This is a genomic window from Pseudomonas sp. PGPPP1 (assembly GCF_002255865.1).
GTDB lineage: Bacteria > Pseudomonadota > Gammaproteobacteria > Pseudomonadales > Pseudomonadaceae > Aquipseudomonas > Aquipseudomonas cremoris.
The window spans coordinates 1-57,671 of record NZ_NKIG01000016.1; the positions used below are offsets into that span (position 1 = coordinate 1).

The 57,671-nt window shown below is 59.7% G+C and carries 53 protein-coding genes and 1 tRNA gene (1 of these 54 running past the window's edge); 27 read left to right on the top strand and 27 right to left on the bottom strand.

Annotated features, from left to right (window positions below):
- The 9 genes from CFE47_RS17900 to CFE47_RS17940 all read left to right on the top strand — a co-directional run.
- A partial coding sequence (locus CFE47_RS17900; RefSeq protein ID WP_502695493.1) for a bacteriophage T4 gp5 trimerization domain-containing protein occupies nucleotides 1-373 on the top strand: 373 nt, incomplete at its 5' end.
- A 9-nt stretch (nucleotides 374-382) separates the two neighbouring features.
- On the top strand, nucleotides 383-1,729 hold the full coding sequence (locus CFE47_RS17905; RefSeq protein WP_286838985.1) for a DUF2169 family type VI secretion system accessory protein: 1,347 nt from the start codon (nucleotides 383-385) through the stop codon (nucleotides 1,727-1,729).
- Nucleotide 1,730: 1 nt separating this feature from the next.
- Entirely contained in the window at nucleotides 1,731-2,087 is a 357-nt protein-coding gene (locus tag CFE47_RS17910) for a DUF4150 domain-containing protein (RefSeq protein WP_286838988.1), read from the top strand.
- A gap of 3 nt (nucleotides 2,088-2,090) precedes the next feature.
- Nucleotides 2,091-3,200: a hypothetical protein gene (locus tag CFE47_RS17915; RefSeq protein ID WP_286838989.1), complete on the top strand. Its 1,110-nt coding sequence runs from the start codon at nucleotides 2,091-2,093 to the stop codon at nucleotides 3,198-3,200.
- A 6-nt stretch (nucleotides 3,201-3,206) separates the two neighbouring features.
- The gene (locus CFE47_RS17920; protein WP_286838990.1) at nucleotides 3,207-4,190 is read left to right on the top strand and encodes a beta propeller repeat protein; all 984 of its coding nucleotides are present in this window, start codon (nucleotides 3,207-3,209) and stop codon (nucleotides 4,188-4,190) included.
- A gap of 7 nt (nucleotides 4,191-4,197) precedes the next feature.
- On the top strand, nucleotides 4,198-5,679 hold the full coding sequence (locus CFE47_RS17925; RefSeq protein WP_286838992.1) for a hypothetical protein: 1,482 nt from the start codon (nucleotides 4,198-4,200) through the stop codon (nucleotides 5,677-5,679).
- A 325-nt stretch (nucleotides 5,680-6,004) separates the two neighbouring features.
- On the top strand, nucleotides 6,005-6,643 hold the full coding sequence (locus CFE47_RS17930; RefSeq protein ID WP_353744900.1) for a DUF6708 domain-containing protein: 639 nt from the start codon (nucleotides 6,005-6,007) through the stop codon (nucleotides 6,641-6,643).
- Nucleotides 6,644-6,992: 349 nt separating this feature from the next.
- Nucleotides 6,993-7,511, top strand: a complete 519-nt coding sequence (locus CFE47_RS17935) for a DUF6708 domain-containing protein (RefSeq protein WP_286838997.1) — start codon at nucleotides 6,993-6,995, stop codon at nucleotides 7,509-7,511.
- 49 nt (nucleotides 7,512-7,560) lie between these two features.
- Nucleotides 7,561-7,896: a hypothetical protein gene (locus CFE47_RS17940; protein ID WP_286838999.1), complete on the top strand. Its 336-nt coding sequence runs from the start codon at nucleotides 7,561-7,563 to the stop codon at nucleotides 7,894-7,896.
- A 249-nt stretch (nucleotides 7,897-8,145) separates the two neighbouring features.
- On the opposite strand, the gene CFE47_RS17945 is transcribed toward CFE47_RS17940, so the two are convergent.
- The 6 genes from CFE47_RS17945 to CFE47_RS17970 form a co-directional block, all read right to left on the bottom strand.
- Nucleotides 8,146-8,221, bottom strand: a tRNA-Gly gene (locus tag CFE47_RS17945).
- A 60-nt stretch (nucleotides 8,222-8,281) separates the two neighbouring features.
- Complete coding sequence (gene pgsA / locus CFE47_RS17950; protein ID WP_003232771.1) at nucleotides 8,282-8,842, bottom strand: CDP-diacylglycerol--glycerol-3-phosphate 3-phosphatidyltransferase; 561 nt, start codon at nucleotides 8,840-8,842, stop codon at nucleotides 8,282-8,284.
- A 32-nt stretch (nucleotides 8,843-8,874) separates the two neighbouring features.
- A complete protein-coding gene (gene uvrC, locus CFE47_RS17955; RefSeq protein WP_286839005.1) occupies nucleotides 8,875-10,698 on the bottom strand; it encodes an excinuclease ABC subunit UvrC in 1,824 nt (607 codons plus the stop codon).
- A 1-nt stretch (nucleotide 10,699) separates the two neighbouring features.
- A complete protein-coding gene (gene gacA / locus CFE47_RS17960; RefSeq protein WP_185710526.1) occupies nucleotides 10,700-11,341 on the bottom strand; it encodes a response regulator transcription factor GacA in 642 nt (213 codons plus the stop codon).
- A 150-nt stretch (nucleotides 11,342-11,491) separates the two neighbouring features.
- Nucleotides 11,492-11,953: a GNAT family N-acetyltransferase gene (locus CFE47_RS17965; protein ID WP_286839009.1), complete on the bottom strand. Its 462-nt coding sequence runs from the start codon at nucleotides 11,951-11,953 to the stop codon at nucleotides 11,492-11,494.
- A gap of 18 nt (nucleotides 11,954-11,971) precedes the next feature.
- The gene (locus CFE47_RS17970) at nucleotides 11,972-12,718 is read right to left on the bottom strand and encodes a carbon-nitrogen hydrolase family protein (RefSeq protein WP_286839011.1); all 747 of its coding nucleotides are present in this window, start codon (nucleotides 12,716-12,718) and stop codon (nucleotides 11,972-11,974) included.
- Nucleotides 12,719-13,328: 610 nt separating this feature from the next.
- Between CFE47_RS17970 and CFE47_RS17975 the strand changes: the two genes are divergently transcribed.
- On the top strand, nucleotides 13,329-14,399 hold the full coding sequence (locus tag CFE47_RS17975) for a 3-deoxy-7-phosphoheptulonate synthase (RefSeq protein WP_286839013.1): 1,071 nt from the start codon (nucleotides 13,329-13,331) through the stop codon (nucleotides 14,397-14,399).
- A 131-nt stretch (nucleotides 14,400-14,530) separates the two neighbouring features.
- On the opposite strand, the gene CFE47_RS17980 is transcribed toward CFE47_RS17975, so the two are convergent.
- The 11 genes from CFE47_RS17980 to CFE47_RS18030 all read right to left on the bottom strand — a co-directional run bounded on the left by CFE47_RS17980 (nucleotide 14,531) and on the right by CFE47_RS18030 (nucleotide 27,617).
- Complete coding sequence (locus CFE47_RS17980) at nucleotides 14,531-15,232, bottom strand: NAD(P)H-dependent oxidoreductase (RefSeq protein ID WP_286839016.1); 702 nt, start codon at nucleotides 15,230-15,232, stop codon at nucleotides 14,531-14,533.
- Between the two features lie 9 nt (nucleotides 15,233-15,241).
- On the bottom strand, nucleotides 15,242-16,861 hold the full coding sequence (locus CFE47_RS17985; protein ID WP_286839018.1) for an ABC transporter ATP-binding protein: 1,620 nt from the start codon (nucleotides 16,859-16,861) through the stop codon (nucleotides 15,242-15,244).
- A gap of 2 nt (nucleotides 16,862-16,863) precedes the next feature.
- Entirely contained in the window at nucleotides 16,864-17,691 is an 828-nt protein-coding gene (locus CFE47_RS17990; RefSeq protein WP_185710534.1) for an ABC transporter permease, read from the bottom strand.
- A gap of 3 nt (nucleotides 17,692-17,694) precedes the next feature.
- Nucleotides 17,695-18,654 (bottom strand): ABC transporter permease, encoded by a 960-nt coding sequence (locus CFE47_RS17995; RefSeq protein ID WP_286839021.1) that lies wholly within the window; start codon nucleotides 18,652-18,654, stop codon nucleotides 17,695-17,697.
- Between the two features lie 65 nt (nucleotides 18,655-18,719).
- Entirely contained in the window at nucleotides 18,720-20,306 is a 1,587-nt protein-coding gene (locus CFE47_RS18000; protein WP_286839023.1) for an ABC transporter substrate-binding protein, read from the bottom strand.
- A gap of 19 nt (nucleotides 20,307-20,325) precedes the next feature.
- On the bottom strand, nucleotides 20,326-21,933 hold the full coding sequence (locus tag CFE47_RS18005; protein WP_286839025.1) for a 5-guanidino-2-oxopentanoate decarboxylase: 1,608 nt from the start codon (nucleotides 21,931-21,933) through the stop codon (nucleotides 20,326-20,328).
- The gene (locus CFE47_RS18010) at nucleotides 21,923-24,031 is read right to left on the bottom strand and encodes an acetate--CoA ligase family protein (RefSeq protein ID WP_286839027.1); all 2,109 of its coding nucleotides are present in this window, start codon (nucleotides 24,029-24,031) and stop codon (nucleotides 21,923-21,925) included. Before CFE47_RS18010 ends, CFE47_RS18005 begins: the two co-directional genes overlap by 11 nt.
- Before the next feature lie 18 nt (nucleotides 24,032-24,049).
- Nucleotides 24,050-25,210 carry an acyl-CoA dehydrogenase family protein gene (locus CFE47_RS18015; RefSeq protein ID WP_286839029.1) on the bottom strand — a complete coding sequence of 387 codons (1,161 nt, stop codon included), beginning with the start codon at nucleotides 25,208-25,210 and terminating at the stop codon, nucleotides 24,050-24,052.
- A gap of 26 nt (nucleotides 25,211-25,236) precedes the next feature.
- Complete coding sequence (locus CFE47_RS18020; protein WP_286839030.1) at nucleotides 25,237-26,028, bottom strand: enoyl-CoA hydratase/isomerase family protein; 792 nt, start codon at nucleotides 26,026-26,028, stop codon at nucleotides 25,237-25,239.
- A gap of 150 nt (nucleotides 26,029-26,178) precedes the next feature.
- On the bottom strand, nucleotides 26,179-26,817 hold the full coding sequence (locus tag CFE47_RS18025; protein WP_286839032.1) for a TetR family transcriptional regulator C-terminal domain-containing protein: 639 nt from the start codon (nucleotides 26,815-26,817) through the stop codon (nucleotides 26,179-26,181).
- Nucleotides 26,818-26,858: 41 nt separating this feature from the next.
- Nucleotides 26,859-27,617, bottom strand: coding sequence for a class II aldolase/adducin family protein (locus CFE47_RS18030; protein ID WP_286839034.1), 759 nt, complete (start codon nucleotides 27,615-27,617; stop codon nucleotides 26,859-26,861).
- A 131-nt stretch (nucleotides 27,618-27,748) separates the two neighbouring features.
- On the opposite strand from CFE47_RS18030, the gene CFE47_RS18035 reads away from it, so the two are divergent.
- From CFE47_RS18035 to dkgB, 3 genes are all read left to right on the top strand, one after another.
- Nucleotides 27,749-29,704 (top strand): oxidoreductase, encoded by a 1,956-nt coding sequence (locus CFE47_RS18035; protein ID WP_286839037.1) that lies wholly within the window; start codon nucleotides 27,749-27,751, stop codon nucleotides 29,702-29,704.
- A complete protein-coding gene (locus tag CFE47_RS18040) occupies nucleotides 29,692-30,270 on the top strand; it encodes a helix-turn-helix domain-containing protein (RefSeq protein ID WP_286839039.1) in 579 nt (192 codons plus the stop codon). Before CFE47_RS18035 ends, CFE47_RS18040 begins: the two co-directional genes overlap by 13 nt.
- Before the next feature lie 122 nt (nucleotides 30,271-30,392).
- The gene (dkgB, locus tag CFE47_RS18045; protein WP_286839042.1) at nucleotides 30,393-31,211 is read left to right on the top strand and encodes a 2,5-didehydrogluconate reductase DkgB; all 819 of its coding nucleotides are present in this window, start codon (nucleotides 30,393-30,395) and stop codon (nucleotides 31,209-31,211) included.
- Here dkgB and CFE47_RS18050 read toward each other — a convergent pair.
- The 6 genes from CFE47_RS18050 to CFE47_RS18075 form a co-directional block, all read right to left on the bottom strand.
- Nucleotides 31,208-31,630, bottom strand: a complete 423-nt coding sequence (locus CFE47_RS18050) for an ANTAR domain-containing protein (RefSeq protein WP_286839044.1) — start codon at nucleotides 31,628-31,630, stop codon at nucleotides 31,208-31,210. The two genes, dkgB and CFE47_RS18050, sit on opposite strands and share 4 nt — an antisense overlap.
- A gap of 134 nt (nucleotides 31,631-31,764) precedes the next feature.
- Nucleotides 31,765-35,382, bottom strand: a complete 3,618-nt coding sequence (locus CFE47_RS18055; RefSeq protein WP_286839046.1) for a transporter substrate-binding domain-containing protein — start codon at nucleotides 35,380-35,382, stop codon at nucleotides 31,765-31,767.
- A gap of 1 nt (nucleotide 35,383) precedes the next feature.
- Nucleotides 35,384-36,013, bottom strand: a complete 630-nt coding sequence (locus tag CFE47_RS18060) for a response regulator transcription factor (protein WP_286839048.1) — start codon at nucleotides 36,011-36,013, stop codon at nucleotides 35,384-35,386.
- Between the two features lie 301 nt (nucleotides 36,014-36,314).
- Nucleotides 36,315-37,031: an MgtC/SapB family protein gene (locus tag CFE47_RS18065; protein ID WP_286839050.1), complete on the bottom strand. Its 717-nt coding sequence runs from the start codon at nucleotides 37,029-37,031 to the stop codon at nucleotides 36,315-36,317.
- A gap of 492 nt (nucleotides 37,032-37,523) precedes the next feature.
- Nucleotides 37,524-37,961 carry a T6SS immunity protein Tdi1 domain-containing protein gene (locus tag CFE47_RS18070; protein ID WP_286839052.1) on the bottom strand — a complete coding sequence of 146 codons (438 nt, stop codon included), beginning with the start codon at nucleotides 37,959-37,961 and terminating at the stop codon, nucleotides 37,524-37,526.
- A 24-nt stretch (nucleotides 37,962-37,985) separates the two neighbouring features.
- The gene (locus tag CFE47_RS18075) at nucleotides 37,986-38,330 is read right to left on the bottom strand and encodes an FKBP-type peptidyl-prolyl cis-trans isomerase (protein WP_286839054.1); all 345 of its coding nucleotides are present in this window, start codon (nucleotides 38,328-38,330) and stop codon (nucleotides 37,986-37,988) included.
- Between the two features lie 167 nt (nucleotides 38,331-38,497).
- Here CFE47_RS18075 and CFE47_RS18080 point away from each other — a divergent pair, with 167 nt between their 5' ends.
- A complete protein-coding gene (locus tag CFE47_RS18080; protein ID WP_286839056.1) occupies nucleotides 38,498-39,988 on the top strand; it encodes a helix-turn-helix transcriptional regulator in 1,491 nt (496 codons plus the stop codon).
- 109 nt (nucleotides 39,989-40,097) lie between these two features.
- Complete coding sequence (locus CFE47_RS18085; protein ID WP_185710555.1) at nucleotides 40,098-40,370, top strand: DUF1652 domain-containing protein; 273 nt, start codon at nucleotides 40,098-40,100, stop codon at nucleotides 40,368-40,370.
- Here CFE47_RS18085 and CFE47_RS18090 read toward each other — a convergent pair.
- Nucleotides 40,333-41,526 (bottom strand): MFS transporter, encoded by a 1,194-nt coding sequence (locus CFE47_RS18090; RefSeq protein WP_286839058.1) that lies wholly within the window; start codon nucleotides 41,524-41,526, stop codon nucleotides 40,333-40,335. The two genes, CFE47_RS18085 and CFE47_RS18090, sit on opposite strands and share 38 nt — an antisense overlap.
- Nucleotides 41,527-41,603: 77 nt before the next feature.
- Nucleotides 41,604-41,912 carry an RcnB family protein gene (locus CFE47_RS18095; RefSeq protein WP_185710557.1) on the bottom strand — a complete coding sequence of 103 codons (309 nt, stop codon included), beginning with the start codon at nucleotides 41,910-41,912 and terminating at the stop codon, nucleotides 41,604-41,606.
- Between the two features lie 151 nt (nucleotides 41,913-42,063).
- Between CFE47_RS18095 and CFE47_RS18100 the strand changes: the two genes are divergently transcribed.
- From CFE47_RS18100 to CFE47_RS18110, 3 genes are read left to right on the top strand one after another with little or no spacing between them, the layout of a single operon-like run.
- Nucleotides 42,064-42,621 carry a helix-turn-helix domain-containing protein gene (locus CFE47_RS18100; protein ID WP_286839062.1) on the top strand — a complete coding sequence of 186 codons (558 nt, stop codon included), beginning with the start codon at nucleotides 42,064-42,066 and terminating at the stop codon, nucleotides 42,619-42,621.
- Nucleotides 42,622-42,632: 11 nt separating this feature from the next.
- A complete protein-coding gene (locus CFE47_RS18105) occupies nucleotides 42,633-43,979 on the top strand; it encodes a glutamine synthetase family protein (protein ID WP_286839066.1) in 1,347 nt (448 codons plus the stop codon).
- 17 nt (nucleotides 43,980-43,996) lie between these two features.
- A complete protein-coding gene (locus CFE47_RS18110) occupies nucleotides 43,997-45,094 on the top strand; it encodes a DNA alkylation repair protein (RefSeq protein ID WP_286839068.1) in 1,098 nt (365 codons plus the stop codon).
- A 302-nt stretch (nucleotides 45,095-45,396) separates the two neighbouring features.
- On the opposite strand, the gene CFE47_RS18115 is transcribed toward CFE47_RS18110, so the two are convergent.
- Nucleotides 45,397-46,290 (bottom strand): LysR family transcriptional regulator, encoded by an 894-nt coding sequence (locus CFE47_RS18115; protein WP_286839070.1) that lies wholly within the window; start codon nucleotides 46,288-46,290, stop codon nucleotides 45,397-45,399.
- A gap of 129 nt (nucleotides 46,291-46,419) precedes the next feature.
- On the opposite strand from CFE47_RS18115, the gene CFE47_RS18120 reads away from it, so the two are divergent.
- The 6 genes from CFE47_RS18120 (at nucleotide 46,420) to CFE47_RS18145 (ending at nucleotide 54,230) form a co-directional block, all read left to right on the top strand.
- Nucleotides 46,420-48,066, top strand: coding sequence for a GMC family oxidoreductase (locus CFE47_RS18120; protein ID WP_286839072.1), 1,647 nt, complete (start codon nucleotides 46,420-46,422; stop codon nucleotides 48,064-48,066).
- A 65-nt stretch (nucleotides 48,067-48,131) separates the two neighbouring features.
- Nucleotides 48,132-49,757: an MFS transporter gene (locus CFE47_RS18125; RefSeq protein WP_286839074.1), complete on the top strand. Its 1,626-nt coding sequence runs from the start codon at nucleotides 48,132-48,134 to the stop codon at nucleotides 49,755-49,757.
- A 168-nt stretch (nucleotides 49,758-49,925) separates the two neighbouring features.
- Entirely contained in the window at nucleotides 49,926-51,866 is a 1,941-nt protein-coding gene (locus CFE47_RS18130; RefSeq protein WP_286839076.1) for a DNA topoisomerase III, read from the top strand.
- Nucleotides 51,867-51,998: 132 nt separating this feature from the next.
- Complete coding sequence (locus tag CFE47_RS18135) at nucleotides 51,999-52,439, top strand: CBS domain-containing protein (protein ID WP_185710564.1); 441 nt, start codon at nucleotides 51,999-52,001, stop codon at nucleotides 52,437-52,439.
- An 8-nt stretch (nucleotides 52,440-52,447) separates the two neighbouring features.
- Complete coding sequence (locus CFE47_RS18140; protein ID WP_286839077.1) at nucleotides 52,448-53,293, top strand: NAD-dependent protein deacetylase; 846 nt, start codon at nucleotides 52,448-52,450, stop codon at nucleotides 53,291-53,293.
- A gap of 607 nt (nucleotides 53,294-53,900) precedes the next feature.
- Nucleotides 53,901-54,230: a hypothetical protein gene (locus CFE47_RS18145; protein ID WP_071484804.1), complete on the top strand. Its 330-nt coding sequence runs from the start codon at nucleotides 53,901-53,903 to the stop codon at nucleotides 54,228-54,230.
- 61 nt (nucleotides 54,231-54,291) lie between these two features.
- Here the strand turns inward: CFE47_RS18145 and CFE47_RS18150 are convergent, their stop codons facing one another.
- On the bottom strand, nucleotides 54,292-55,197 hold the full coding sequence (locus CFE47_RS18150) for a LysR family transcriptional regulator (RefSeq protein WP_286839080.1): 906 nt from the start codon (nucleotides 55,195-55,197) through the stop codon (nucleotides 54,292-54,294).
- Between the two features lie 133 nt (nucleotides 55,198-55,330).
- Between CFE47_RS18150 and CFE47_RS18155 the strand changes: the two genes are divergently transcribed.
- The 3 genes in view from CFE47_RS18155 to CFE47_RS18165 are tightly spaced (at most 35 nt apart) and all read left to right on the top strand, a layout consistent with a single transcriptional unit that may run on beyond the window.
- Nucleotides 55,331-56,029 carry a CoA transferase subunit A gene (locus CFE47_RS18155; protein ID WP_010211319.1) on the top strand — a complete coding sequence of 233 codons (699 nt, stop codon included), beginning with the start codon at nucleotides 55,331-55,333 and terminating at the stop codon, nucleotides 56,027-56,029.
- Nucleotides 56,030-56,064: 35 nt separating this feature from the next.
- Entirely contained in the window at nucleotides 56,065-56,724 is a 660-nt protein-coding gene (locus tag CFE47_RS18160) for a CoA transferase subunit B (protein WP_159934311.1), read from the top strand.
- An 11-nt stretch (nucleotides 56,725-56,735) separates the two neighbouring features.
- Nucleotides 56,736-57,671, top strand: partial view of an acetyl-CoA C-acetyltransferase gene (locus CFE47_RS18165; protein WP_185710567.1) — the 5' portion only. 246 nt of this gene lie beyond the right edge of the window; the window shows 936 of its 1,182 coding nt (coding positions 1-936); it begins with the start codon at nucleotides 56,736-56,738; the stop codon falls past the right edge of the window.

Genomic DNA, 57,671 nt, shown 5'->3' on the forward strand with positions numbered 1-57,671 from the left:
CGAAACCATCAGCATCGGTGCTAACCGCAGCGTGACCATCGGCGGTAACAAGGCCGAAACCATCAAGATGGCAAAAGCCGAAACCATCGGTTTGGCCAAGGCGCTGACCATCGGCGCGGCTTACCAGACTAGCGTTGGTGCGGCGATGAACACCACGGTGGGGCTGAGCCAGAGCGAGCAGGTCGGTATCCATAAGTCGGTGGTTGTGGGTAAGCGTTTCAGCATCACTGTCGGCGATGAATTGAACATCAAAGTCGGCAAATCGACCTTGGTGATGAAGTCCGACGGCTCGGTGTTGATCAATGGTCGCACCTTCGACTTCACCGCCAGCGGCGCGGTGCAGATCAACGGCAAAGACGTGGATATCAACTGAGGGCGCGTCATGGAATTTCGCAATCTGACGCCCTTTGATGCGATGTGTTTCAGCGCGCTGGGGCTAGACGATCAAGAGTATCCGGTGCTGGTCATGAAGGTCGGCTATCGGCTGCTGCCTATCGAAGGGCATGCGGGGCAGTTCCAAGCCGAAGTGCTGGACGAAAACCCACTGCCGCTGTGCTCTGCTGATCGCTACTACGGCGAGGAAGGCACCAGCAGCGTCTGCGAAGAAAGCGACCTGGCGCCCTTCAAGCCGCGCTGTGATGTGATCGTTGTGGGTAATGCCTATGCGCCACAGGGGCAACCGAATGCACACTGGACGGCTGGGCTGCGTATCAGTGTGCCAGTGGCGCCGCCCAGCACTGACGTGCCGCTGCCAACACCGTTAAGTCCCGGCGAACGGCTGACCGAGTATCAACTGGCTGATTGGCAAACCGCCCGACAAGAAGCTTTTAAGCGTCGGGCCAATGCGCCGACACGTATGTATTTCTTGGACAAACATCTGAAATTTATTGGCCCGCGCCAGTTTCACCACAGCCTGTTTGGTGGCTGGCAACTGGCTGATCCGAAACCGGCTACTTCAGTTCCGCTGCGTTGGGAATATGCCTTCGGTGGCAGCAGCGTGGTGGTTAATCCCGAACACGCCGTGGATGCAAATACGCCGCCCTATCTGCTCAATGAAGTTTGTTACAGCAACCCGCTGGGCCGGGGCTGGATCGAAAAGCGTCAGGAAGATCTGGGCTATCAATTGGATAAGCCGCTGCGCGAACTTCCCGCCCCGCAGATCGAGCCCATCGACAGACCCGTGTGGCGCTTGGATCGCGCCAAGCATCCCGAAGGTGAACTTGACGCTCATGGCATGGCGCAAGTCGCAGCCGGCTACAAAAACCAACCGGCGGGATTTGGCGTGCTGGGACGTGCCTGGGCACCGCGTTTGCCATTGGCTGGGAGCTACGACGAAACCTGGCAGCGTGAACGCTGGCCGGGATTGCCACGGGATTTTGATTTTGCCTACTGGAACGGTGCACCGGTTGATCAACAGATCGAGTTCCCGCCGCCAGCGTTTCGCCTTGAGCTTTTCAACCTGACCGACCACAGCCTGACGCCCGACGGTTCGTTGTGCGTCGAACTGCCCGGCCATCGCCCGTTTGTCCTACTGCGCCTGCACAACGGCGCCATGCTGCCACTGCCAATGCTCACCGACACCCTGCGCATCGACACCGAAGCCATGACCCTGGCCTTGTCCCATCGCGTCAGCCTGCCCAATCACCTGGACATTCGCGTCCTTGAGGCGCGTTTCGAAACTGATCCGAACGCCCCACTGATCAAGCGCGCGGCCAAGGAGATGCTCTGACATGGCCAATAACGTCATCGCCCGTAAGCAGGGCAAATGGAAGGTGGTCAGCATCGTCCCCGATGTATGCAAGACCCCGATGGGCAGCGCAATCCCGCCAGTGCCCTACCCCGTTACCGCCGAACTGAAAACTGCCACGGGTGTCGCCAAATCGGTACGTACCAATGGCAAGCCGGTAGTGGTGTTCGACATGAGCCTGGTACCGACCACAAAAGGTGATGGAGCTGGCGCCGCCAAAGGCATCAAAAGCAACACGGTCGGCGGCAAGTGCTACCCGCTGGAGAAAAGCAGCACCGTTCGCGCCGAAGGCAAGTTGGTGGTGCGCCATGGCGACAAGTTCTGGATGAATGGGGCTTAACGCATGGCAGAGCCGACTCAACCGGGACAGCCATTAGAGATCAGCATCAAAAAATCCTTCGTAGCCTACGGCGGAAAAGACTTTGCCAGCTTTGAAAACGGCTCGGGCGTGACCGTTCAGATCTACGAAGGGCAAACGCTTCTGGCACAAAGGGATATGACCTATGCCGAGTACGCAGTATTTCAGCAGGAGGCACTGCCCATTCCGATGCCTGACTACCCGGATCCACAGCTAAACCGACGTTCAGGTGGGACGAATGCGAATGGCAATACCATCGGGCGGGTAGTAGGAGAGACAGCACCCACTTCCGTCCCAGGCACACAGGCCAACCCACCGATTGAGGCCGAAACCGACGCGGAAAAAGGCTGGTGGAGTAGTGCAAGCCGGTGGGTTCATAGTGGTTTGGATGTGCTGGGTTTTGTGCCTGGGTTGGGTGCGGTTCCGGACCTGATCAACGCTGTGGTCTACGCCGCTGAAGGTGATGCGGCCAATGCAGGTCTGTCTGCAACAGCAGCAATACCCTTCGCTGGAGATGCGATAAAAGGAAGTGTGCTGATAGGAAAGGCTGCTAAAAAAACAAGTACGCCCTCAACGAGAGATGTTGCCGCAGGTGCTGCAAGAAAAGACACAAATGGGGGGAAATTCTTAGGCAATGAAAAATGCATACTCCGCCCCTATCGACCTAACAAATGTGCAAAAGGTTTAGCCGGACATCACGTCGTACCCGATCGAGCATTCAGATTAGGTGGGCGTGAAAAGAAAACTCGAAATCAAATACCTGGTGGTTTGTCAGAGGCAGAAGGCCTTGTTATTTGTGTGAGTGCAGCCCAGCACATAAAAATTCATGGCTTCTATGACAAAGCTGAAACAGCTCTTGGTCTGACAAAAAAGCCCCCAGGCACTGCAAATCTATTAGAGCTTGAAACTCTAGGCGCCGGAGTCGCGTCAAAATTCACAGGTTGCAATATGGGGTTACTACAAGCGCAGCTTCGGGCGTATCACGAGTTAAAAGAACTCCACCCAAACTTCAAAGTGCGCGCAGACAAAAATGGACATCTAGCACGAAAGCATCCTCCAGGCTCACTGGGACTACCCTCAAATGGTGAATTTTAAAGCCTTATGAAAACACAACTTAAAAACAACATAGTTATGCTTACGGGATGCGCCATTAACAAGGACATGTACTACATGTCTTGTTCTTTTAATGACTTTTCCATAGATGAACCGTATTCAAGACTATTTTTTTACCAGCATAAAACCAAAGACAAATGGTTTTATCATGACAGACCCGAATGGCGCGTAACTTCCACCTGTTTCCAACCCGCGACACTTGATAGATCACGGACGGTATATGCGTTAAGCGAGGAAGGAGACATCGAAATTTTGAGCAGGGAAGAAACGTTGGTGGAGAAAATTAAAGATGCTGGACTTCTTCCAACAAGCAAATTTTACGGGTACGTCAACAAAATAAAGCATATCGACGGTGAACTCTATGTATGCGGACACCAATGCCAAGTTTATAAAAAAACCTCCGCAAATTGGGTGCACATCGATCAAGAAATACTCCAGAGCAACCCTTCACTCCTTGAAGCTGAAAACCTAACTCTTGAGGAACAAGTTAAATTATACATCCACGACGCAATCAGCCTTCTAGACATAAGCGGAAACAGCGGAAAAGACCTTTATACAGTAGGAACCAGCGGCTTTATAGCCCACTACGACGGCATCCGTTGGGAAAACCTTAAAAAAATCACAGCAGCCGATTTGCACGCTATATACATCGATAAAAACAATATCGCATGGATAGTCGGATCCCAAGGAACAATACTTACCGGTGACCACATCAACGGCTTCAAAGTAATCATGAGAAAAGAACTATATATCGACTTCAATGCAATCACCGAATTCAATGGCAGTTTCTATATCGCCGCCAGTGATGGCATTTACAGGATGTCAGACCTAAAGATAGAGAAAGAACCCATTGCAGCCCAAGATGTTTCATCTATAGATTCAACAGATGGCGTGCTCTGGGCACTATCGGCGTACAAGCTAATGCGCTTTGATGGAAGTCTTTGGGAAGAATTCAGACACATTGATAACTGAACTACGCGTGAAATTAACCACCTTCGAAGTAAAGCTCTGCGGCACTCACTCGCGCCCTTCCCCGATGCGATATGTCCACGGCCTGGTCAGCCTGGCGGTACTGGACCCGAAGATTGCCAACATCGGCGTGGATCACTTGGGCAAGCGAACGCACGCGGCACTGGCCGAACTGGTCGTCGCTGTCGGCACACTGGACCCACAGGCGCGCAAGGTGCTGCAGGGCGTCAAAGTGTCCTCGTACCTGAGTGCTGAATGGGTACGCGCCGGCTTTACCGGGCTGCGCGGCGCGGCCGGTAGCAGCGAGCTGCTGCTGGCAATGGGCGGGATGTACCTGCTCAGCGATTCACTGACAAAAACCCTGAAGGACGTAGAACAGGCGATGGGAGATAAGGCCGTTGAGGCCCGGTTGGCGTTGTATGGCAGTAGATTGGGGGTGCTGGGTGGAGGGGTTGAAGTCGTAGGTATCGCATTGGAGAAAGGGGCGGTACAAGTGAAGAAGGTCGGAGGTTTGTCTAGCCAGGCGATGAGTGCGGTAAACGCGACTGCGCGTATAGGTAACGTATTTGTGCGGGCCGGAGCGACCATCGGCGCTGTGGCGGGATTGTACGATGCGACACAGGCGGGGTTTGCGGCGCATCGTGCGATGAAAGGAGGCGATGCAACTGCATCGAGACTTTACAGAACATCAGCGGTAATTTCAGGATTTGGAGCGGTTGCGGGCGTCTGGGCCGCTGCTACAGGTGCCAGCGTGCTGCTTGGCCCACTGGGTATAGCCATACTGCTCGGAATAGCGGCGTATGGACTCTATCAATGGGCTGAAAGTGCGGAATCCACACCTCTGGAACGATGGGCGCGACGTTCCTTCTTTGGTTACGGCAATGAGACGCCACCAATTCATTGGAATACATCCGACCAAGCCCACATCGCCATCGCCGAACTCAACGCCGCGACCCTAGGCATTGAAGCCGGCGTCAATTTTCGCTTACGCATCGTCAATAGCGGGTCGCACAGCTGGGGTGGCCCCATGGGCAGCGTGGGCGCACCGGTCCCTGAACAGCACCTCGAATATCGCCTGCTCTTGCCGCTCTTCGACGCCAACCGCTCAGCCTATCGTTGGTCACTGACGGTTCATCGTCACGGCGATGGCGCGGTCAACCACTACACGGGCGGCGAAGTCCTGGCGCAAGGCGAATTGAGTCCGCCCACCTTGGCCACCGCCGCGAGCCAACGTCAAGTTGCGCTGGTCAGCCCCAACCGTCCGAACAAGCCTGATTACCAGGCCGACAGCACCCTACCCACGCAGGAAGTACGAACGGTCTCGTTGGCCGACGCTCGTACCCTGCAGATCAAGGACATCAAAGGCGCGATTGCGCTATTGCCCGACACCCGCCGGCACAACATTGAAGCGGCGACCTTGTCGGTGACCTACTGGCCTGATCGCGACATTCACGATGCCTATGCAGAACTCACCTTGATGGACAGCCTTTAGACCACAGCCGATGGCGCATTTGGCATGCCCATTTGCCTGCTTTTCCCATGGTGACCATCGCAGGTCGTCATCAACAGTGTGCCTGCCTGTTGGTTGCCTGCTGCACGCTCGACAAGCCAGAGGTTGCACACAGGTCTCGCTCCCTACTGGAACGACTCCAATGCTATTCACAACACCTTTACTCGATAAACCTGCCCCTGGCTGGAAGCACGATCTGCCGGGGCCAAACGAGCTGCCCTCTATTGAGCCGTACCCTCCCGTTCTTTCGAATCCACCCAATTCTGTTGACGACGTGTATCTCGAATTGGCGCGCGCCACGATGAGAATGCGTGGAGTTGGTCTCTGTATTGCTCCCTTCTTTTTATTACTTTCGATTGTTGCCCTCGCCCTTTTAATCTCGTACATAGTGAAATCGCAAGACCTCCCTCCCTTGATCCCAAGTGCCAGCATTATCACAAGTGTTGTCGTAGGCATTTGGACAGGTGCCTACATCTGGCGAATGGATGTCGAAGCACCACGCGACGAGCCCATCCGCTTCAACCGCCTACGACGCAAAGTCTACGTCTACCGCTTCCACCGTAACGGCCTCAGACCCTTCAGCCGCACCGCATGGGGCATACGCGCTGAAGTCTATGACTGGGATGACCTGCGCGCCGAAGCCTGCAGCGTGTACGGCCCCATGGGCAGCGGCGGCCTCATCGAAACCGTCACCCTCGCCGTAGTGAAACCGGGCACCCGCCAGGTGATCGATCGCTTTCATTTCGCCCACGAAATCCAGCAAGGCGAAATGTACTGGGCCATGGCCCAACTGTTCATGCAACAAGGCCCGCACGCCCTGCCCACCTTTCCCCGCCCACCTCGCGATTGGAACAACGAAACCGTGACCTTCAACCTCGCCCGCCGCTTGGCACCCAAAGTGCGGTGGCCTGCGGAAATAGACCGGGAGTCACGTACCGCCCCCTGAACAGCCTCCATCAATGCGGATCAGCCTCGACACGGCGCCCCCCAAAAGGAAAGAACCATCCATCATGATATTCACAACACCTTTACTCGATAAACCTGCTCCAGGCTGGAAGCACGATCTGCCAGGGCCAAACGAGTTGCACTCCATCGAGCCGTATCCTCCGGTTCTTTCGAATCCACCCAATTCTGTTGACGACGTGTATCTGGAACTGGCGCGCGCCACGATAAGAATGCGTGGAGTTGGCGTGTTGTGTGCCGCATCCATATTTGCAATGGCCATTTTCTTCGCAACTTTCCAAACTATGATCCATGCCAGTACTCCAGCCCCCTCACCTCTGTTACTTATAATCTTGGAGCTAACCGTAATCGGTATTGGCATATGGCTCGCAACCTACTTATGGCGTATAGACGTCGCAGCCCCCCGCGACGAGCCCATCCGCTTCAACCGCCTACGACGCAAAGTCTACGTCTACCGCTTCCACCGTAACGGCCTCAGACCCTTCAGCCGCACCGCATGGGGCATACGCGCTGAAGCCTATGACTGGGATGACCTGCGCGCCGAAGCCTGCAGCGTATACGGCCCCATGGGCAGCGGCGGCCTCATCGAAACCGTCACCCTCGCCGTGGTGAAACCGGGCACCCGCCAGGTGATCGATCGCTTTCATTTCGCCCACGAAATCCAGCAAGGCGAAATGTACTGGGCCATGGCCCAACTGTTCATGCAACAAGGCCCGCACGCCCTGCCCCCCTTTCCCCGCCCACCCCGCGATTGGAACAACGAAACCGTGACCTTCAACCTCGCCCGCCGCTTGGCACCCAAAGTGCGGTGGCCCGCAAATATTGATCTGGAATCGAAGACAGCACCTTGATGGCGCTCATCTTTCCTTCCCTCGACAAACCTGCGACTGGAAACGCGACTTGACCCAAAAACACTCCGAAAATGGTCTCACCAACTACCGGCCGACCCGACAGGACCTGGATGGTAGCGGACGCATTTACGACTACAACCCGTTGGGCGATGTCACCGGCATCCACCATGTCCCCGCGCCGCGTGGCGAGCCCGATCTGGATGGCAAGGACAGCGCCGAAGTACACACTCCATTGGTGCACCATTTCGGGCGTGACGCCCTTGGCCGCTTGATCCGAAAACGCACCGATGATGGCGTCACCGAATATGCCTACGACAACGGCTCGACTAGACCGACGATGCCCAAGGCTAATTCCTCAGTCGGGGGAAGAGATCTATTACGCTGAAGGAGGCCGGGTCAAAGCCATGAGTACACCTCACGCCTGATAGTCTCGAGGAGATGTATATTGATATCGGACAGGCGCGCTCTATCCGAAAACAGCTAAGGCCGCCGTCCGGTTTCTATGTACTTGAAAATGTATTTAAAATTCGCAGCTGGAGGGAAATTTCGGTAAATCGTGCAGAAACGAAAAAAGACGCCTAAGCGTCTTTTTCGATGATTTACAGATTTTCATGAAACGCTGTAAATCAATATTTGGAGCGGGAAACGAGACTCGAACTCGCGACCCCGACCTTGGCAAGGTCGTGCTCTACCAACTGAGCTATTCCCGCTTGGTGATGCGCATTCTATAGAAATCTCAGAACCCGTCAACCTCTTGATTCAAAAAAGTTTTATTTCTTTTCGACGGTGGTGCGCAAATGAGGCCAGGCGGCGCGCAAATACTGGAGCATGGACCACAACGTCAGGCCTGCCGCGATTAGCAGCAAGGCGTAGCCCGTCAGGACCCAGAAGGAGAAATCCGAAGGGTTGGCCAGCAGGATCACCAATGCGAGCATTTGCGCAGCGGTTTTCCATTTGCCCATGTTGGACACGGCTACGTGGGCACGGGCGCCGATTTCGGCCATCCATTCGCGCAGGGCCGAGACGACGATCTCGCGGCCGATGATCACGGCAGCCGGCAGGGTCAGCCACAGGTTGCCGTGTTCCTGAACCAGTAGGACGAGGGCGACGGCCACCATGAGTTTGTCGGCCACCGGGTCCAGGAACGCGCCGAACGGCGTGCTCTGCTCCAGGCGGCGCGCCAGGTAGCCGTCGAGCCAGTCGGTGGCGGCGGCGAAGGCGAACACCGAACTCGAGGCGGCATAGCTCCATTCATACGGCAAATAGAACAACAGAATGAAAATTGGAATAAGCAGGACGCGTAGAACGGTGATCAGATTAGGGATATTCATCGGCACAACTGGCTACGAGGTGGAAAGGCATTCTATTCGCTATGCAGATTCGCATAAATCAGTTCAGCGAGCTTTTTACTGATACCGGGAGCTTTGGCTATTTCGTCAATGCTGGCACGGGATAGCTCCTGCAAGCCACCAAAATGTTTAAGCAAGTCACGACGGCGTGTCGGCCCGACGCCCGCCACCCCTTCCAGGGTTGAGGTTCGCCGGGTTTTGCCACGGCGAGCACGGTGGCCGGTAATGGCAAAACGGTGAGCCTCGTCGCGGATCTGCTGGATCAGATGCAGCGCGGGTGAGTCGCCCTTCAAGGTGAACTCATGGGCGGCATCATTCAAGTACAACGTCTCGAAGCCGGCTTTACGCGTGGCGCCCTTGGCCACGCCAAGCAGGATCAGGTCGGGCACGGCCAGCTCATTGAGCACGTCGCGGGCCATGGACAGCTGGCCCTTGCCGCCGTCCACCAGCAGGATATCCGGCAGCTTGCCCTCGCCGTCCTTCAGTTTGCTGAAACGCCGCGTGAGGGCCTGGTGCATGGCGGCGTAGTCGTCGCCAGCGGTGACGCCTTCAATGTTGTAGCGCCGATAATCGGACTTGATCGGCCCTTCCGGCCCAAACACTACGCAGGACGCTACCGTGGCTTCGCCGCTGGAGTGGCTGATGTCGTAGCACTCCAGGCGCTGTGGCGGCTCGTCCAGGTTGAGGACTTCGGCCAGAGCATCAAAGCGTGCAGCAACATGCTGTCGATTGGCCAGGCGGGCGCTCAGGGCCTGCTCGGCGTTGGTCACCGCCAGTTGCTGCCAGCGGGCACGGGTGCCGCGTACGCGGTGGCTGATGTCCAGCTCGCGGCCGCGCAACTCGTGAATCGCTTCGATCAGCGTAGGGAAGTCTTCATGCACCACGTTGACGATCAGCTCTGAGGGCAGGTCGCGTTCGGGGCTGCTGACGTAATACTGGCCAAGGAACGCAGCCATCACTTCGGCCACTTCCTCGTCGATACCGGTCTGCGGGAAAAAGTTCTTGCTGCCCAGCACTCGGCCGCCACGCACGCTGATCAAGTGCACGCAGGCGCCGCCCGGGTTGACGAACGCGGCGATCACATCAACATCGCCGGTGCCGCCTTCCATGCTTTGCTGGTCCTGGACACGGCGCAGCAGGGAGATCTGGTCACGCAGTTCGGCTGCGCGCTCGAAGTCCAAGGTGCTGGCCGCCTGCTCCATGGCGCCCGAGAGCTCATCGGTAAGCGCATTGCTGCGGCCTTCGAGAAACATCACCGAATGGCGCACATCCTCGGCGTACTCCGCCGGTTCAACCAACCCCACGCACGGCGCCTTGCAACGTTTGATCTGGTATTGCAGGCACGGCCGGGTGCGGTTCTTGAAAAAGCTGTCTTCGCACTGGCGTACAAAAAAAGTCTTTTGCAGCAGGCTCAGGCTTTCGCGGATTGCACCGGCACTGGGATAAGGACCGAAATACTTGCCCTTCTGCTTCTTCGCACCACGGTGAATGCTCAGTCGTGGGAAGTTGCCGTCGGACAAAAACACGTAAGGGTAGGATTTGTCGTCGCGCAGCAGGATGTTGTAGGGCGGCCGCCATTCCTTGATCAGCGTCTGCTCAAGCAGCAGCGCCTCGGTTTCATTGGCGGTGATGGTGGTTTCGACCTGGGCGATACGCGCCACCAACGCAGCCGTCTTGGGCGCGAGGCCGCTCTTGCGAAAGTAGCTCGACAGGCGGTTCTTCAGGTTCTTGGCTTTGCCGACATAAAGCAGGCGTGCCTCGCTGTCGAACATGCGGTACACGCCGGGGCGGCCACTGCAGGTTGAGAGGAAGGCACTTGGATCAAACGGTGTGGTCATGTCAGGCGCTGGCGTCCACCATGCCGTGGCGCACCGCGAGCAGGGTCAATTCAACATCACTGCTGATGGCGAGCTTCTCGAAAATGCGATAGCGGTAGGTGTTGACGGTCTTGGGCGACAGGCACAGCTTGTCGGAGATCGTCTGTACCTTCTGGCAACCGACGATCATCAAGGCGATCTGGATTTCCCGCTCCGACAGCGTATCGAACGGCGAGTCGCTGGTGGGCTGGAAGGATTTGATGGCCAATTGCTGGGCAATCTGCGGACTGATGTAACGCTGGCCGGCAAACACGAGGCGAATGGCCTGCACCATCTCGGCCAGGCCGGCGCCTTTGGTCAGGTAACCGGCCGCCCCCGCCTGTAGAAGGCGTGTAGGAAACGGGTCTTCCTCGCACACGGTTACCACCACGACTTTGATGTCGGGGTGGCTGCGCAACAGCTTCGTCGTAGCGCCAAGACCGCCGATTCCGGGCATCTTGACGTCCATCAGTACCACATCGGGCTTCAATTCCCGCGCCTTGATCAGGGATTCCTCACCCGACTCAGCCTGGCCGACTACTTGCAGGCCATCGATGTCAGCCAGCATTCGTGTAATGCCTGTACGAACGAGATCATGGTCATCGACTACTAGCACCCTAATCAAGCAGACACCTCGCGAAATGGTCTTATAGGTTGCTGAACACCTTAGCAAAAAACCACGGCACAGACCTAGCTACAAGCGTCATATATGTAGAGTTTGCCCGCACTTGAGCGTCTGTCGCTCGGCAGGCTGCCCAAGGTGCTGGCCAAAAGGTCAGCTTTGCGGGGGCACCAGCGGGGCGCAGGGCTCGCAAATACGCTCCATCTGCCAAAAACAATTCTCCTCACTGACGACATTGAACCCCAGCCGCGAATAGAGCTTCCTGGCGGGATTGATACTGAACACTGTCAGTCGTAATAACCCCAGGCCCAGCTCACACGCCTTGATGGCCATCTGCTCCAGCACCCAACTTCCTGCCCCTTGCCCGCGGCATGCCTCGATCATGTGCAGTTCGCGAATGAACAACGCATCGTCGTCCCGGCTCAGGCTGATAAAACCTATCACCTCATCATCGTGGCAGATCAGCCAGCTTTTGCGGCCCGCCCAAGCGGTATCAAAACCATCGTTCGACCAAATGAAGCCATAATGTTCGTAATAGCGATTCATCGCTTGTCGGGTCAGGGCGCGCGCAAACGACCGATCCAGGTCCGTTGCTGCACGCAAGTGAAAGGTCATTGCGGTGTGTCCTCCAGTTCAAATTGCTACCTGCCGTCCAGCCCAGCGACCGCCCTCCCGATAGGCGATAACCAGTGCATTACCTGTGTCGGGAGCCTCGGCAAGTAACCCTTCTGCGCTCCAGATGGCACTGCGCCCTGCACAGGCCCAGCCGCCCGACGGGCCACCGTGGTTGGCCATCAGCATGAGCATCCCATGCTCCACAGCGTAGCCCTGCAGCAACGCAGAGTCAGTGGCATAACCACCTTTGCTGATCAGTACACCGGCGGCATACACGTTAGCCCCGGATTCTGCCGCCGCACGCGGGTGGCTGGCATGGGAGAAATCTGCGCAGACCGCCAGCGCAATCCGATCTTCACCCCACTGAAGTGCCGCCCCGCCCTGCCCCGGCACAAACGCCACCTCTTCCCCAGGGTGCAAGTGTTGCTTGGTGTAGACCGCCAGTGAACCGTCCGCCCCCAGCACCAATGCGCCAATCAACACACCCGGTTGCGCCGCCAATCGGATTGGCATCCCCACTACCGCTGTCAAGCGCAACTCCCGCGCCATCTCGCGCAACGGTGCCAGCACGGGGTCCTCTGGATCGATCGCCAGACTCGCAGCCAACGACGGTTCGTACCCGGTCAACGACAACTCCGCAAACACCAACAGCTGCACACCCTGCTCAGCCGCCGCGCGCATCAACCGCAAATGCTGCTGGATATTGGCGTGTACATCGCCCGCGATGGAGACGGATTGGGCAGCAGCAAGGGTCAAGGCAGTCATGGTCGAGTCCGAGCAATGGGTATCAAATGGTTATCAGCATATCCCGGCCCATAGAGGTAAGTACCTCCTTGCCATAGAAATTACTGATTGAATCCTCCTGCGTGCCTCTAGTAAGCTCCCCCCATCATTTGGAGACATACCATGTTGCAACTCACCCACACTCAGGTTTGCCCTGCTGCCAGCGCCCCGCGCTCGGTGTCGGCTACCCGCGTGAACGGTTCGAGCGCAGCAGTAAGCTTTTATTTTGGGTATTGGTTTAGCCACTGGCGCGCCTGATACCTGAAATCGGCGCCCACTACTCAAGGGGTCGCCTACCAGAGAAATCTAACCCCCGGTCGGCTCCCCGACCGGGGGTTTTGTTTTTTCAGGCCCTCATCCATTCAGCAAGAACACTTTAAGGACACACGACATGAACTACGCCACCTATTACCGCTACGACACTTGCACTGCATGGCGATTTAGCAAGCTCCGCTCGGGACAGCCTGCCGCCTCCGATCGGTCACCTATTGGTGGCAAGCCAACACACGTAGCCGATACGGCCAATTGTCGAACACCCCAGTAGGGCCAAGCGCGCGGGAATAACCCGCCGCTTGCCCAGGAAGCCTTGAATATGAACTCCGCCACCGCCGCTTTGCCTGTTACCAACCTGTCCAGCGCTAATGAAGCCTTGACCCAACGCCTGCCCAGCTCCCTTGAGCTCAAGCATCAGTTGCCCCTCAGCCCGTTCCTCAACGAACAGATCCACGCCCATCGCCAAGCCGTGCGCGCCATCCTCAATGGCGAAGATTCACGTTTGCTGGTGATCGTCGGCCCGTGCTCGATTCACGACCCCGAATCGGCCATGGAATACGCACGCAACCTGAAGAAGCTGGCCCTGGAAGTCAGTGACCAGATGCTGCTGGTGATCCGCGCCTACGTCGAAAAACCGCGCACCACCATCGGCTGGAAAGGCCTGGCCTACGACCCGCACTTGGACGGCAGCGATGACATGGCCGCCGGCCTCAGCATGTCCCGTCAGTTGATGCGCGAAATGCTGCGCCTGGGCCTGCCGGTCGCCACCGAGCTGCTGCAACCCATGGCTGCCGGCTACTTCGATGACCTGTTGAGCTGGGTCGCGATTGGCGCGCGCACCACCGAATCGCAAATTCACCGCGAAATGGCCAGTGGCCTGGGCATGCCCGTGGGCTTCAAGAACGGCACCGATGGCGGCGTGGCGATTGCGTGTGATGCCATGCGCTCCGCGTCCCACCCGCATCGGCACTTCGGCGTCGACAGCCAGGGGCATCCGGCAATCATCCAGACCCCAGGCAACCCCGACACCCACTTGGTGCTGCGCGGCGGTCATCGTGGGCCGAACTACGATGCACAGAGCGTTGCGCAGGTGAAGCACGACCTGGCCAAGTCCAAGGTCGCGGCGCGCATCATGGTCGATTGCAGCCACGCCAACAGCGGCAAGGACCCGTTGCGTCAACCAGCGGTGTTCAACGAAGTGCTGGAGCAACGCTTGCAGGGTGATACGTCACTGATCGGCATGATGCTCGAAAGCCACCTGTTCGAAGGCTGCCAGCCGTTGAGCGCGTCGATGAAATACGGCGTGTCGGTGACGGATGGTTGCCTGGGATGGGATGGTACTGAGCAGTTGTTGCGCAGTGCAGCAGTGCGGTTGCGCGAGCGCCGCTGAAACCTCTGGCAAATAAAGGCCAAACTGTGGGAGCTGGCTTGCCTGCGATTGCGGTATATCAGCTACAAAATTGTAGCCTGACACATTGCTATCGCAGGCAAGCCAGCTCCCACATTTGAACCTGATTGGATTCAGGAAAGTGGGTAGAGCGCCTCATCGAACTGCTCAAGTTTTGGGAACACCAAGGGCTGCTCATCCGCCAGCCCCTGCAAGCGTTGCCCATACCCCACCAAGAATGCCTGCCGCGCCTCATCACTGATATACGGCACATGCCACGCCACAAACGGCGCCAACACTTCATACCCCACATACGCCAACGTGCCACGCAGAATCGGCCGCAACATGTCTTCCAGCGGCCCATGAATCGCGCCCTCACCGAACATATGCTCGCGCCCGCCCAACGTCACCGTGACCAGCGCACGCTTGCCCGCCAGCCCGCCCTGATCGTAAAAACGCTTGCCGCCGTAGCACACCCCCGACACCAGTACCCGGTCGATCCAACCCTTGAGCATCGCCGGTGCCGAAAACCAGAAGATCGGGAAGTTGAAGATCAGCAGATCCGCCCACAACACCTTGTCCAATTCACCCTGGATATCCGCCGCGATGGACTGCTTCTTCACCCCCAGGCGTTGCTCCAGGGCGTACACCAGGTAGTCAGGGTTTTCTCGCGAGGAAAAATCCCCTGCCGACGCCACCGGGTTCCAGTTCATGGCGTACAAGTCGCTGACCTGCACTTCATGCCCCTGGCCTTCCAGCGTGGCAATGGCCTTGTCGCGCAATGCCGCAGTAAACGACTGCGGCTCAGGATGGGCGTGAACAATCAAAACCTTCATGTGTCGTCCTCAAACAGTGTGCGCCGCCCGTTGGGCCAGCAGATGATCGAGCCAGTCTGGGTTCATCTCCGGTTCCGATGAAAACAGCAGGCCGGTGTAATCCTGGTACGGCGGGGTGAAAATCGCACTGCGGCTGCCCTGGTCCACTACCCTGCCCCGCTGCATCACCACCACTTCGTCGGCGATGGCGCGCACGGTAGCGACGTCATGGGTGATAAACAGATAGGCAACGCCAAGCTGTTGCTGGATGCGATTGAGCAGTTTCAACACGCCCTCGGCCACCAGTTGATCCAGGGCCGAAGTAACTTCGTCGCAGATGATCAACTGCGGGTCGGCTGCAAGGGCGCGGGCGATGCAGATGCGCTGTTTCTGCCCGCCAGACAACTCGCGCGGCTGACGCTCCATGTACACCGCCGGGTCCAGTTCGATCATCTCCAGCAATTCGGCAACGCGTGCGCGCATGGCCTTGCCCTTGAGGCCGAGGTAGAACGTCAGCGGCCGGCCGATGATATCGACGATGCGCTGGCGCGGGTTCAAGGCGGTATCGGGGATCTGGTAGATCATCTGCACACGCCGCAACTGCTCCTTGCTGCGCCGCCGAAAATCCACCGGCAGTGCCTCACCGTCGTACAGCACCTGCCCTGCCGTGGCGGGCAGCAGCCCGGTAATCAGCCGCGCCGTTGAGCTTTTACCGCTGCCAGACTCACCGATCACCGCCAGGGTCTGGCCGCGATACAGCTTCATCGAGACGTCGTGCAGGACCGGTTGATGCCCGTAACTGGCACTGACTTGGCGTACCTCCAGCAGCGGTACTTCCTGGACCGGACACGCCTTGGGCTCGGTGCGAAAACTGCGCACCGCCCACAGGGATTTGGTGTAGTCCTGCTGCGGTTGGCTGAGCATGCTGCGGGTGTCAGCCTCTTCCACCAGCTTGCCGTGGCGCAGCACCATGATGCGATCGGCCATCTGCGCGACCACCGCCAAGTCATGGCTGATGTACAGCGCAGCGCTGCCGAAGGTTTTCACCGCATCGCGAATCGCCGCCAGCACTTCGATCTGAGTGGTAACGTCGAGAGCGGTGGTGGGTTCGTCGAAGATGATCAGGTCCGGGTGGCAGGCCATCGCCATGGCCGTCATCACCCGCTGCAACTGCCCACCAGAAACTTGATGGGGGTAGCGCTGGCCGATGGTCTGCGGGTTGGGCAGGCGCAGCACGCGGTACAGCTCCACCGCTTCACGCTCGGCCTGGGCACGACTGACTCCTCCATTGATCACCGCCGTTTCCACATGCTGGTCAATCAGACGATGGGCCGGGTTAAACGAGGCGGCAGCGCTCTGCGCCACATAGGCAATGCGCAGCCCACGCAATTTGCGCAGCGCTTCGGGCTTGGCCTGCAACAATTGAATGCCGTCAAAACACACCGAGCCACCCACAATTCGGCAACCGTCGCGGGCATAGCCCATCGCCGCCAGGCCGAGGGTGGACTTACCCGCCCCCGACTCACCAATCAGCCCCAACACTTCGCCACGCTGCAAGGTCAGGTCGATCCCCTTGATCAGCGGGTGCCATGCGTCTTCGTAATGCCCTTCAATCTGCAGGTTGCGGATTTCCAGCAATGGCTTGTCCATCCTCAACACTCCTTCAGGCCACTGGACTTATGCAGCATCCAGTCGACGACAAAATTCACGCTGACGGTGATCAGTGCCACAGCCAACGCCGGCAGCAACGGGCTGATATCGCCGAAAGTAATCAACACGGCGTTGTCGCGCACCATGCTGCCCCAGTCCGCCGTGGGCGGCTGAATGCCCAGGCCGAGGAACGACAGCGCGCTGATAAACAGGAACACAAAGCAGAAGCGCAAACCGAATTCGGCAATCAGCGGTGCGGCCGCGTTGGGCAGTACTTCACGGGTCACCAGCCACCACAGGCCTTCACCCCGCAGGCGCGCAGCTTCCACGAAGTCCTGCACCACCACGGTCATCGCCACCGCGCGGGACAAGCGAAACACCCGCGTTGAATCCAGCAGTGCAATCACCAGTACCAGCGACGTGGCATTGGTGCCGACCACGCTGAGGATCAACAGCGCAAAGATCAGTTGCGGGATCGCCATCAGCACATCCACCACCCGCGACAAGCCCTGGTCGATCCAGCCCCCCTTGATCGCCGCCACCAGCCCGCCCAAGCCACCGAGCAGAAACGCCAGCGTGGTGGTGAGGAACGCAATGCCCAGGGTGTTGCGCGCGCCATACACCAACCGGCTGAACATATCGCGCCCCAGGTTATCGGTGCCCAGCAGGAACTGGCCGCTCCAGGGCGCGAAGCCCTCGCCCACCACCTGGGTTTCGCCATAAGGCGCCAGCAGCGGCGCAAACAGCGCCACCGCGACGTACAACACAATGATCAGCAGGCCGAACTTGGCGCTCAACGGCGCCCGTGCCACTTGGCTCAGTAGGCTCATGGACTACCCCTTGGGATGCATCAGGCGTGGGTTGCTGGCGATGGACAGCACGTCCGCCCCGGTATTGAGCAGGATGTACGTGGCGGCAAAGATCAGGCTGCAAGCCTGCACCACCGGAATGTCGCGCTTGGACACCGAGTCCACCAGCAACTGGCCGAGGCCTGGGTAGACGAAGACCACTTCGACCACCACCACGCCCACCACCAGGTACGCCAGGTTCAGCGCGATCACGTTGACGATCGGCGCCAGCGCATTGGGCAATGCGTGCTTCCAGATAATGCGCGATTGGCTGATGCCCTTGAGCCGCGCCATCTCGATATAAGGGCTGGCCAGCAGGTTGATCAGGGACGCGCGCGTCATGCGCATCATCTGCGCGATGACCACCAGGCTCAGAGTGGCCACCGGCAACACCGAGCGTTCCAGGATCGTGCCGAAGGTGGCATCCGGCGCCAGGTTGGACAGGCTGGGAAACCAACCGAGTTTCACCGAGAACACCAGGATCAGCAGGTAAGCCACAAAAAACTCCGGGAACGACACCGCACTGAGCGCCGAGGTGTTGAGCAAGCGATCGAACCAGCTGTTGCGGTACAGCGCCGCCAGCATGCCAAGCACCAAGGCCGTCGGCACCGAAACCAATGCCGCCAGCGCGGCCAGGCTCAGGGTGTTACCCAAGCGCGCGCCGATCAAATCGGCAATAGGTTGCTGGTTGGCGAGCGAGGCGCCTAGGTCACCGTGCAGCAGGCGCAGCAGCCATTGTGCAAAGCGCGTGAGCGGCGGCAGATCCAGCCCCAGTTGAGCCCGGAAAGCCGCCACGGTTTCCGGTGTGGCCGACTGGCCGAGCATGGCCTGGGCGATATCGCCGGGCAGCATGCCCACCGCGAGGAAGATGATCACCGAAACGGCGAACAGCGACAGCAGGCCAAGGGCGAGGCGTTGGAGGACGAGTTTGAGCAGGCTATTCATAAAAACACCTTAGAGAAACCACCACACATCCCTCCCACATTTGATAGTCATTGACTGAGAGGTCCCTAGGCCTGCCACCACCGCTCGATCAGCCGCAAGCCGTCCAACTCGCCGTAAGGCGCCGTCAGTGGCCCATGACTGACCCGGTTCGACCGCGCCGCCACAGAACTGGCAAACAACGGCACGATCGCCCCGCCATCATCCCGGCACAGGGCCTGCATTTCGTTGTACATCTCTTGGCGCAGCGGTGCGTTCATCTCGCCACGGGCGGCGGTCAGCAGTTGGTTGAAGCGCGCGTTGTCCCAGTGGGTCTCATTCCATGCCGCGCCCTTGGCATAGCCGATGCTGAACATACGGTCGGCCGTCAAGCTGCTGTACCAGAACGACGTGGTGAACGGCTGCTTCATCCACACATTGGAGAAGAACCCGTCGGCGGGCTCACGTACGACGTCGATATCGATGCCTGCCTGGCGCGCCTGCTCCTTGAACAACACCGAGGCGTCTACCGCCCCGGTATACGCGGCGTCGGAGGCTTGCAGGCGTACCTTGAGCGACTCCACACCCGCCTTGCGCAGGTAGAACCGCGACTTGTCCGGATCGTAGGTGCGCTGCTCCAGAGCGGCGTTGATAAAACGGCTGCCCGGCTGGATCGGATGGTCATTACCCACCAGCCCATAGCCGTGCAGCACCGAGGCCAGCAGGGTCTCGCGGTTGATCGCATGTTTCATCGCCATGCGGATGTCGTTGTTCTTGAACTCGTTGCTGTCGCACAGCATCGGGAAGGTGTAGTGCTGGGCGCCTTTGGTTTCTTCGATGACCAGGCTCGGATTGCGCTTGAGCAAGGCCACGGTTTTCAGGTCGACCTTGTTGATCACATCCACTTGCCCGGTGACCAGCGCATTGACCCGTGCGGCGCCGTCAGCGATGGCCAGCAGTTCGGCACTGGCGAAATGCGCCCTGCCCGGTTTCCAGTAATCGGGGTTGCGCTCCAGGTCCATGCGCACGCCGGGCTCGAAGCTTTTCAGGCGGTAGCCGCTGGTGCCTACACCCGCCTGCCAATCGGCGGCGCCGTCTTTGGCGGGCATGATCACCAGGTGATAATCAGCGACCACGTAGGCGAAGTCGGCGTTGCCCGAATGCAGCTCGAACACCACCGCATCGCTGCCCTTGGCACTGACGCTGGCGACATCGCCGAGCACGGTCTTGGCGGCTGAGGTGGAGTCCTTGCTCAGGTGGTGATTGATCGAAGCCACTACGTCGTCGGCGGTGAGGCTTTTGCCGTTGTGGAAGGTCACGCCTTGGCGCAAGTAGAAGGTCCACACCCGCGCATCCGGCGTGGATTCGAAACGCTCGGCCAGTTCGGGAATCGCGGTGCCGTCGACGGCAATTTCAGTCAGCGTGTTGTACACCGCCGAGAAGCCGACAAAGGTGAACGTGTCGACCCACGAACCCGGATCGCGGGAGTCCGTAGTACTACCACCCGCCAGGCCCAGGCGCAGCACGCCGCCGGGCTTGGGTGTGGCGTCTTCGGCAAAGGCCGGAAGCGTCAGGCCCATGGAAAACGCTGCCGCCACCGCACCGGCCACGGCGCTGTGTTTGAGGAAGTCTCGTCGGTGCATTGCTTGAGTCATTTTGTTGTTGTTTTCGCTCACGGTGTTGCTCCTCTAAAGATCAACAGGCACAGGCATGTTTCAGCTCGATCAGGGTCACGCCATTGCGTTTGAAACCGTTGCGCAAATCCGTCTGCAACTCATCCAGGTTGCGGGGCTGGTTCACGGTGCAGCCGAATGCCTGGGCGAACAGCGCGAAATCCGGGTTGCGGGGCAGTACGCCGATGGGCTCGATATCCAGGTTGAGCATGTCGTCGCGAATCTGGCCAAGGGCATCGTTGTTCCACAACAGCACCACCAGCGGGCTGTCCAGTTCTTCAACGGCGGTGGCCAGTTCCTGGGCGGTGTAGAGAAAGCCCCCATCGCCCACCAGCACCAGGCCCGGGCGCTGCGGTGCGCCGAACTTGGCACCGATGCCCGCCGGCAAGCCGTACCCCAAGGTGCCGTAGCCGGTGGGGTGCAGCCAGCTGCGCGGGGCACGGCTCGGGTAGGCGTAATTGCCGGTGTAGGCCAGTTGGGTCATGTCGCTGCTGATGAACGCGTTAGCGGGCAGTTCGGCTTCGATACGGTCGAGGATGGCTTGGTGGATGGACTGCAAGGGGCCGTGCCCCAGCTCTACGGCCTGACGCAATGCTGCGACTTTTTGGATCGCGGCTTCGGCGTCAGGTGATGCCGTCGGCAAGCGCTCCAGCAACGCCACAATCGTCTGATGGGCATCGCCCCGCAACGCCACGGTGCAGGGGTAGAAATCATTGAATTTGCGCGGGTCGATATCCACCCGCAGCAGCTCGCCGCTGAGGGGCAAACGCTCGCGCCAATAGTCGGTGTCGGCCATTTCCGTGCCGACTGCCAGCACCACGTCCGCCTCGCTGATCAGTTGCCAGCCAGGCTCGACACACAGGGTGGAGCCCGCATTCAGCGGGTCATCGATCGGCAGCAAGCCTTTGCCTGCAACGCTGGTAAAAAACGGCGCCGCCAACTGCGTGCTCAAGCGCTGCAACGCCTCACCCGCAGCCAGTGCACCACCACCGGCAATGATCATCGGACGCTTGGCCGCCGCGAGTTTGGTCGCGGCCTGGTCCAGCACGTCGGTCGAGGGCAGACCACGCCCAGGACGCCGCACGACTTCATGGCTCCAGTCCCACTTGATCGGCGCCGCCAGCACATCCAACGGTACCGAAATATGCACCGGCCGTGGTCGCTCGCTGTCGAATACGGCATACGCGCGAGCGACCAGCTCCGGCAGGTCTTCGGCGCTTAACGCCACTGCAGAAAACGCCGTGATCGGCGCGGTGATCGCACGCTGGTCCTGGGTCTCATGCAAGATGCCCCAGCCCTTGCCGAGACTGGCGGTGCTGTTGACGCTGGAAATTACCAGCATCGGAATCGAGTCGGCGTACGCCTGGCCGATGGCGGTGGCGGCATTGGTCACGCCGGGACCGGTGATCACAAAGCATACCCCCGGCTTGCCGCTGACCCGCGCATAACCGTCGGCCATAAATCCCGCGCCTTGTTCATGGCGAGTGAGCACGTGACGGATGCCGCTGCCGGGCAAGCCGCGATACAGCTCCAACGTGTGCACGCCGGGGATGCCGAACACAGTGTCAACGCCGTAGTTGGCCAACAACCGCACCAACGCCTGGCCGCCGGTCAAAGTCTTATCGTGCATGCTCATCTCCTAGACGAATCAATGCGTCGACCGCAGTGGCGCCCCGAGCATTGACCAACAGTGGGTTCACATCCAGTTCCAACAGGTGCCCGGCGTTGGCGCAGGCGTAGTCGGCCACTGCTCGAATCGCCGCCACCAGTGCATCCATGTCCGCCACTTCACGCCCGCGAAAGCCTTGCAGCAAGGCGGCGCTGCGCAAGCTGAGCAAGGCGTTGCGAATGGCGTGGTCGGTGGTGGGCAGCAGCAGGCTGCGGCTGTCCTTGAGCAATTCAACGAGGATGCCACCGGCGCCGATGACCAGTGCCAGGCCAAAATCATTTTCGCGCTTGATGCCCACGATCAGCTCGGCCAACGGTGGCGTGGCCATGGACTCCAGCAACAATTGATCGAAGGCGACGTTTGGCGCGTACGCAGCGAGTTCCCCGCGCATGCGTTCCAGGGCCGTGGCCAGGGCAACACCGTCCTTGAGGTTCAGCGCCACGGCGCCGGCTTCGGTTTTATGCGGCAAGTCAACACTGACGGCCTTGAGTACCACCGGGTAGCCCAAGCGCGATGCATCACTGATCGCCTGCTCCGGCGTGCTCAGCACACCGGCTGGTGTGGTGAGGCCGAACGAGCGCAAGGCTTGCTTGGAAGCCCATTCATCCAGCGCCAGACCTTGGCCACCCAGCGCTCGTGGGCACAGTGGCTCAAGTATCGACTCGCCGCGTTCCAGCAGCACGCCACGGTTGTGCTGATAGTCGGCAATACGCCCCCACGCGGCGAGCGCGTCTTCCACGCCTTGCAGCGCAGCAATGCCTTGGGCGTGCAGGCGCTCACGCGCGTGAGCCGGCAGCAGTTCGGGAAATGCCGAGGTAACGAACCCGGTCTTGCCGTGCCGGCCAAGCGCGTCGCAGAACAGCTCCAACAGCAGGTCGCACTCCTTGCGCTCACCGGTGAACTCGGCCGGGTAATCCAGCACTAGCATGGCCGCATCGGCATCGGTGCGCAGGGCGGTATCGAGCATGCTGTTGAGAGCGTCGCGGTCCCCCCAGATAGCGGTGGTGAAGTCCAGCGGGTTGACTAGGTTGGCGTAGCTGGGCAGCACCTGCGCCAACTCTGTACGTTGGGCCTCGTCCAGCTTGGGCAAGGCCAGATGGTTACGCTCGGCGTAGTCGGCAATCAACCCGGCATCACCACCGGAACAGGCCAGCGCAATCAGGCGATTGCCTGCAGGAAGGTTGCCGCATGCGGCGGCTTTGAGGGTTTCGACAAAACTCACCGGCCCACTGACACGGATCACGCCAAGCCGTGCAAACAGACTGTCGTACAGCGCATCCGAGCCGGACAGCGAGCTGGTGTGACTCAACGCCAGCTCGGCACCGATCTGTGACACACCGGTCTTCAGCGCGATAATCGGGATGCCCTTCTCCAACGCCTTGTGCGCAGCACGGGCAAACCCTGGCACGTTCTTCAAGCCTTCCAGGTGCAGGCCGATAGCGGTGACACGCGGCTCTTCGAGCAGCACGTCCATCAATTCGGCAACGCCCAACTGCGCCTGGTTGCCCACCGAGGCCATGTAGGCCACGGGTAGCGAGCGGTCGCTCATCGACAGGTTATAGGCGAAGTTGCCACTTTGGGTCAGCACCGCCACGCCCTTCTCCACCGCCTTGCCGCCATGGGCCACCGGCCACAGCGCCGAGCTGTGCAGGTAGTCGAGCAGGCCGTAGCAGTTGGGCCCGAGCAAGGCCATCTCGCCCGCAGCCTCTAATAGCTGCTGCTGCATTGCGGCACCACTGGCGCCGGTTTCGGCAAAGCCCGAGGCGTAGCAGATTGCACCACCGGTACCGATGGCTGCCAGTTCGGCGACGCAGGTCAGCGTCAGCTCACGATTGGTGGCGATAAACACCGCATCCGGGCCGCACGGCAGGTCGGCGATACGGCGTACACAAGGGATGCCATCGAGGCTGTCGTGCTGCGGATTGACCAGCCACATCGGCCCGGCAAACCCGCCATCGGCGCAGCGCTTGAGCGCACGGGCCATGCTGCGCCCGCCGACGAAAGCCAGGTGCCGGGGCGCGAGCAGGCGCTTGAGGTTGTCGCGAATAACCTGGGACATAAGCGTTCTCCGCGCCAATCAGCGCAACAGCGGCCGCAGCAGTTCACGGGCGATGATATGGCGCTGGATTTCCGAGGTGCCTTCCCAGATCCGTTCGATCCGCGCGTTGCGCCAGATGCGCTCCACCGGCCCTTCGTCCATCAAGCCCATGCCACCGAAAATCTGCACCGCCTCATCGGCGACCTTGCCCAGGGTTTCACTGGCAAACAGCTTGGCCATCCCGGCCTCGCCGTCGGTCATGCTGCCCTGGTCCATCTTCCAGGCAGTGTGCAGGGTCAGCAGCTCAGCGGCGCGGATCTGCGTGGCCATGTCGGCCAGCTTGAAACTCACACCTTGATAGGTGCCGATCGGCTGGCCGAATTGCTTGCGATCCGCCGCCCATTGCAGCGAAACATCCAGCGCCCGCTGGGCCTGACCGACACAGTTGGCAGCGACCATCACACGGCCGGCGGTCAGCCAGGCGTTGGCCACGTCCCAGCCTTTGCCCACTTCGCCCAGCACTTTGGAAGCCGGCACGCGGCAGTCGTCGAAGAACATTTCATAGGTGTGGTAACCGCGGTTGCTCACGCACTTGGGGCCACGGCGAATGGTCATGCCGGCGGTGCCGCGATCCACCAGGAACGAGGTCACCGCATTGCGCTGCCTTCCGTTGTGCTCGTAGGTGTCGGTGACCGCGAACACGATGGCGAAATCGGCGTGCCCGGCATGGCTGATGAAGTGCTTGCTGCCGTTGATCACAAAGTCATCGCCACTGCGCACGGCACGGGTCTTGATCGCGTTGGCGTCAGAGCCGGCACCCGGTTCAGTCAGGGCAAAACAGTCGATTTTCTGGCCCTGGATACAAGGCAAGAGGTAGTCCTCGATCTGCGCGCCGGTGCACGCCATCAGGATTTTCGAGGGGCGCGCGACAAACACATGCAGCGCCCACGACACCTTCGACAACTCCCGCTCAATCAGCGCCTGGGACAGGTAATCCAGGCCGCCACCACCCACTTCCTCCGGCATGTTGAAGGCATAGAAACCGGCAGCAATCGCCTTGTCGCGGATCTGCGCTGCCAGCTCTGGCGAGACTTCGTCGGCGCGGTCCACCGCTTCCTCATGGGGCAGCAATTCCTTGGCGACAAAACTGCGTACCGCGTCCACCAACATGTCTTGTTCTTGGCTGAGTTGGAAATTCATGGCGCTACCTGTTCAGGGTGTTGTTCTTATTGGCCGGAGAAAATCGGAGAGCGTTTTTCCAGGGACGCGCGCAACGCTTCGGCGCCGTCGGCACTTCTGCCGCACAACAGGCCTGCAGCGAGTTCGGCCTGCAGCTGCTCGGGCAGGCTGCGCGCGGCGCCTTCACGGATCAGGGTCTTGGTCTGGGCGAAGGCGAACGTCGGGCCGTTGGCCAGGCGCGTCGCGAGTTCAGCGGTGTGGGCGTGCAATTGCTCATCGGCGACCACTTCGCCTACCAGCCCAGTGGCGAGGGCGCGGTCGGCGCTCCACAGTTCGTCGAGGAACAACAGGCGCTTGGCTTGTTCGCTGCCGATCAGGCGTGGCAAGTGCCAGCTGGCACCCGCGTCTGGCGAGTAGGCCATGCTGGTGTAGCCGGCCTTGAAGCGTGCCGATTGGGCCGCGATACGCAGGTCGCAGCACAGGGTCAGGTCCATGCCGGCGCCGACGGCGGTGCCATTGATCGCGGCAATCGTGGGTTTGTCGAGGGTGTGCAAACGGGTCATCAGGGCGTGGGCGGTTTCGGTCCAGCCGTAGGTTTCGAGGGCGCCACGCGCTTCGGCGTCGGCCCACTCGGCCAGGTCGGCACCCGCGCAGAAGCTGCGGCCGCTGGCGGTCAGCACCACCACGCGTACGCTGGCGTCGCTGTTGAACGCATCGAGCAAGGTGTGCAGGTGCTTGAGGGTGGGAATGTCCAACGCATTGCGCTGCGGGCCACGGTTCAGGGTGATCCAGGCGACGCCTGCTTGCACATGGGTGAGCACGGGCGAATCGGTAGTCATGGCTTCCTCGAATTATTTTATTTGGCGTGAGGGGTGCGACATGCGCCGATACTAAACAAGTGTTCAGCAAGAAGGCAATCGGCAAGCCAGAAATATTTTTCGAGGGGGAAAATGCCGACCTGAACCTTGCGTTCAGGCGGCGAGATTAGCTCAGGGTTTGAGCTGGTAACGCTGACGACCACCGGCCTGCAGGCCGTCGACCCAGGCTTCGCAGATTTGAATGCCCTGCTCCGGCGTAAACGTACCGGGGTTGAGCCCCGACTCCAGCCACAAGCCGTCCAGCAGTGCACTCAGGCCGATGGCGGCGAGGTCGGCATCGAAGCGCTTCCAGCCCTCCTCCTTGGCCATGTCGGTCAGCGCCGAGCGCATGATGGTGCGGTACTCGCCGTAGGAATGTTCGTGGGCCAGGTTGATCGCGGGCGCTGTCTTCACTGCGCCCCAGAACACCAGCCAAGCGTCCAGCAGGTGCGGGTCGAGCAATTCAGCGGAGAACGAGCCACGAAACAACGCTGACAACCGCTCCCTCGGGTTCGGCGGCGCCTTGGCCATGGTCTCGCGCAGCAAGCTCATGACCTGCCCGGTGATGGTGCGATAGGCCTCGGCCACCAGCTCATCCTTGCCCGAGTAGTGATGGCTGATCAGCCCCACCGACACTCCGGCCTCGGCGCTGATCTTGCGGATCGACGCACCCTGGAAGCCGTCGCGCTTGAGGCATGTAAGCGTGGCCTGGACCAGATTGGCCTTGCGCACTTCCGGGTCCATCCGGGAAAAACGGGATTCCTGGGTCATGCGGCGGTTTCCTACGATTGGGTCGGCAGCACGACTCTACATCAGTCGCGATACCCCGGCGACACCCGATCCAGCATCCGCAGCAACGCCGACCACGCCAGGTGCATGGCGTCCAGATCAGCCAACTCACCCTCTTCCAGCGCGCGGCCAGGGTTGTTGAATTGTTGCTCGGTGTAGGCGCACACCTCGGCAGACGGCAGGATCAGCGTACCGCAGGCCTGCGCGGCGATCTGGATGTCACAGGCCTTCTCCAGGTAATACATGCGCAAGAAGGCCTGGCTGACCGTCTCGCCCACCGTGAGCAAACCATGGTTACGCAGCATCAGCACTGGCTTGTCACCCAGGTCGGCCACCAGTCGGCGTTGCTCGTCCATGTCCAGGGCCACGCCTTCGTAGTCGTGGTAGGCGACCTTGCCGTAGAACTCCATGGAGATCTGGTTGACCGGCAGCAACCCGCACTCCAGCGCCGCCACCGCGCAGCCGGCCCGGGTGTGGGTGTGCAGCACGCAATGGGCGTCTTCGCGGGCGCCGTGGATCGCGCTGTGAATCACAAAGCCCGCCGGGTTGACCGCGTAGGGAGAAGGCTCCACGGCGTGCCCGTCGAGGCCGATTTTCACCAGGCTGGACGCCGTGATCTCATCGAACATCAAGCCGTAGGGGTTGATCAGAAAGTGATGTTCGGGCCCGGGAATGCGCACCGAAATATGGGTGAAGATCAGGTCGCTCATGCGGTAGTGGGCGATCAAGCGGTAGCACGCGGCAAGCTGCTCGCGCAGTTGCTGTTCGGTGGAGTGAGTCATTTTTATTCTCCAGGCACAGGGTGGGTGATGGCGACGCTAATCCAGTCGCCAGTAAAAAAACAAGTTGATTTTTTACTGGCGCTCGCCTCCTATAGAAAAACAACAATAACAGCGCCTGGAGTATCCGCACCATGTCGCACCCTGCCTTTCCCCACCTGTTTGAGCCCCTGGTCCTGCGGGGCAAACGCCTGAAAAACCGCATCATGTCCAGCGGGCATGACACCTCGATGCCCACCGACAATCGGGTCAACCCGCAGTTGATTGCCTATCACCGTGCGCGAGCAGAAGGCGGTGTCGGGCTGATTGTGCTGCAGGTGGCAGGGGTGCACGACAGCGCGCGGTACACCTCTCATGTGCTGATGGCCACTGACGATGGGTGCATCGGGGGTTATCGCGAATTGGCTGAGGTCTGCCATGCCCAGGGCACCGTAGTGCTGTCGCAGATTTTCCATCCGGGGCGGGAAATCATGGAGTCGGCTGATGGTTTGCTGGCCGTGGCGTACTCCGCGTCGGGCGTGCCAAATGAACGCTTCAGGGTGATGCCGCGGGCACTGGACCAAGGGATGATCGACGAGATTGTCGCCGGTTACGCGGCAGCCGCCAGGCGGTTGCATCAGGCCGGTATCGATGGGGTTGAGGTGGTCGCCAGCCATGGGTATCTGCCGGCGCAGTTTCTCAATCCAAGGGTCAACCGACGTACCGACGAGTACAACGGGTCGCTTGAGCAACGCTTGAAATTTCTGCGGGAAATCATCGCAGCCGTTCGGGCGGCGACCGACGCGCAATTCATCATCGGCCTGCGTATTTCTGCCGATGAGCGCGATGCCGAGGGCCTGACAGAAAGTGAATCGCTTGAGGCCGTGCACAGCCTGCAAACCGAGCTGGACTATGTGCACATCGTCGCCGGTACATCGGCGTCGCTGGGCGGTGCGATCCATATCGTGCCACCCATGGCCATCGCCGCTGCGTACCTGGCGGATGAGGCGGCTGTGTTCAAGGCCAAGCTGTCAATTCCACTGTTTGTTACCGGGCGCATCAACCAGCCCCAGGAAGCCGAATTGATCCTGGCGCGAGGCCAGGCCGATGTGTGCGGGATGACGCGCGCGTTGATCTGCGACCCACTGATGCCCGCCAAAACCCAGGAGGGTCACGTTGAAGATGTGCGCGCGTGCATCGCCTGCAACCAGGCGTGCATCGGTCACTTTCACAAGGGGTTGCCGATCTCTTGCATCCAGCATCCCGAGACCGGTCGTGAGTTGCAGTTTGGCCAACAACAAACAGCGGTGAAGCGTAGACGCATCATGGTGGTCGGCGGTGGCCCGGCCGGCATGAAGGCCGCTGCCGTAGCGGCGCAACGCGGGCATGAGGTCACGCTGTACGAAGCCACCAGCCAATTGGGCGGGCAAGTGCAGTTGGCACAATTGCTGCCGCGTCGTAGCGAATTCGGCGGTGCCAGCACCAACCTGCAACGAGAGATGGCACTGGCCGGGGTGCACGTGGTGCGCAATACACGGGTAGATCGCGCGCGGGTGGAACGGGAGAAACCTGATCATGTGATCATCGCCACCGGCGCCGAGCCCTACTGGCCGGCCTTCGAAAACGGCGGGGAACTGCAAGTGGTGGACGCCTGGCAGGTGCTGCGCGAACAGGTCACGCTGGGGCGTTCAGTGGTGGTGGTCGACTGGCGTTGCGACTGGATCGGCCCCGGCATCGCCGAACGCCTGGTGCGCGCCGGTCATCACGTGCAACTGGCGGTGAACGGCACCCATTGCGGTGAAAACCTGCCGCTGTACGTACGCGATCAACTGGCCGGCGAGCTGCATCGGCTGGGCATCCCGATCATTCCCTACGCCCGCCTGTACGGCTGCGACGACACCACGGTGTACCTGCAACACACCGCCAGCGGCGAGCCCATGCTGTTGGAGAATATCGACACCCTGGTGTTGTGCCAGGGCCACCAGCCGGTGGACACTCTGGGCGCGGAGCTGCAAGGCCTGGTGCCGTTTGATCGTATCGGCGACTGCCTGGCCCCGCGCACCGCCGAAGAGGCGATCTATGAAGGACTCAAGGTAGCGTGGAACCTTTGACAGACGAACCCCAGCAACTGTTTCTCGGCACGCGTATTCGCGGCCTGCGCAAGGCGTGTGGCATGACGCTGACGGACCTGGCCCAGGCCAGTGAACTGACTGCCGGCTACCTCAGCCAACTGGAGCGCAACCTGGCGTATCCGTCAATTGCGGCGCTGTTCAATATCGCCCGTAGCCTGGGGGTGACCATCCAGTGGTTCTTCGCCAGCGAATCCATCCCCGCCCCTGCCGATGACGGCTATGTGGTGCGCAAGGGGAATCGCCAGAGCATCCACTATGAAGACGGTATCGTTGACCAGTTACTCACACCGCTGCCGAACCATCAGTTGGAAATGCTGCACTCCTGCTTCCCGCCGGGTACCTACAGCCAGCAGAGTTATAGCCACGAAGGCGAAGAGGCAGGCTACGTGTTGAGTGGACAGTTTGAGCTCTGGGTCGGCGAGCAGCACTTCCTGTTGGATGAAGGCGACAGTTTCAGCTTTGCCAGCCGTGAACCTCATCGCTACGGCAACCCTGGCAAGGTAGATACGACGGTGATCTGGGTGATTACGCCGCCGACGTTTTAGGCCGCAGGACGCGCCCATTCGTGACTGGCGGTAAAAACTCCTTTTCGACTTCGGCGGTTTTTCCGAAGGAACGACGGGCGGATACTCGACTCCATTGTTCACACGCCCTTCTGGAGTTACTGATGTCTACCCCCACGCAAAACATCCCAGCCTTTGGCCTCGGCACCTTCCGCCTGCAAGGCCAGGTGGTGATGGATTCGGTCAGCACTGGCCTGGAACTGGGTTACCGGGTCATCGACACCGCGCAGATCTATGAAAACGAGGCAGACGTTGGCCAAGCCATCGCCAACAGCGGCATTCCACGTGATGAGCTGTTTATCACCAGCAAGATCTGGATCGCCAACTTCGCCGATGGCCTGTTGATTCCAAGTCTCAAAGAGAGCCTGCGCAAGCTCAAGACCGACTACCTGGACCTGACCCTGATCCACTGGCCATCGCCTGAAGACCAGGTACCCGTTGCCGAATTCATGGCGCAGTTGCTGGAAGCCAAGCGCCTGGGCCTGACGCGCCAGATCGGGATTTCCAATTTCACCATCGACCTGATGAAGCAGGCGATTGCCGCCGTCGGTGCCGAAAACATCGCAACCAACCAGATCGAATTGCATCCTTACCTGCAAAACCAGAAGGTGGTGGATTTTGCCACCGATCACGGTATTCAGATCACCTCTTACATGACCCTGGCCTACGGCGAAGTGCTCAAGGACGCGGTGATCCAACAGATTGCCGAACGCCACCAGGCTACCCCGGCACAAGTCACCCTGGCCTGGGCCATGCAACAGGGTTACGCGGTGATCCCTTCCTCGACCAAGCGTTCCAACCTGGAAAGCAACCTCAAGGCCCCGCAACTGACCTTGAGCGCCGCCGACATGGCTCAAATTGCCGGCCTGGAACGCGGTCACCGCTTGACCAGCCCGAAGGGCATCGCGCCGAAGTGGGACTAAACCCTCGCCGCAGGCATGCGGGATAATTCCCGCAGCCACGGCAATACCCGCAGGCCGCCGGCGGCTTCGGGTGGGTCGATGATATCCATGAAGTGCTCGAGGTTTACGTTGTCGGGCACGCCGGGCAGCCGTACCAGCACGGCCGGCGTTGCGCCGGCCTGCGCACCCAGGTCCAAGTGATCGTAGACAAGCACATGTCGCACCTGGGCTTGGGGTTCGCAGGCATGTGCGGTAAGCCCGGCATTGATGATCAACACGTCAAACGGCTCGGCCGGAATGGCCGTAAGAATCTGGACTTCTTCGAAGGTCTGTACCGGGACAATCCGGTGGTACCCCAGTTGATTGAGCATTTTCTCGATGTACAGCCGTTGCAGGTGCTGTTCATCGGCAATCAGGATGGTCAGTGCTTTGTTCGGCATGGCAAACCCCTGGACAGGCAGCGCTCGTCGGTGAGCGAGGCCCATTTTCCAGACATATTCCGACGAAAAAATCAGGCTTGTTCCCATTCCATGTAGGAGTTCTCCCAAACTCACCGGATGACTATCCGACTCAGTCACGCCTGATTGCAATACGCTTCCAAGGAACGATCTAACTCATCGATGGCCACGCCTACCGCATCGGTAGCGGCCCCCAACGCAGCAAGATCTCGTCGCTCACACACGCTTTCCAATGCTTCGCAGCAGACGATCAACGCCTTGGCCTTGACCATTCGCGCGCCTCCTTTGACGCGATGGCCCAGGTCAAACAACTTGGCAAAATCTGCCTTGCTTAAAAACGCTTGCAGCAAAGCCTGATCCTCCTTGAGGCTGTCAAGCAATGGCTCCAGCAACTCGTTAAGCGCGGCGCGATCATTCCCGGTGAGCGTGATAAGGGAACTCAAGTCAAACAGTGGTTCAGCTTCATCGCTTGCCACTGCGCCAGTCCGCGAGGCCAATGCCAAGCGCAAGTCTTCCAGCCCTGTGGGTTTGAACAGACAACCGTCCATGCCCGCTTGCCGGCAGCGTTCGGCCTCTTCTGGCTGAGCATTCGCGGTGAAACCTAACAACAGGCACGGCTCCATTCCACGCAAGCGCTCTTGTACACGAATATCACGCGCCAGCGCGTAACCGTCCATGAGGGGCATATTGCAATCGGTGATAACACCTTCGAAATGCCCAGCCTGCCACAGTGCCAGCCCTTGTACCCCGTCTTCAGCGGTGACGATGTGGTGCCCCAGAAAGTTCAGCTGCCGCGCCAGCAAAAGGCGGTTGGCCGGGTAGTCGTCCACCACCAGGATGTTTAACCCACGCGCGGGTGGGTGGTATGGCAGCGGTGAATGAGCCGGCCCCGCAGAGGCCTGTGCCAGCGTCAATGTCACGTCCACCCGCGTGCCCTTACCCAGTACACTGCTCAAATGCAGTTGGCCGCCCATCATCTTGCATAGGCTTCGGCTGATCACCAAGCCCAGTCCGGACCCGCTACGCGCCGATTGTTCGTTGTTGCTGCCCTGGGTAAACGGGTTGAACAAACGTAGTTGGTCCTCGGCACTGATGCCAATACCGGTGTCTTCCACCCATAACCTCAAACTCAACTGTTCGCCCGCCGACGACGGCGTCCCCTCAGCGCCCAGGCGCACGACACCGGTGCCGGTAAACTTGATCGCATTGCCCAGCAAATTCGACACGACCTGCTTGAGACGCATAGGATCGATCAGCACCATTTGATCGATCATCGGGTCAAGCTCCACTTGCAGCACCAGGCCCTTGTCTCGCGCCAACCCTTCGAACACCCGCGCCACCGAGGCCAGCAGCTCTCGCAAGTTTGAGGGTTCCAGGGCCAGGGACAAATGGCCGGATTCGATGCGTGCGATATCGAGAATATCGCCGATCAATTCCAACATGCTGCGGGAGGCCACCGACGCCACTTCCAGCGCATCCCGGTCAGCTCGGCCCTGTTCGGCATTTTTCAGGGCCAACTCAATCATGCCAATCACCGCATTCATCGGTGTGCGGATCTCGTGGCTCATGGTCGCCAAAAACGTGGTCTTGGCCCGATTAGCTGCGTCAGCTTCCTCCTTGGCCTCCTGAAGCTGGCCCAACAAGTGTTGGCGTTCACTTACGTCGACCCACCCGGCGATCATGCCCACCACCTTCTCGTCACCATCACGGTACGGCAGCATCCACTGGTAGATGGTCAGCACATCGCCATTGGGCAACTTGAGTACACGATCATGGATCTGCGGCTCGCCCCGCTCCATCAAGCGCAGGTAGTCGGCATGGTACGACTGGGCCTGCGGTGAGTTGCCGGTGTCGGTTTCCACAACGGTCCTGCCGATCACGTCTTCCAGCTTGAACCCGAACACATCAAGGTAGGCGTTGTTACAGGCCATTAACCGCCCTTGGCGATCCCGCACGTAAATTGGGTGGGGGGTGCCATCGATCAACACGCTCATAAAACGCATCTGGTCGCTCAAGGCTCTTTCGGCTTGGGTACGCTTGTGAATCAAGTTACGCAGGTAGAACACCCAACCCAGGGTGACTAACAGCAGCAGTGCCGCCAAGACAAACCCTTGGATAATCACGTTACGGTGGCGCTTCCAGTAGCTGTCCTCGATGATGATTTCGCTGCGCCAATGGTTGGTCATCTCATCCATCTCTTCGGGTGTGATGCTTAACAGCGCTTTATCGAGGATTGAGTACAACTCCAACTGGCTGCGGCTGACACCAAAGGTAATGCGGGCAGGGTCCGTGCCGACCGTGCTGGTGATACGCAGGCGATCACGGTAATTACGCGCAATCATGTAGCGCGCACTGATAAGCGAAAGGACCGTCGCATCGACACTGCCTTTGGCCACCGCCTCCATCGCTTGCTCAGGGTTTTCAGCGTTAACAAACTCGATGCCGGGGTAATCCCGGGAAATCTGCGCCGCAAGGCTGTTGCCACCGATGAATGACAAGCGCTTTGCAGTCATGTCTTCCAGGGTAACCACGCGTTCGTCGTCGCTACGCACCACCAATACATAGGGATTGGACAAGTAAGGCCGGGTAAAACGCAGCTTTTCGGCGCGTTCGACACTGGGGGTAATCACCGCCAGCATGTCCGCCTGGCCGGTGCTGACCGCATCGATTTGCCTGGGCAGTGAACTGCCTTGCACCACCTCAAACTTCAAGCCGGTGCGCAGGCTGATACGCGACATCACCTCGGCGCTCAAGCCTTCGAATTGTCCTTGCTCGTTGAAGAATGACAGTGGCACGAACCTGTCGAGCACCGCCACTTTCACCAGCGGATGCTTTTCCATCCAGCGCTGCTCACTCACACTCAAGCGCAATCGGTCGGCCTCCAGGTAACCGCTGCCGCCAGCACTCCAACGTCGCAGGATCTCCAACTGCTGACTGGCAGGAATTGCAGCCAGCGCAGCGTTGATGATCGTCAGCAGCCGGGTGTTGTCCTTGGTCAAGGCGAACCCAAACGGATTGACTTCCAGCGCGGAAAAGTCCGCCATGCGCACGTTATTCAGATGGTTCTTGTTGATCAGGTAGCGGGTGCTGATGGCATCGCCCAGGTAGACATCCGCCTGGCCGAACGCCACAGCACCAATCGCTTCGAATGTCGAAGCAAACAGCAACAAGTGCGCGCGGGGGTAAAAAGCCTGCACGGCGTCCGGCAGCATGTAGTGGTAGAGCATCGCCAGGCGTTTGCCGGCCAGGTCTGCACTTAAAGAGTGGCTGTCGCCGGTACGAGTCACCAGCACAGGCTGATCATTGGCGTAGGACCGGGACAGCACCAACTGCCGGTCGGCCGCCTCAAAGCCGTTGGCCGACCCCAGAAAGTCCAGGGTTCCCCGTTTGAGCGCATCGATCACTTCATCGCGGGTGTCATAACGCCGAACGTCGATAGGGATGTTCAGGATCAGGCTGATCAACCTTGCGTAGTCAGCGGTAATACCTTCGAAGTCGTCGTTGTTGTTGCTCATATCAAACGGTGCGTAATCGGGTGCTGACACCCCCATCACCAATCGGCGTCGCTCACGTAGCCAACGCCAGTCGGCTTCATCAAGCACCACGGTAGGGTTTTCAAGAGTGGAATGGCCGAGCAGACGCAGAGAGTGAGGTTCGTCCAGGGCCATCGCCACACAGGGCAACAGCCCCATCAGCAAGATGGCTGTAAGTTTCGCCAGCCAAGGGGTGGCCATTTCAGATCAAATGGTTGCGCTGGGCGAACTTGGACAAATGCACCACCGAAGACATATGCAGCTTTTCCTTGAGACGGGTCTTGTAGGTACTGATGGTTTTGTGGCTCAACAGCATATCTTCGGCAATTTCCTTGTTGCCCAATCCCAGCGCCAATTTTTGCAGCACCGTCAACTCGCGGTCCGACAGGGATTCCACCAGCGCCTGCTCCGTGGTCTGCAGATCATCGCGCCGCACCGAGCTGGTGGGTAGGCTTGGGAAACAACTGTAGTTGGACATCACCGCCCTGATCGCTTTTTGCAACTCGTCCAATTCACCCGTCTTGGCCACAAAACCCATGGCTCCGGCGCGCATGCAACGGGTGGAAAAAAATACCGCGAGATACGAAGTAAGCACCAGAATTTTGCAGGGTAATTCCAGCGCCTTGATCCGGCTGATCACCTCCAACCCACCGAGTTTTGGCATTGCCAGATCGAGGATGACCAAGTCAGGGCGCTCCTCACGGGCAATCTGCATAGCGTCGGCGCCGTTGCCCGCTTCAAAGACTTTGTCGAAGCCTTCCCGCTTCAACAGGTACTTCACGGTGGAGCGTATAAAAGGGTGATCGTCCACTATTAAAGCTTTGTTGCTCATAAGACTCCCCTGGGAAGATCAGTACGCTTACACATCACGCGGGACCTATCTACCTGTGAAAAGTAACAGCTCCGACAAACGGTACTGATTACTCTGCTTAACACTTCAGGCAGAACAGACCCCTCCACTTGAAAAAACACGGTAACCACGTAAAGCCGAACCCGGGTTCCTGGGCAGGCACAAGCGCGCAACCTTAACAATGCAGCGCTCTTTCAAATGAAGGGATAGTCTCGAGTGCTTGTAGGACCTTTCCTCGCTAAAGCATAGCCAGCTTTGCGCAATGCACGGCTGGCAGCAGGGACTAGTCGGTGGTACTTGGGCTCCAGAATGCCTGCACCACCAGGGTCGACATTGAGATTCGCGCCACCAATGCATCCAGTTCGTCACCGTCCACCGACGTCACCGCAAGCGTCGCTTCGATTTCCACCTCATCAGTGCCGAAAGGTCGTACGTCGACATCGCTAGCCGGATAGTTGCAGCGCGCCAGCTCCGCCTCCATCAAGGCCAACACGGCTTTTTGCTGGGTACGACGGGCGATGACATACAAAATGTTGGTAACTTCCGCCGATACAACGTCCAGCGGCTGACGGTTGATGTTATTGACGATCGGCCGCAACAGTGTGTTCGCCGCCAGCACAAACAACGTGCCCAGCAGCGCCTCCAGGATCAGGTCGGCACCGGCGCAGGCCCCCACCGCGGCAGACGCCCAGAGCGTGGCCGCCGTGTTGAGCCCGCGCACATTGCCTTCTTCACGCATGATCACGCCCGCCCCCAGGAAACCAATGCCCGACACCACGTACGCCACCACGCGCACCGCGCCTTCCGCACCGCCCAAGCGATTGGCCATGTCGACAAAAATCGCCGCGCCCACCGCCACCAGCACGTTGGTACGCAAGCCAGCCGTACGTTGACGGTATTGGCGTTCGAAACCAATCAGCCCACCGAGAATAAACGCGGCCGTGAGGCTGACCAGGGTATCGACCAAGGAGTTGAGGTTGATGTTGTTGATTGCTTGCATAGGAAATATTCCCTGTTCATAGCCAGCCAAACTACGGAGATGGAAGCCTTTCGCTACGCCGGTTCCACAGGCACAGTCGGTCAGGCCCGCCCGCCTCGAAAGGCAGGCGCGTCCGTAGCATCCAGAGGGTTACTCAGGTGCTGGTCAGCGTCGATGAGAGGGAATCAAGACAGGGCCAGGACTGGCCGCTGCGGTGATACCGCTTCTCGCTTTTTTTGGCGAGACAACGGCATCGGAAGAATGCGCGTTACCTTGCCAAGCCTGTGCCGGTGACTGGGACCGGCCTACAACTGTCACTTGAACAAGTAGCCACTGGGGCCTCCGCTAATAATGAAATCGCGCGAAGCTTACGCTTCGGTTACAGGGGAGTAAACCGTAGGAAATTTTCCCGATGCGGAATGACCGGATTCTTCAGGGCGGGTTCAGGTACCGCTTTGCGAACGCACCGTCATCAAAAATGTAGTGAGCGGGCAGTGGAGGCCTAGGGCGGGGTCAATCGACGATCCTGAGTTTCACTTGTGCGCCATCCGGTAAGTCCTTGATCTGCAGCGCCAGGTCACCGCTGAACCGAACCTGCTCGACATGATCCAGCCGCCTTACATTGTCGATGCCATACGCACCGCCCAACACCGGCGAAACAACAAAATGATAAACCTGGCCTGGGACCAACGGCCCCAGCGCTGCCTCGGCCTGCTCAACCATCGGTTGCAGATACCAATCACGCAAGAACGCCTGATCCCTGGACACCTCGTCCAACACTTCACGGGTTTGCGCAATCACTTCGCAGCACAATGCTTCAGGGCACAACCGCCAATAACGCCCTTGCCCGTCCTTGATCATCAGGTTGCCAAATGCCGTACTACCCACCACCTCAACAGGGTCAATGCCGCACCAACCCCAACTGTCACGTATCGCCTGAATCATCTGCATGCCGCCTCCTTGCACCGAAAAACTTCAATCATCCCGCGTCAGTACTTCCAACAACTCAATCTCAAAACGCAAATTGCTGTTGGGCTTGATATGCGCGCCCATTGGCCGTTCGCCATAAGCCAAATGCGCCGGCACGAACAGCGTACGCACGCCACCAACCTGCATGCCCATCAGCCCCTGGTCCCAACCCTTGATGACACGGCCAGTACCGATAACGCATTGGAACGGCTTACCGCGCTCCCAGGAAGAGTCGAACACCGTGCCGTCTTCCAAAGTGCCGGTGTATTGAGTGGTTATCAGCGCGCCCTTGACCACGGTTTTGCCGTCGCCCAGGCGGATGTCGGTGATCTGGAGTTCATCGTTGCTCATGGGAATCTCGATGGATGCGCAAAGGGTGGGGTTTTCCCAGAATTGGCTGGGTTTGGCAAGTGCACCAAACCCACTGGTGCATCCGCACTACGGGGTTGGGCAATTGCTCTGCACTATCCTCAACCCAGAGTGTCGTACTCCCATAAGCCCCCACGCCTGGAGACTCTATGACTCAGGATGTACTCGCCAAGGAAACCAACCGCCGCCAACTGCAGCAGATCATCTCCGGCTTGTCTGACGGTGTGATCCTGGCCGAGGTCGATCAAACCATCCTGTGGGCCAATGAGGCCGCACTGTCTATGCACGGCGTTGGCGATGTGATGGGGCTCGGCGCCAATGGGCAGCAATATGCTGAGCGTTTCGCCCTGCGTTATCGCAACAACCATCCTGTAATGCCGGAAAACTACCCGCTGGCGCGTGCGGCGATGAGTGATGAGTTTAGCGACGTGGTGGTGGAAGTCACCCCGACTGCCGACCCGGATAGAACCTGGGTCCATCGCCTGCGCAGCCTGGTGATCACCGACTCCAAAGGGGAGCCGGAGCTTCTGGTGCTGATCCTCAGCGACGCCACTGAATGGGCCAGCGCCGAGCAGCGCTTCGAGAAGACGTTCAACGCCAACCCCGCGCCCGCTGTGATCTGCCGCCTGAGCGACTTGCGCTACATCAAGGTCAACCAAGGCTTTCTGGAAATGACCGGCTACAACCGCGACCAGGTCATCGGCAAATCCGTATATGAACTGGACGTGCTTGAACAGGCCGAACGCAAGGACTTGGCCATCCAGCGCCTGGGCGAAGGTGCAACCATCCCGCAGATGCAGGCCGAACTGCGCTTGCCCGAAGGCGGCAGCAAGCTGGTGATTGTCGCCGGCCAACCGTTGGACATGAACGAGGAAGACTGCATGCTGTTCTCCTTCATGGACCTGGAACCTCGGCGCAAGGCCGAAATAGCCCTGCGCCAGAGTGAGGAACGCTTTGCCAAGTCGTTCCGCCTCACGCCTGTGCCAACCTTGGTGTGCAGCGCCGGTAATCGCCAGGTGGTGGACATCAACGAAGCCTTCATGAACATCACCGGCTATACCAGCGAGGAACTGATCGGCAAAGCCATCGAAGACATCAACTTTATCGAGAGCCCCCAGGCGGGCGCGCTGTTGTTCGCTACCCTGGAAAAAGCCGGCAACCTCGAGGGCCAGGACCTCAAGGTGCGCAAGAAAGGCAACGAAGTGATCGACTGTGTAGTCTCCGCCGACACCGTGGTCATCCAGGACGTGCCCTGCTACCTGTTGGTGATGATGAACATCACCGAGCGAAAACGCTCGGAGCTGGAGCTGGTGGCCGCCATAGAGGAAGTGATGCAGGACGCCTCCTGGTTCAGCCAGACGCTGATCGAAAAACTGGCCAACGCCAAGAGCGTCAACAGCCCCAATTTACCCAACGTGGCTTTTACCGACCTCACCGCTCGCGAGCGTGATGTGCTGGGTTTGATCTGCGAAGGGCTGGCCGACAAAGAGATCGCCTCGCGCCTGAAACTCGCGCCCAACACCGTGCGTAACCACGTGGCCACGGTGTACTCCAAGCTGGGGGTGCACAGCCGCAGTGCCGCCATCGTCTGGGCCCGTGAACGCGGGCTGTTTGCCGGTGAACTGCGCCTCAAGAAGTAATCAATACAAGTGCAAATGCACTAGTGTGGCTAGTGCGAATTCGCCTTATGACGCCGCAGCCCAGTGCTTAACCTTCAAGGGTCGATACTTATGCCCTGAAGGAACCAGCATGTTTACCCTCTCGCAACTGCGAAATTGCATCGAAGAAGGCCTGTCGCCGCTGACGTGTGAATTCACCCTGTGCCGGGACGCGTCCCTGACCCTCAAGGTCTTCGACGCGCAAACCGGTCGGGTTGACCTGGTGGTGACGGGGATCAGCACCAACCGGCTGCAGACCCCGCAAGAAGTGGAAACGATGGTGGAAGAGTTGCGCTACGAACTGCAAAGCAACAACGTCGGCAAGCTCACGCTGGATGACTGGCCTTCAACGACGCCCCAATGAAATAGAACACCCCGCCCCCGACGATGAACGCCCCCAGCATGTAGAACATGTAGTGGGCCGGCAGACTGGCAAGCACCAGCCCACACAGCACCGGCCCCAGGGCAGCACCGAGGTTGGACAGGTTCTGCGCACCGTAATACATGCCTCGCAGGTGGTCCGGGGCGATGCGGTCGATGAACATGTATTCGGCCGGGAACACAATGATCTCCCCTACCGTGAACACCGCCATCGCCAGCACCCACCACAGCACGCTGGTGGACAAGGCAAAGCCGATCAACCCGAGCATGAACATGCCCAGGCCCGCGATGAGCCATTGGCCCAGGTAGCGATGGGAGATGCGCCGGCCAATCACATACTGCAAGGCAATCACCAGCACCGCGTTGGTCGTCAGCACAGCGCTGACCACGGTGTAGGTGTAATCGGCAGTGGTGGTGGTCACCAGGTACTGCGACAGCCACGCAGTGAACTGGCCAAACACCACGGCACTGAGCACCCCGCCGAGGGTGAAGCACACCAGGCGCCGATCCCGGAGCAACACGCGCCCCACCGCAAGGAACGGCACCGGCTTTTGCGTGGCATCCACGGTGGCCAGGGTTCGGTCACCCCAACGCCAATACAACAGAAAAAACCCCACTCCCAACAGCGCCGACAGAATGAACGGCAGGCTGATATCCAACTTGGCCACCATCGCCCCAAAAAACGGGCCTACGGCATAGCCGATATTGGTCAGGGTGTACTTGATGGAAAACACTTCGCTGCGCGCATCTTCGGGCAACAGGCTGGCGAAACCGGCCTTGACCGCGATATCGATCACGGCGTACGCCAAATTGATCAGGATCAGGCAGCTGTAGAACGCCCAGATATTCTGCGCGAGTACCGTGCCGATAAAGCCCAGTGCAAACAACACCGTGAGGCCGAGCAATAGCCGGTAACTGTTGATGCGGTCGACGAGAAAACCGCCGTACACACTGAGCAATGAACCAACGATCAACGAACTGCCGATCACCAGGCCGACTTGGGTAATGTCCAAGGCAAAGTGGCGGGTGAGGTAGATAACGAGGTAGGGAAAAGTGATGGCCTTGGCCAACGTCAGCAACAACGTGGCGGACAGCAACAGGTTCACGGTGCGGGGATAGTTTCTTATTGTGGCAAGCATCCTGCTCTCTTTCTTTTAAGGTAACGCGGCCTCTACAGCCGGCTACCTTAACTCAGGAACAGGGAGGAAATACAAGGTCATTTCTTGACGGGGGTGATCTCAAGTATGGTGCCGTTGGTCGTCTTGAGCAGCACGAATTTATCCCCCACCCGCGCCCATTGGCTGTCAGCCTCCGGCTGCTTGAGGCCACGCTTTTTCCAATCGCTGACGGCCGACTCCTTGCGCATCAGGATATCCGGGGCGCGGTCGCCTTCTTTCAAGTCACGGGTGTTGATGCTGGAAGGCTGTACGGTTTCCTGAGGGGTATCACCGGCCTGCACGACGAAACTGGCGGTGGACAGACTGGTGGCGAGCAACAGGCAAGCGGCTAGGGATTTTGATTTCATGGGTGCTCCTTCAATGAGTGGTGCGTACCCAAATTCGGACCACTGCCGCACACAATCATTCAACACAAGTGTCTCAGCCAGCACGAATTGCCCCATTGCCTACATGAAATAAATCATGTAATTTTTCATGAAATTATTCGACATAAATTTCATGAACCCACAAGAAGAACTCGCCACCCTCGCCGCGCTGATCCACGACCTGCGCAAGCACAAGAAGCTCACCCTCGCCCAACTCGCACAAAAAATCGAGCGCTCGGTCGGCTTCCTGTCCCAGGTAGAGCGAGGGCTGTCGCGCCCAACCGTGGCGGATTTGACCGCCATCAGCCACGCCCTCGACGTCCCCACCACCTATTTCTACAGCCAGCCCAAACCCAAGGCGGTGAACTGGATTACCCGTCCCAACGAGCGGCGCACGGTGTATTACGCCAACGGCATCACCGACATTCTCGTTTCGCCGAGCATGAACGGCGCCTTCTCGATGCTCGACAGCCTGTTGGCCCCCGGTGCCAACAGCGGTGAACAAACCATGAGCGACCGCGCCGAGCAGGCCGGCTTTGTACTGGAAGGCGAATTGACGCTGTGGGTCGAGGGCGAGGCCGATTCGGTCACCCTCGGCCCAGGCGACAGTTTTCACCTGGCCAGCTTCGCCCATTGCCGCTACGCCAACCTGACCGATCTGCCCGCCCGCGTGCTGTGGGTTTACAACTAGGAGCTGCACCCGTGAAAAGCCATTCCGCAACGTTGCTGGCCGAAGTACGGACCTTTCGCCAGAACCACCCGGACGTGCGTTACGTCGACCTGATCGCCCTGGACATTCCGGGGCATTTCTACGGCAAGCGCTACCCGGTGGAGATGCTCGAAAAAGTCGCCGCCGGCAGCCCCCTGAAATTACCGCAGAACGCGGTGTTGCTGGGCGTTCAGGGCGGGTTGTTCAAGATCGGCGATTACTGCTTCAACGACGGCGACCCGGATGCCAATCGCCGCCTGGTGCCGGGCACGCTCAAGCCGGTGACTTGGGAATCGCAGCCGCTCGGCCAGATGCTGATTACCTCGGACGGCACCGAAACCCCCATCGAATTCGAACCCCGCGAAGTGCTGGCCAAGGTGCTGGAACGCCTGCACCACAAGGGTATTCACCCGGTGGTGGCGTTTGAGCTGGAGTTCTACCTGTTCGACAAAAAACTCGAAGACGGCCTGCCGCAATTTGCCCGCGACCCGTTGAGCGGCGATGCCGATGACCAGCCCAACCTGCACATCGAACGCCTGTCGCGTTTCAGCGAAGTGCTGGACGATATGGCGCAAACCGCCAAGGACCAGGGCATCGATATCACGGTGATCACCGCCGAAATCGGCCCCGGCCAATTCGAGATCAATTTCGGTCATTTGGACGACGGTATGCGCGCCGCCGACTGGGCTGCCCTGTTCTGCCGCAGCACCCGAGGCGTGGCGCTCAAGCATGGGTACCGTGCCAGTTTCATGGCCAAGCCGTACCTGCAATATCCCGGCAGCGGCATGCATGTGCATGTCAGCCTGTATGACGGCGCCGGCAATAACTTGCTCGCCGCGCACCAGCAGCAACCGTTGCGTCACGCGGTGGCCGGTTGCCTGGAGTTGCTGCCCCACTGCATGCCGATCTTCTCGCCGAACCACAACGCCTTCCGTCGTCTGGGCGGTACCGTCAACGCGGCGACCCGCGCCAGCTGGGGTTTCGAAGACCGCGACGCGTGCGTGCGCATCCCCGAATCCGACCCGCGCAACCTGCGCATCGAACATCGCCTGGCCAGTGCCGATGCCAACCCGTACCTGGTGCTGGCGGCGATCCTCGTCGGTTTGGAGCACGGTCTTGAAACCAAGCGCGAGCCCATCACCCCGCTGAACGAGGACCGCAGCAGCGGCACCGATTTTCCCCTGGAAATGCTCGACGCCGTACGCGCCATGCAGCATCAACCGGTATTGCGCGATAAGCTGGGCGCCGAATTTGTCGACGTGTACTGCGAGAACAAACGCCAGGATCACTTGGCCTTCCAGCAAGAGATCCATGCGCGGGAATATCGCTGGTTTCTCTAACTTCCAAGGAATCACCGATGACCGACCAAAGCGCCCCGGCGCTCAAGGAAATCTTCAACGTCGAACGCCTGCAACACATCGCCACTGAAATGACGGCGGTGTACCCGGCGTTCGATGCCAAGGGTTTCCTCAAGCATGCCAAGGCCGAGTTGGCCGAGTTGTCGGTGATGCAGCGCATGGCGCGGGTCAGCGAGAGCCTGCACGCGGTGATCCCACTGGACTACCCGCAGACCCTGAAGCTGCTTTACGCCCTGGCACCGCGCTTGAACAGCAGCTTTGTCAGCCTGTTCCTGCCTCACTTCGTGGCGAGTTACGGCCTTGGGGATTTCAAGCGCTCCATGGCCGCACTCAAATACTTCACCACGTTTGGCTCTGCCGAATTCGCTATCCGCCACTTTCTGCTACACGACTTCCAGCGCGCCCTCGCCGTGATGCAAACGTGGTCGCTGGACGACAACGAACACGTGCGCCGCCTGGCCAGCGAAGGCTCGCGGCCACGTTTGCCGTGGTCATTTCGCCTGGCCGACATACAGGCCAACCCCGAGCTGTGCGCGTCGATCCTCGACAACCTCAAGGCCGATCCCAGCCTGTACGTGCGCAAGTCGGTGGCCAACCACCTCAACGACGTCACCAAGGACCATCCGGATTGGGTGCTCACCCTCATCGAAGGTTGGTCCCTGGACGACCCGCACACCGCATGGATCGCCCGCCATGCCCTGCGCAGCCTGATCAAGCAAGGCAACACCCGCGCACTGACAATCATGGGTGCCGGGGCCAAGGCCGAGGTGAAACTTCATCAGTTGAGCGTGACACCGGCCGTGATCAATCTGGGGGAGCGGATCAACCTGTCGTTCAGCCTGGAATCCACGGCCCTCACGGCGCAAAAGCTGGTGGTGGATTACGCCATCGACTATGTGAAAAGTGCCGGGCACAGTGCGAACAAGGTGTTCAAGCTCAAGGCTTTTAAACTGGGTGCAGGAGAGCAGCAGCACATTCGGCGCGAGCAGCATATTCGCGACATGACCACGCGCAAACACTACCCCGGCAGGCATGTGGTGCATGTGATGGTGAATGGGGAAAGGCTGGGCAGCGCCGAATTCGAACTGCGGGCCTGACTCAGTACGAATGTGGGAGCTGGTTTGCCTGCGATAGCCAGCAAAGGCAAAAGCGCACTTGTAGTGGGCGGGCTTGCCCCGCGCTGGGTGGCGAAGCCGCCCCAAAACCAAACGCCTCGGTCTTTTTGAAGCATCGCGTCGTTCTGCTTAGGGCGGCTTCGCCACCCAGCGCGGGGCAAGCCCGCTCACTACAGATTGTGTAGATACCCATGCTGCGATAGCGGTGGACCAGCACCGAATAAGCAAACTGATGCACCGCCATCGCAGGCAAGCCAGCTCCCACAGTGTTGATCCGGATTAGGTCAGTTGGATTCGCCGAGGAGCAAGCTTTGCTCCCGCGCGCACAATTCCACCACGTAATCCCACAATACCCTCAGCCGCACCGATTTATGCAGCTCCCTGCGCGAGCTGATCCAGTAACTGCGCTGGATGCACTCCCCCGGCAGCAACGCCACCAGGTCCGGATCGCCAGCGGCCATGAAACACGGCAACACCGCGATGCCCAATCCCGAGCGCGCCGCTTGATGCTGGGCGATCACGCTGGTGCTGTGGAACACCACCTTGGGGTTGCGGCAGAAGCTGCTGAGGAACTTCAGTTCCTGGCTGAACAACAGGTCATCGACATAATCGATCCAGGAATGAGCCGCGAGGTCTTCACGTTTTTCAATCGGCGGGTTGCGCTCCAGGTAGGCGCGGCTGGCATACAGCGCCAAGCGGTAGTCGGTGAGTTTGCGCGTGACCAGTTGATCGACGCTGGGACGCTCCAGGTGGATGCTGATTTCCGCTTCGCGGTTAAGGATGCTGACGAAGCGCGGCACGGCCACCAGTTCCACTTCCAGTCCCGGGTAACGTTCGAACAGCCCGCCCATGCGGCTGGCGAGGAACATCACGCCCAAGCCTTCGGCCACGCCGAGGCGGATCTTGCCCAGGGGTGCGGCGGAATGGGTGAGTTCGTCTTCGGCCAGCAGCGCGACGTTTTCCATGGCCTCGGCGTGCTTGAGCAGGGCTTCGCCGGCAGGAGTCAGTTCGTAACCCTGGGCGTGCTGCACGAACAACGCGGTGCCCAGGCTCTTCTCGATGGCCTCGATATGCCGGGCCACGGTGGCATGCGTGGTTTTCAGGCGCTGCGCGGCGGTAAGCAGGCGGCCGCTGCGTTGCAACTCCAGAAAATAACGCAGGTCATTCCAGTCGAACATGACACCTCCATTGTGCGGGCTCGGGTCGTGCTGTTTAAAAACGCACAGCAGCTGGGTAAAAACTAACATTTTTAAGACGAAAACTAACAACTAGGATGGAGCCAATAAGAAAAACATGCGAGACCTTAAATGCCCATTGCTACTGCTGAGTACGATTACATCGTCGTAGGCGCCGGCCCCGCAGGCTGCCTGCTGGCCAATCGACTTTCCGCCAACCCCGCCCACCGTGTCCTGCTGCTGGAAGCCGGTGGCCGCGATAATTACCCCTGGATTCATATCCCCGTCGGCTACCTCTTCTGCATCGGTAACCCGCGCACCGACTGGTGCTTCAAGACCGAGGCCCAGGAAGGCCTGCAAGGCCGTGCGCTGAGCTATCCGCGCGGCAAAGTGCTGGGTGGCTGCTCATCCATCAACGGCATGATCTACATGCGTGGCCAGGCCCAGGATTACGACGGCTGGGCAGCGCAAGGCAACGAAGGCTGGGCGTGGAAGGATGTGCTGCCACTGTTCAAACAGAGCGAAAACCATTTTGCCGGCAGCTCGCAATTCCACAGCGACGGCGGCGAGTGGCGGGTCGAACAACAGCGCCTGCACTGGCCGATCCTGGATGCGTTCCGCGACGCGGCGGCGCAGAGTGGCATTGCCAAGATCGACGACTTCAACAAGGGCGATAACGAAGGCTGCGGCTATTTCCAGGTCAACCAGAAATCCGGCGTGCGCTGGAACGCGGCCAAGGCGTTTCTCAAGCCGATCCGCCAGCGCCCCAACCTCACCGTACTGACCGAAGTGGAAGTGGACCGCGTGCTACTGGAAAACGGCCGAGCCTCACAGGTGGTCGGACGCCAGCACGGGCAGCAAGTGAGCTGGAAAGCACGCCAGGAAATCATCCTGTGTGCGGGCTCCGTGGGCTCGCCAGGGATTCTGCAACGCTCGGGAATCGGCCCGTCCAGCGTGCTCAAGCCGCTGGGCATCGAGGTGCTGCACGAATTGCCCGGCGTCGGCGGCAACCTGCAGGACCACCTGCAACTGCGGCTGATCTACAAGCTGGAAAATGCCCGCACCCTCAACCAGATCGCAGGTTCAGTGTGGGGCAAGATGGGCATGGGCCTGCGCTACCTGTACGACCGTAGCGGCCCGCTGTCGATGGCGCCCAGCCAGTTGGGCGCGTTTGCGCGCTCCAGTGCGCAACAGACTTCGGCCAACCTCGAATACCACGTGCAACCGCTGTCCCTGGAGCGTTTCGGCGAACCGCTGCACGCATTCCCGGCGTTTACCGCGTCCGTCTGCGACCTGCGTCCGCAAAGCCGTGGTCGCGTAGACATCCGCTCGGCCAACCCGGCGGATGCCCCGCTGATACAACCCAACTACCTCAGCCACCCGGAAGATTTGCGCGTGGCCGCCGATGCCATTCGCCTGACCCGGCGCATCGTCGCCGCGCCGGCCCTGAGCCAATTCAAGCCGGTGGAGTACTTGCCCGGCGACTCGTTGCAGACCGAGGAGCAACTGCACGAAGCGGCAGCGCGCATCGGTACTACAATCTTCCATCCGGTCGGCACCTGCCGCATGGGCAGTGACAAGGATGCGGTGGTCGACGCTCAGCTGCGAGTGCACGGTGTGCCCGGCCTGCGTATCGCCGACGCCTCGATCATGCCGCGCATCACGTCCGGCAATACCTGTTCACCTACGCTGATGATCGCGGAGAAAGCCGCACAGCTGATCCTTTCGCCGAACACAAGGAGCCTCGCCCCGGAGAGAGAACTGGTTCATGCAATCTGAATAGCGGCGCCGAGACTGGCGCCGACAGTGGAACAACAATAAATAATCACTGTGAGGGCTACCCGATGTCAGAACATGCTCAACCCTTGGGCTCGGCGGTCAATGCCGCCAGCACCAGCAACGACTCAAAGAAAGTCATCTTCGCCTCCTCCCTCGGGACGGTGTTCGAGTGGTATGACTTTTTCCTCTACGGCGCGCTGGCGGCGGTCATCAGCAAACAGTTCTTTGCCGGGGTCAACGACACCACGGCCTTTATCTTTGCGTTGATGGCCTTTGCCGCGGGCTTTGTAGTGCGCCCGTTCGGCGCGTTGGTATTCGGACGCCTGGGGGACATGATCGGGCGCAAGTACACCTTCCTGGTCACCATCATCCTGATGGGCGTAGCGACGTTCTGCGTCGGGCTCCTGCCGACGTATGCCAGCATCGGCATTGCGGCACCGATCATTCTGGTCGTGCTGCGCATGCTGCAAGGCCTGGCGTTGGGCGGCGAATACGGCGGTGCAGCGACCTACGTGGCCGAGCACGCACCTGCGGGCAAGCGCGGCTTCCATACCAGTTGGATTCAATCCACCGCCACCCTCGGCCTGCTGCTGTCGCTGCTGGTGGTGCTGGCGTGCCGGTACTTCACCGGTGACCAGTTCGAAGTATGGGGCTGGCGCATTCCGTTCCTGTTTTCCATCGTACTGCTGGGCATTTCCACCTGGATCCGTATGAGCCTGCACGAGTCGCCGGCCTTCTTGAAAATGAAAGAGGAAGGCAAGTCCAGCAAGTCGCCGATTCGTGATTCGTTCGGCAAGTGGGAAAACCTCAAGGTGGTGCTGATCGCGCTGTTCAGCATCAACGGCGGACAAGCGGTAACCTTCTATGCAGCGCAATTCTATGTGCTGTTCTTCCTCACCCAGTTCCTCAAAATGGACCCTGCCCTGGCCAACATGCTGCTGATCATCAGCGTGGTGATTGGCGCGCCGTTCTTTATCTTCTTTGGCTGGCTGTCGGACAAGGTCGGGCGCAAACCCGTGCTGATGCTCGGCCTGCTGCTGGCAACCGTGCTGTACTTCCCGATCTTCAAGAGCCTGGCGCACTACACCAACCCGGCGATGGACCAGGCCACCCATCAGGCGCCGATTACCGTGTTGGCTGATCCGGCCACCTGCACCTTCCAGTTCGACCCGGTGGGCAAGGCGAAATTTGACAGCCCGTGTGACAAGGTCAAGACCTTCCTGGTCAAGCAAGGCCTGCCCTACAGCAGCGCTGCGGCACCTGCAGGCAGCCCGGTACAGGTGAGCGTCGGCGAAGTGCGTATCGACGGCTTTGACGAAGCGGCCCTGCGCGGCGCCGTAACGCTGGCCGGCTATCCGACTTCGGCAGACGTGGCCCAGGTCAACAAGGTGATGGTGGTGGTGCTGATCGTCGCGCTGATCCTGATTGCGGCCATGTGCTACGGGCCGTTGGCGGCGTTGATGGTGGAGTTGTTTCCAACGCGTATCCGCTATACCTCGATGTCCCTGCCCTACCACATCGGTAACGGCTGGTTTGGCGGGTTCCTGCCGACCGTGTCGTTTGCGCTGGTGGTGTACACCGGGGATATCTTCTACGGCCTGTGGTACCCGGTGGTGGTGACGGGGGTGAGTTTGATCGTGGGAATGATCTGCCTCAAGGAAACCCGGCACGTGGATATCGACAATAACTAACCTGATCACCTGAACACAGGAGATCCCCTGTGGGAGCGGGCTTGCCCGCTCCCACATTTGCTTGTGTGGTCGCCACACAAATTGCTGTACATCCATACAGATAAAGGTTGATCAAACGCGGCTTACTGAGCATCCTGCACACCATCAACCCGATCTGATGTGGCGACCATGCGGCTCTACCTCTGTGAAAAACCCTCCCAGGCCAAGGACATCGCGGCCGTGCTCGGCGCCAGCCGCCGAGGTGATGGCTGCTGGTTGGGCAATGGCGTCACGGTCACCTGGTGCATTGGCCACCTGCTGGAAACCGCCCCGCCCGATGCCTACGACGAAAAGTACAAACGCTGGGTGCTGGCCGACCTGCCCATCGTCCCGGAAAAATGGAAGATGCGGGTCAAACCCAAGACCGCCATCCAGTTCAAGGCCGTCAAGCGCTTGCTGGGGGAAGCCCAGGAACTGGTGATCGCCACCGACGCCGACCGTGAAGGCGAGATGATCGCCCGCGAGCTGGTGGAGCATTGTCGCTATCGAGGGCCAATCCAGCGCTTGTGGTTGTCGGCACTCGACGACGCCTCCATTCGCAAGGCCCTGGCCGCCCTAAAGCCCGGCGCCGAAACCTTCAGCCTGTATCACTCAGCCCTCGGGCGCTCGCGCGCAGACTGGCTGATCGGCATGAACATGAGCCGGTTGTTTACCTTGCTCGGACGCCAATCCGGTTATCAAGGCGTATTGCCGGTGGGCCGGGTGCAAACGCCCACACTGCGCCTAGTGGTGGACCGCGACCGCAGCATCGCGGATTTTGTGCCGGTGGCGTACTGGGCGATTGACGTGGACCTGCTGCACGAACGCATGACGTTTACCGCCCAATGGCGCGCCGCGGAAGATGCCTGTGACGATCAGGGCCGATGCCTCAACCCGCAATTGGCTGAAGCGGCGGCCGACGCCATGACCCACGCCGCCAGTGCGCGACTGGTCAAGCTGCGGACCGAACGCATGCGCGAGGTAGCTCCCCTGCCCTTCGACCTCGGTACCCTGCAGGAAATCTGCTCCAAAAAACTCGGCCTCGGTGCCCAGGAGACCCTGGATATCGCCCAGTCTCTCTACGAAACCCACAAAGTCATCACCTACCCCCGCAGTGACTGCGGCTACTTGCCCGTAAGCCAGCACAGCGAAGCACCGAAGATCCTCGCCGCGTTGGGACGTGCCGATACGGCGGTGAACGAGTTGATGCCGCATATAGACCCCCAACGCCGCTCGCGGGCCTGGAACGACGCCAAGGTCAGTGCCCACCACGGCATCATCCCCACCGGCGCCGGCAAGGATGTAGGCCAACTCACTGGCAAGCACCGAGCGGTCTACACCCTGATTCGCGCACGCTACCTGGCGCAGTTCCTGCCCAACCACGAATACGATCGCACCCAGGCGGATTTCGACTGCGCGGGACAAGCGCTGCGAGCAGTGGGCAAAGTGGTGATCGAGCCAGGCTGGAAACGCGCCCTGCCCGAAGCGCTGGCGCCCGCCAAGGGCCGTGAAGCACCCGCACCACAGGCCTTGCCGACATTGGTGCAAGGCCAGGACTACGCGGTGGCCAAGGTCAACCTCAAGGACCTGTGGACCCAACCGCCCAAGCCCTTCACCGAAGGCGACTTGATCAAGGCGATGAAAAGCGTCGCCAAATTGGTGGAAGACCCGCTGCTCAAGCAAAAGCTCAAGGACACCACCGGCATTGGCACCGAAGCCACGCGTGCCGGGATTATCCAGGGCTTGCTCGACCGCGGTTACCTGTTAAAAAACGGCAAGGCGCTGTCGGCCACGCCGGCGGCTTTCAGCCTGATCGACGCCGTGCCCCGAGCCATTGCCGACCCCGGCACCACGGCGATCTGGGAGCAGGCGCTGGACATGGTGCAAAGCGGCGAAATGAGCCTGGAAGAATTCGTCGCCAAGCAGGCAGCCTGGATGAGTAAGCAAGTGGCGCGCTGCAACGGCATGCGCATGACCATCACCGGGCCAGCGGGCCCCGCAGCCACGCCATGGAAAAAGAAACGCAAGAGCGCGCCACGCAAGACGACCGGCAGCCCAAAACGCGCCAAAAAGCCGACAAAAGCAGGGTAACTATCAAAAAAATCCGGCGAATGACGTTTTTCGACGGGTTTAACGCCGCTTTGGACCTTGCCGCCGCGCAGGCCGTCTAGGATTCTGTAGGGAGCCCGCTGACTTCCTAACAACAACACCGGAGTGGCCGCCATGAAAACCGTCGCACAAGTGCTCAAAGCCAAGGACCATAAAAACCAGGACGTCCACACCATCGAATGGGACCACACCGTGTTTGAAGCGCTGGTGGTGATGTCGGCGAAAAACGTCGGGGCCTTGCCGGTGGTCAAGGAAGGCGCGGTGGTGGGGATCATCAGCGAACGGGATTACGCGCGAAAGCTGATTCTCAAAGGTTTGTCGTCGGTGACCACACGGGTCGACGAAGTGATGAGCTCTCCGGTAATAACCGTCGATTCCCACAAGAGTGTCGATGAATGCATGAACATCATGACCGACAGCCATCTGCGTCACCTGCCCGTTGTCGAACAAGGTCAGCTGCTGGGCTTGCTGTCCATCGGTGACCTGGTGAAAGAGGCCATTGCCGAACAAGCCGACTTGATCAAACAGCTGGAGCAGTACATTCGCGGCGAATAGGGGAACCCATGCTCGATACCCTGGAACACCAGGACGACCACCTCGACACCCTGCACCGGGCCATGGCCGAGCGGCGCTTTCTGGTGTTGACCGGCGCAGGCATCAGCACGTCGTCGGGCATCCCCGATTACCGCGACAGCGAAGGCGTGCGCCGGGGCAAGGCCCCCATGATGTATCAGGAGTTTCTCGCCACCCCGCAGGCGCGGCGCCGTTATTGGGCAAGAGCCATGCTGGGGTGGCCGAGGGTCCGTATTGCCCAGCCGAACCCAGCCCATCTGGCACTGGCGACGCTGCAGCAACACCAGCGCATCAGCGGGCTGATCACGCAGAACGTCGACACCTTGCACGACCAGGCCGGAAGCCACGATGTCATCGAACTGCACGGCAGCCTACACCGAGTGCTGTGCCTGGATTGCCAGCAACGCAGCGAGCGCGACGCGATCCAACGCCTGATGGAAGCCCAGAATCCCTACCTGGCCGGCGTTGATGCCGTGCAAGCACCCGATGGCGACACCCTGCTCGACCCGGCGTTTGAGGCACGCTTCCAAGTGCCCCACTGCCCCCATTGCAATGGTGAGCGGTTGAAGCCTGATGTTGTGTTCTTCGGCGAGAACGTCGCTCAGGACACAGCGGCGAAGGCAATGGCGGCAGTGGAGCAGGCCGAGGGTTTATTGGTGGTGGGGTCGTCGTTGATGGCTTATTCGGCATTTCGGCTGTGCAAGGCGATGGTGGAGCAAGGCAAACCGGTGATAGCGATCAACCTGGGCAAGACACGGGGGGATGAGTTGTTACGGGTGAAGATCGAGGCGTCGTGCGAGCGCCTTTTGCCATTGCTTGCTGAACGATTGAAATAGCTCAAACACCCCAAATCAAACCCTGTGGGAGCTGGCTTGCCTGCGATGGCTGCGTGCCAGCCAAGTATTTGCTAGCTGACACTCCGCTATCGCAGGCAAGCCAGCTCCCACAAGGGTTTGATGTTAAGTTAACGATCGCAGCGCTACGACCCACCCTTCCAAAAAATGACGCCCAAGTCACATTTCCCCGCATCTCCCCGCCCCCACGGGAATTTATGTAGTGAACAAAAATAATCACTACATAACCGTTGACGTAACCTTTTTGTCCTTGCATTATCGAGACGTCTCCCGGATCGGGAGCGTTGGTAACACGTGTTTTGAACAAGCTCGTCTGACCGCCGAGCTGTTTTTTCCGGATGTGCACTGCCCACAAGGCAGATTGATGAAGCTGACCGGCCCGCAAGGATCGGTACAAGGAGCTCAAACGCCTCTTGTCTTCGTTATGAAACCATTGCGTAGCAGTTCATCAGCAAGACTACATGCATCAGGTTCAAGACCCTGCCCGTATTCGGCAGACAGTCGCTGACGCCCGGTTTTCGGAACCGGAGACAACTTAAATATTTAACGAATCAATTGATAGATCGCCAACTGGTCAAGGGGCTTACACATGAATCTGAACAACCAACCAACTATCGACGAATTGGCTGAGATGTTCGCAGCGCAGAAAGACACACTCGACGACCATATCCTGTGGATTGGTAAATCGGGCGAAGTGCAACTTGACTGCCTGGCGCCCAATACCGAAGAAGCCGAGTTTGACCGTAATAACCGTGAGCTGGCAGCGCGCCTGAAGGTGTACCGCCGTGGCCAGGGTTATGTCGGCAAGAAGGCTGCGGCTGATCGCAACTTCATTGAGCAAGTCTTTCATACACTGAATACCGAATGGCAGAACCTGCGTGGCCAATCGCACGTTAAAGTAATTGATAGATACTGCTAATACCTGAGCATTAAACATTTAAGCCCGCTCGTTTACTTCGAGCGGGCTTTTTAATGCCTGTTTATAACAACGCGGGAAACCGCCCTTTCGCGGCTTCATCGCGAAAAATATCAAACAGCACTTGCGCCGCCGCCGACAACTCATGACCCGGCTTGGTCAACACACCAATCGGACGTTCGATCACCGGATCGCGCAAGGTGATGCAATGGGCGCCGGCCTCTTCCATCTGCCGGGCGCATAACGCGGGTACGGCGCTGACGCCCAGCCCACTGGCTACCATCTTGCCTACCGTCGCCAATTGATGGCTTTCCAGCGCCACCGGCAACTTCACCTGCAACGCGCCCAAGTGTTCTTCCAACATCACCCGCACCGTGGACGGTCGCTGCAAGGTGATGAACGGCTGCTCCAACAGGGTTTCCCAATCAATCTCGGCACGCTCCGCCAACGGAGAATCACCCGGCACCACGGCGATAAAGCGATCCAGATACAACGGCGTGAACGCCAGCGACGAACCTTCCGATGGTTCGAACGCCACACCCAGCTCAACCTGCCGGTCACGGACCATCTCCATAACCTGCTCGTTGATCAGGTCATGGACGGTCACATTCACCTGAGGGTAACGCGCACGGAATATCTTCAGGATCGGCGGCAACAAGTTACCGGCGAAGGATGGCATCGCCGCTACCGTTACCCGCCCGCGCTGCAGGGTGAAGCGCTGGCGTAATTCATCTTCGGTGTTATCCCAATCGGCAATCAACCGGCGCGCCAGGGGCAATAAGGATTCACCTTCTGGCGTGAGCGCAACGTTGCGCGTATTGCGGCTGAACAAGCGCCCGCCCAGGCCTTCTTCCAGGCCCTTGATGGTAAGGCTCAATGCAGATTGCGAGAGGTGCAGGCGTTCGCAGGCAGCGGCAAAGCTGAGGCTCTGGGCCACGGCGAGAAAGGCCCGCATCTGTTTAACTGTCATGAGGCTACTCCAAGCGGCTAGGCGACTATGCTGTTTTTTAAATCAATCAACCTAAAAAAACAACTTAACAAATCAATCCGTCAGCGCAACACTCGGTTCACTGGCTGGACCACACACAATAAAAGAGGTGCATATGGCAGGTTTCGATAAACGCGTAGCGTCCTATGAAGAAGCGCTGGCAGGCCTGGAAGACGGCATGACCGTGCTCTCCGGTGGTTTTGGCCTGTGCGGTATTCCAGAAAACCTTATCGCCGAGATCAAGCGCAAAGGCACCCGCGACTTGACCGTGGTTTCCAATAACTGCGGCGTCGATGGTTTTGGCCTTGGCGTACTGTTGGAAGAAAAGCAGATCAGCAAAGTGATCGCTTCCTACGTCGGTGAAAACGCCCTGTTCGAAAAGCAATTGCTCAGCGGCGAAATCGAAGTGGTACTGACTCCCCAAGGCACCCTGGCGGAAAAAATGCGCGCAGGCGGTGCCGGCATCCCGGCCTTCTTCACCGCTACCGGCGTAGGCACTCCAGTGGCCGAAGGCAAGGAAACCCGCGAATTCAACGGCCGTCCGTACCTGATGGAAGAATCCATCACCGGCGACTTCGCCATCGTCAAAGGCTGGAAAGCCGACCACTTCGGCAACGTGATCTACCGCCACACCGCCCAGAACTTCAACCCGCTGGCCGCCACTGCCGGCAAGATCACCGTGGTCGAAGTCGAGGAAATCGTCGAACCGGGCGAGCTGGACCCGGCGCAGATCCATACCCCTGGCATCTACGTCGACCGGATCATCTGCGGCACCTTCGAGAAGCGCATCGAACAGCGCACCGTCCGCAAATAATCCGCCTCCAGCCCGAACAATAAGAGGAAACACACATGGCTCTTACCCGCGAACAAATGGCTCAACGCGTCGCCCGCGAAATGCAGGACGGTTTCTACGTCAACCTCGGCATCGGCATCCCGACCCTGGTGGCCAACTACATTCCCGAAGGCATGGAAGTGATGCTGCAATCGGAAAACGGCCTGCTGGGCATGGGACCGTTTCCTACCGAAGACACCATCGATGCCGACATGATCAACGCCGGCAAGCAGACCGTCACCGCACGCGTCGGCGCGTCGATCTTCTCCTCCGCCGAGTCCTTCGCGATGATTCGCGGCGGCCACGTCGACCTCACTGTGCTGGGCGCATTTGAGGTGGACGTACACGGCAACATCGCTTCGTGGATGATCCCCGGCAAGCTGGTAAAAGGCATGGGCGGCGCCATGGACCTGGTGGCCGGTGCAGAAAACATCATCGTGATCATGACCCACGCGTCCAAGGACGGCGAGTCCAAGTTGCTCAGCCAATGCAGTCTGCCGCTGACCGGCGCCAACTGCATCAAGCGCGTACTGACCGACCTTGCGTACCTGGAAATCGAAAATGGCGCTTTTGTCCTCAAGGAACGCGCACCTGGCGTCAGCGTTGAAGAGATTGTGAGCAAGACCGCCGGTAAACTGATCGTCCCGGACCACGTTCCAGAAATGCACTTCCAGTGAGGACAGATTCCATGCAAGACGTCGTGATTGTTGCTGCCACCCGCACCGCCGTGGGCAGCTTCCAGGGTTCGCTGGCGAATATCCCGGCACCGGAATTAGGCGCTGCTGTGATCCGCCGCCTGCTGGAGCAGACGGGCCTGGACCCGGCACAAGTCGATGAAGTGATCCTCGGCCAAGTACTTACCGCAGGCAGCGGCCAGAACCCGGCGCGCCAGGCGTCGATCCTTGCCGGCCTGCCACACGCGGTACCCAGCCTGACCTTGAACAAGGTCTGCGGTTCGGGCCTCAAGGCCCTGCACCTGGGCGCCCAAGCCATTCGCTGCGGCGATGCCGAGGTGATCATCGCCGGCGGCATGGAAAACATGAGCCTGGCCCCGTATGTGTTGCCAGCAGCGCGCACGGGTTTGCGCATGGGCCACGCCAAGATGATCGACAGCATGATCACCGACGGCCTGTGGGATGCGTTCAACGACTACCACATGGGCATCACCGCCGAGAACCTGGTGGATAAATACGGCATCAGCCGTGAGGCCCAGGATGCGTTCGCCGCTGCGTCCCAGCAAAAGGCCACGGCGGCCATCGAAGCGGGTCGGTTTGTCGACGAGATCACCCCTATCCTGATTCCGCAGCGCAAAGGCGATCCAGTGGCCTTCGCCGTGGATGAACAACCTCGCGCAGGCACCACCGCCGAGTCCCTGGCCAAATTGAAACCGGCCTTCAAGAAAGACGGCAGCGTCACTGCCGGCAACGCTTCCAGCCTCAATGACGGCGCCGCCGCCGTGCTGCTGATGAGCGCGGACAAAGCCAAGGCACTCGGCCTGCCGGTACTGGCGCGCATCGCCAGCTACGCCAATGCCGGCGTTGACCCCGCAATCATGGGCATCGGCCCGGTCTCGGCCACCCGCCGTTGCCTGGACAAGGCCGGTTGGAACCTGGGCGACCTGGAC

Bases quoted from the DNA above. Each gene is read 5' to 3' on its own strand.
- CFE47_RS17905 (WP_286838985.1), top strand. From the start codon at position 383: ATGGAATTTCGCAATCTGACGCCCTTTGATGCGATGTGTTTCAGCGCG.
- CFE47_RS17910 (WP_286838988.1), top strand. From the start codon at position 1,731: ATGGCCAATAACGTCATCGCCCGTAAGCAGGGCAAATGGAAGGTGGTC.
- CFE47_RS17915 (WP_286838989.1), top strand. From the start codon at position 2,091: ATGGCAGAGCCGACTCAACCGGGACAGCCATTAGAGATCAGCATCAAA.
- CFE47_RS17920 (WP_286838990.1), top strand. From the start codon at position 3,207: ATGAAAACACAACTTAAAAACAACATAGTTATGCTTACGGGATGCGCC.
- CFE47_RS17930 (WP_353744900.1), top strand. From the start codon at position 6,005: ATGCGTGGAGTTGGTCTCTGTATTGCTCCCTTCTTTTTATTACTTTCG.
- pgsA (WP_003232771.1), bottom strand. From the start codon at position 8,842: ATGAATATCCCTAATCTGATCACCGTTCTACGCGTCCTGCTTATTCCA.
- uvrC (WP_286839005.1), bottom strand. From the start codon at position 10,698: ATGACCACACCGTTTGATCCAAGTGCCTTCCTCTCAACCTGCAGTGGC.
- CFE47_RS17965 (WP_286839009.1), bottom strand. From the start codon at position 11,953: ATGACCTTTCACTTGCGTGCAGCAACGGACCTGGATCGGTCGTTTGCG.
- CFE47_RS17970 (WP_286839011.1), bottom strand. From the start codon at position 12,718: ATGACTGCCTTGACCCTTGCTGCTGCCCAATCCGTCTCCATCGCGGGC.
- CFE47_RS17975 (WP_286839013.1), top strand. From the start codon at position 13,329: ATGAACTCCGCCACCGCCGCTTTGCCTGTTACCAACCTGTCCAGCGCT.
- CFE47_RS17980 (WP_286839016.1), bottom strand. From the start codon at position 15,232: ATGAAGGTTTTGATTGTTCACGCCCATCCTGAGCCGCAGTCGTTTACT.
- CFE47_RS17985 (WP_286839018.1), bottom strand. From the start codon at position 16,861: ATGGACAAGCCATTGCTGGAAATCCGCAACCTGCAGATTGAAGGGCAT.
- CFE47_RS17990 (WP_185710534.1), bottom strand. From the start codon at position 17,691: ATGAGCCTACTGAGCCAAGTGGCACGGGCGCCGTTGAGCGCCAAGTTC.
- CFE47_RS17995 (WP_286839021.1), bottom strand. From the start codon at position 18,654: ATGAATAGCCTGCTCAAACTCGTCCTCCAACGCCTCGCCCTTGGCCTG.
- CFE47_RS18005 (WP_286839025.1), bottom strand. From the start codon at position 21,933: ATGCACGATAAGACTTTGACCGGCGGCCAGGCGTTGGTGCGGTTGTTG.
- CFE47_RS18010 (WP_286839027.1), bottom strand. From the start codon at position 24,031: ATGTCCCAGGTTATTCGCGACAACCTCAAGCGCCTGCTCGCGCCCCGG.
- CFE47_RS18015 (WP_286839029.1), bottom strand. From the start codon at position 25,210: ATGAATTTCCAACTCAGCCAAGAACAAGACATGTTGGTGGACGCGGTA.
- CFE47_RS18020 (WP_286839030.1), bottom strand. From the start codon at position 26,028: ATGACTACCGATTCGCCCGTGCTCACCCATGTGCAAGCAGGCGTCGCC.
- CFE47_RS18025 (WP_286839032.1), bottom strand. From the start codon at position 26,817: ATGACCCAGGAATCCCGTTTTTCCCGGATGGACCCGGAAGTGCGCAAG.
- CFE47_RS18030 (WP_286839034.1), bottom strand. From the start codon at position 27,617: ATGACTCACTCCACCGAACAGCAACTGCGCGAGCAGCTTGCCGCGTGC.
- CFE47_RS18035 (WP_286839037.1), top strand. From the start codon at position 27,749: ATGTCGCACCCTGCCTTTCCCCACCTGTTTGAGCCCCTGGTCCTGCGG.
- dkgB (WP_286839042.1), top strand. From the start codon at position 30,393: ATGTCTACCCCCACGCAAAACATCCCAGCCTTTGGCCTCGGCACCTTC.
- CFE47_RS18050 (WP_286839044.1), bottom strand. From the start codon at position 31,630: ATGCCGAACAAAGCACTGACCATCCTGATTGCCGATGAACAGCACCTG.
- CFE47_RS18055 (WP_286839046.1), bottom strand. From the start codon at position 35,382: ATGGCCACCCCTTGGCTGGCGAAACTTACAGCCATCTTGCTGATGGGG.
- CFE47_RS18060 (WP_286839048.1), bottom strand. From the start codon at position 36,013: ATGAGCAACAAAGCTTTAATAGTGGACGATCACCCTTTTATACGCTCC.
- CFE47_RS18065 (WP_286839050.1), bottom strand. From the start codon at position 37,031: ATGCAAGCAATCAACAACATCAACCTCAACTCCTTGGTCGATACCCTG.
- CFE47_RS18070 (WP_286839052.1), bottom strand. From the start codon at position 37,961: ATGCAGATGATTCAGGCGATACGTGACAGTTGGGGTTGGTGCGGCATT.
- CFE47_RS18075 (WP_286839054.1), bottom strand. From the start codon at position 38,330: ATGAGCAACGATGAACTCCAGATCACCGACATCCGCCTGGGCGACGGC.
- CFE47_RS18080 (WP_286839056.1), top strand. From the start codon at position 38,498: ATGACTCAGGATGTACTCGCCAAGGAAACCAACCGCCGCCAACTGCAG.
- CFE47_RS18085 (WP_185710555.1), top strand. From the start codon at position 40,098: ATGTTTACCCTCTCGCAACTGCGAAATTGCATCGAAGAAGGCCTGTCG.
- CFE47_RS18090 (WP_286839058.1), bottom strand. From the start codon at position 41,526: ATGCTTGCCACAATAAGAAACTATCCCCGCACCGTGAACCTGTTGCTG.
- CFE47_RS18095 (WP_185710557.1), bottom strand. From the start codon at position 41,912: ATGAAATCAAAATCCCTAGCCGCTTGCCTGTTGCTCGCCACCAGTCTG.
- CFE47_RS18100 (WP_286839062.1), top strand. From the start codon at position 42,064: ATGAACCCACAAGAAGAACTCGCCACCCTCGCCGCGCTGATCCACGAC.
- CFE47_RS18110 (WP_286839068.1), top strand. From the start codon at position 43,997: ATGACCGACCAAAGCGCCCCGGCGCTCAAGGAAATCTTCAACGTCGAA.
- CFE47_RS18115 (WP_286839070.1), bottom strand. From the start codon at position 46,290: ATGTTCGACTGGAATGACCTGCGTTATTTTCTGGAGTTGCAACGCAGC.
- CFE47_RS18120 (WP_286839072.1), top strand. From the start codon at position 46,420: ATGCCCATTGCTACTGCTGAGTACGATTACATCGTCGTAGGCGCCGGC.
- CFE47_RS18125 (WP_286839074.1), top strand. From the start codon at position 48,132: ATGTCAGAACATGCTCAACCCTTGGGCTCGGCGGTCAATGCCGCCAGC.
- CFE47_RS18130 (WP_286839076.1), top strand. From the start codon at position 49,926: ATGCGGCTCTACCTCTGTGAAAAACCCTCCCAGGCCAAGGACATCGCG.
- CFE47_RS18135 (WP_185710564.1), top strand. From the start codon at position 51,999: ATGAAAACCGTCGCACAAGTGCTCAAAGCCAAGGACCATAAAAACCAG.
- CFE47_RS18140 (WP_286839077.1), top strand. From the start codon at position 52,448: ATGCTCGATACCCTGGAACACCAGGACGACCACCTCGACACCCTGCAC.
- CFE47_RS18145 (WP_071484804.1), top strand. From the start codon at position 53,901: ATGAATCTGAACAACCAACCAACTATCGACGAATTGGCTGAGATGTTC.
- CFE47_RS18150 (WP_286839080.1), bottom strand. From the start codon at position 55,197: ATGACAGTTAAACAGATGCGGGCCTTTCTCGCCGTGGCCCAGAGCCTC.
- CFE47_RS18155 (WP_010211319.1), top strand. From the start codon at position 55,331: ATGGCAGGTTTCGATAAACGCGTAGCGTCCTATGAAGAAGCGCTGGCA.
- CFE47_RS18160 (WP_159934311.1), top strand. From the start codon at position 56,065: ATGGCTCTTACCCGCGAACAAATGGCTCAACGCGTCGCCCGCGAAATG.